Origin of the sequence: Mangrovimonas futianensis (assembly GCF_021245805.1) — a bacterium.
GTDB lineage: Bacteria > Bacteroidota > Bacteroidia > Flavobacteriales > Flavobacteriaceae > Mangrovimonas > Mangrovimonas futianensis.
Genome location: NZ_JAJJNF010000012.1, coordinates 1 through 57,671 on the forward strand (window position 1 = coordinate 1; position 57,671 = coordinate 57,671).

A 57,671-nucleotide genomic window follows, 5' to 3' on the forward strand; every position below is an offset into this window, starting at 1 on the left:
CTAAAATTTATATATTTGACCGCTATGGAAAGCTGCTCAAGCAATTGAGCCCCACTGGCGAGGGATGGGACGGTACCTACAACGGGGAGCTGATGCCATCGAGCGACTACTGGTTCACGGTCGAGTACACCGAACCGGGAGAAAGCAACGGGGAAACAAAGATCTTGAAAGAGCATTTTACCCTCAAGCGTTAATAAAGGAAACTCTTAAACTAACTTCATTATAAACCTAAAAAGCCTCTGAGAAATCAGAGGCTTTTTTTTTAAGTGTTACAAATATTTAAAAAATGGTATATCCTAAAATGATGGAATAACCTTGGTAATCTGCCCCCCAATTAGAATAATCAGAGGCCACTTGTCCTTTGAAAGCATATTGAATCTCGCCCGAAAATTTATTTAAAAATTTACATCCCAAACCAAATTTAAAGTTCCCCAACTGACTTAATTCAATGTCAGTTCTTTTATCAAAATCTATTTTCGCATCACCTAACTCTTTTACATATCCATAGGTAAAGTTGGCAAAAATGAGGGCATCATTAGCCAAATAGAATTTATGTCTAACACCAAAATTAATATCCACATATTGATAATTTACGCTAACATAATAACCATATAAACCTAAAGGCCCTACTGCATCTGATTTGAAGGAAGCATAAACAGGCTCTAATATAACGGCCCATTTATTTTTATTAAAAGGAAGAACCAATTCTAGTTCAGCCCCTACCCTGAGAGCTGTTTGCATTCCAAAATCTATATATCCAAAGACAACTTCATTCGGAGTCGTTACCTCCATGGAATAGAAATTCAGACCAGGTCTTAATGAAAGGTGAAATTGAGCCTTATTATTATTCTTAAAAACATTATAATCCACATTTTCGCAAGTATTATAGCCTATAAACACCTGAGTTAAGTCTTTTGAATTATATTCTACACTTCTTACCATTTCCAACATCTTGGAACCACATGTTAATTGGGAATAAATTTGTTCTCTAAAATCTTTATTGTAGAAAATTTCTCGTTTCTCGTTTACATATCGTTTGTAAATCAATTGCGTAGTTTCACCTCCATCGAGACTAAAAAAATATTTTGAAAGCCCATCCTTTTCGGTGAATTGAAACAAATGTGCCTTACCACTAACTAAGGTTTTAAGAAATAGATTCTTTGTTTCAAATTTAGGTTCCCTTTGTAAACTTAAATTGTCCAAATGATCACTTGAAACATCTATTTGCACTTGTCTTCTTACATATTGAGATTTCCCAATAACACCAAATTCCTTTATATCAGAAATGGTCAACGATTCTACTTGGGATGACAGATCCTTTTTAATCAAAATAGTATTGGGATTCCCTTTCCAGTCTTTATTTTTTATGAGACAATCAACTCTGCTTCCTGAATTGGTAATATAGTAGCCATTTTCAAATTTTATTTGAGAAAACAGGCTGATTTGGAAAAATAAAAAAGTAATGAACAGTAGGTTTTTCATAGTTAGTTTTTAAAAATTAGCCGCAAACATACGATAATTTCATATGATGAAATGCCCTTCTATTTTCAACGCAAATTAAGTACCTTTGTGTCTTTGCATTTTTATGAGCCAATTTGAAGAACACATAGAAGTTAAGGGCGCCAGAGTCCATAATCTTAAAAATATTGATGTAACCATTCCTAGGGATAAATTGGTTGTTATCACTGGCCTTTCAGGCAGTGGTAAATCTTCATTGGCTTTTGACACCATTTATGCTGAAGGGCAGCGTCGTTACATTGAGACATTTTCAGCCTATGCGCGCCAATTTTTAGGTGGGTTGGAACGGCCAGATGTTGATAAAATTGATGGGCTTTCTCCAGTTATTGCTATTGAACAAAAAACTACTAGCAGATCGCCACGTTCTACGGTAGGCACCATCACTGAAATTTATGACTTTCTCAGGTTACTTTACGCACGTGCCAGTGACGCTTACAGTTATAATACTGGTGAAAAAATGGTTAGCTATAACGATGACCAGATTAAGGAACTGATTATTGAAAATTTCAAGGGTAAGCGCATCAACATTTTGGCCCCTGTTATTCGTTCTCGAAAAGGGCATTATCGGGAACTTTTTGAACAAATTGCCAAACAAGGATTTGTAAAAGTGAGAACCGATGGTGAGATACGCGATTTAATTAAAGGAATGAAATTAGATCGTTATAAAACTCACGATATTGAAATTGTAATTGATCGTCTTAAAATTGACGACTCCATTGACAATGATAAACGCCTTTCTGAAACCATCAATACAGCCATGTATCATGGTGAGGACGTGCTTATGGTAATAGACCAAGACACAGATGAAGTTAGGTATTTCAGTCGGAATTTAATGTGTCCATCTACGGGTATCTCATACCCAAATCCAGAGCCCAATAATTTCTCGTTCAATTCACCCAAAGGCGCTTGTCCAAAATGCCATGGATTGGGAAAACTGTATCAAATTAATGAGCAAAAAATCATTCCTGATACATCACAATCCATAAAGCAAGGTGCATTAGCACCACACGGACCTCAAAAAAATAGCTGGATATTTAAACAATTGGAAACCATTGCCCAAAGATTTCAATTTTCATTAAATGATCCTTACCAAAGCATTCCTAAAGAAGCTAAGGAAATGATACTTTATGGAGGGAATGAAAAATTTTCAGTTGAGAGCAAAACCCTTGGAGTTACTAGAAATTACAATATTGATTTTGAAGGAGTAGCGAATTTTATTGAAAACCAATACCATAATTCTGATTCCACTTCCTTAAAACGTTGGGCCAAAGAATTTATGGACAAGGTTCCTTGTCAGGAATGCGGCGGCAGCAGATTAAGAAAAGAATCACTTTACTTTAAGGTCAACGAATTAAATATTGCCGAATTAGCCCATAAAGATATCATTGATTTGTCAGACTGGTTTGAAGACCTACCAAAACATCTGAGTGGCAAACAATGGAAAATTTCCGAAGAAATCATTAAAGAAATAAAAACAAGGTTACGATTTTTAGTGGACGTCGGATTAGAATATCTATCACTTGACAGAAGCTCTAAGTCCCTTTCAGGAGGGGAAGCTCAAAGAATCAGGCTCGCCACACAAATTGGTTCCCAATTAGTTGGTGTACTTTATATTCTTGATGAACCAAGTATTGGTTTGCACCAAAGAGACAATGAAAAGCTTATCAATTCATTGGTATCTTTAAGAGATGTTGGAAATTCGGTAATCGTGGTTGAGCATGATAAAGACATGATAGAACGCGCTGATTATGTTATAGATATTGGACCAAAAGCTGGAAAACATGGTGGAGAAATTATCAGCGAAGGTAACCCCGAGGAACTCAAAACACACCACACATTAACAGCCGACTACTTAAACGGCACCAAACAGATTGAAGTACCCAAAGAACGTCGAGCAGGAAATGGTAAAACAATCCTTTTAGAGGGATGCACCGGTAACAATCTTAAAGATATTACCGTAGAATTTCCATTGGGTAAAATGATAGGAATAACCGGGGTATCCGGTAGCGGGAAATCTACTTTAATAAATGAAACCCTCTACCCTATAATGAATGCCCATTATTTTAATGGTGTTAAAAAACCTATGCCTTATAAAAACATTAAGGGATTAGAACACATAGATAAAGTAATCGACATCAATCAATCACCTATAGGAAGGACTCCTAGAAGCAATCCAGCCACTTACACGGGCGTATTTAGTGAAATAAGAAGTTTATTCGCTAAAATTCCGGAAGCCATGATACGCGGATATAAACCTGGAAGATTTAGCTTTAATGTCAAAGGAGGCCGATGTGAAACTTGCCAAGGAGGCGGATTGAGAGTTATTGAGATGAATTTCCTCCCGGATGTTTACGTGGAATGCGAAACGTGCCAAGGAAAACGATTCAATAGGGAAACCCTAGAAATAAGATATAAAGGAAAATCCATTAGTGATGTGTTGGAAATGACCATCAATGAAGGGGTAGAATTCTTTGAACACATTCCGAAAATCTATAAAAAATTAAAAACCATTCAAGATGTAGGTTTGGGCTATATCACTCTAGGTCAGCAAAGCACTACTTTGTCTGGCGGTGAAGCACAGCGAATCAAACTTGCCACTGAATTGAGTAAAAGAGATACTGGTAATACGTTTTATATTTTAGATGAACCCACAACAGGATTGCATTTTGAGGATATTCGTGTGCTCATGTTGGTCCTTAATAAATTAGTTAATAAGGGCAATACTGTTCTGATCATAGAGCACAATATGGATGTTATCAAAATGTGTGACCACCTTATCGATATTGGCTATGAAGGAGGAAAAAAAGGTGGAAAGGTTGTTGGAATAGGAACACCTGAAGCTTTGACAAAGAACACAAAAAGCTACACGGCTAAATTTCTAAAAAAGGAACTAAACTCTTAATTTTTTATTAATTCATTATAACTTTAAGTTAATAACTAGCGATAATTAACAATACTACTTAATTATTTACTACATTAGATTCATAACACTAAAAATCAATAATTATGAAAAGTTTACTATGGTTAGTTGCCGTAATCTGTATTATCGCCTGGTTACTTGGTATGCTAGGTATTATTCCTGGATTGGGAACAAGCAGTTTAATTCACGTTTTAATTGTGATTGCCGTTATTGTTATTTTGTATAATATCATTTCAGGACGCAAACCTCTGTAACAAATTAAGAATTCAAAATAATAAAAAGTCTGGCATTTTTGTCAGGCTTTTTTTATGATTCTAAACAAGAAGCAAATAGTTGATTTAATTGTATGAAATCATTTAATTCCTTTAAATTTGTTGGTTTTAGACAAGCTTATTAATCACAAATATGAGAAAAGAACGACACCATAAAAGCTGGAATGAAATAAAAACCAATGATTCTTGGGCCATTTTTAAAATTATGGGAGAATTTGTAAATGGTTATGAAAAACTAAGCAGAATAGGACCATGTGTTTCTATTTTTGGATCAGCTAGAACCAAGCCCAACCATAAATACTATAAACTAGCCGAAGAAGTTGCTAAAAAAATCGTTCATAAAGGTTACGGTGTAATTACAGGTGGCGGCCCTGGTATTATGGAAGCAGGAAACAAGGGTGCTCATATTGCTGGTGGAACTTCTGTTGGACTGAATATTGAACTTCCGTTTGAACAACACGATAATCCTTACATCGACTCTGATAAAAGTTTGGACTTTGATTATTTCTTTGTGAGAAAAGTTATGTTCGTCAAGTACTCTCAAGGTTTTGTTGTAATGCCAGGTGGTTTTGGAACATTAGACGAACTATTTGAGGCTATAACACTCATTCAAACCAATAAAATTGAGCGTTTCCCAATTATATTAGTTGGAACAGATTTTTGGGAAGGCCTTATGGATTGGATTAAAAATACTTTGATAAATGAAAAAAATATCAGTCCCAAAGACCTTGATCTTATACACCTAGTTGACACGGCAGATGAAGTTGTAAATATTCTAGACGAATTCTATAACCAATTTGGATTAAGTCCAAACTTCTAGTCTTTTACTTTAACAGAAACTTGTAAATTTTTAATACAAAATAGACTATATTTCCTTAAAATAATTGCTATTAACATTCCATTGCCAAAGTTGAATTTATTCAGATTCTCCTTAAGACTTCGGTTAGTTGTTGTCTTTTGCCTTTTTAACACCATCATTTGGGGTCAAAACCGTATGGATATAAAAGCCGATTTTGATACAGAAAACAAACAAATCAAAATTGAGCAAACCATTACGTATATAAACACATCGAATGATGTTTTGACAGAAATTTATCTTAATGACTGGATTCAAAGTTTTAGCAGCAAGACCACACCTTTAGCTAAAAGGTTTGCTGAGGAATATAAAACGGTTTTCCATTTTGCTAAAAGTGAGGATCGTGGTTATACAGCCATCACAGCAATGACGCAAAATGGTCAAGAATTAAGCTTCAACAGACTTAAAGACCAACCAGATGTTATCAAAGTAATCCCTATAACGCCCATAAAACCAAATGAATCTTATACCATAGAGTTAAAATATGTAGTTCAAGTTCCCAATGATAAATTTACTAGGTATGGGGTCTCTGATCTGGGAGAATACCACCTAAGATACTGGTATATTACACCTGCCATATATAATGGTAAATGGCAATATTATAGCAATAAGGATTTAGATGATATGTTTATTCCAAAATCGGATATATCCATGGAAGTACGTTTTCCCAAAGACTTATATCTTGCATCCGAATTAAACGTGCTATCTACCAAAAATGATGGCAATAAACAAATAATCACTTTAGAGGGAAAGGACCGAATCAACACCAAACTTTTTTTAGATCGCCTTAAACGATTCAGTCAAGTAGAAACTGAATATTTCACCCTTATCTACAACATTGATAATGAAAATTTAAATTTAGTCGATCAGCTAATCAATATTGACAAAATTGCGGGATTCTTAGATCAAAATTTAGGTAGTTATCCTCATGAAAACTTGCTATTAACACATATCGATTACAAAAAGAATCCCATTTACGGATTGAACCTCCTACCCGATTTTATCAGACCATTTCCTGATCAATTTCAATATGAACTCAAGATTCTAAAAACGGCACTAAACAACTATTTAGAAAATATTTTATTGATCAACCCAAGAGAAGACCAGTGGTTGATTGATGGTCTTCAAACATACTTTTTGATAAAATATGTAGATGAAAATTACCCTGAAATGAAAATTTTTGGAACCCTTTCAAATGTCTGGGGAATCAGAACTTTTCATGCCGCCGAATTGGATTTTAATGACCAATACAATTTTCTTTATATGCACATGGCAAGAACCAATTTGGATCAACCTTTATTGATGCAAAAAGACAGCTTGTTAAAATTCAATATGAATATCGCCAACAAATATAAAGCAGGCGTAGGACTAAGGTATCTAGACGATTATGTGAATGCCAATATTCTTGAAAACACCATCAAAGAGTTCATCGCCAACCAAAGTCTAAAAGAAACCAATACCGGTGATTTTGAACAATTGATAAAATCAAAGACATCAAAAAACATCCATTGGTTCTTTGACGAATATCTCAAAACATCCAAGAAAATTGACTTTAAAATTAAAGAGGTTCAAGAATTCCCAGATTCCATTCAAGTAACCATTAAGAACAAAAGAGATAATCATATGCCGGTCTCTCTTTTTGGCCTAAGAAATGATTCTGTAGTTTACAAAACTTGGGTAGATGATATCAATAAATCTAAAACGGTCACAGTTCCTAAGAATCATATCGATAAATTAGTCCTTAATTATGATAAGTCTATTCCCGAATTTAATTTGAGAGATAATTGGAAATCCATGAAAGGTTTTTTGTTCAACAACAAACCTATTCAGTTTAGATTGTTTAAAGACATTGAAGACCCCTACTACAATCAAATATTCTTCATGCCTCAAATTAAATACAACTATTATGATGGGTTTGCACCAGGACTTAAGCTTTATAACAAAACAGTACTCACCAAGGCATTCAACTACAACCTTAGGCCTAGTTATGCTTTAAAAAGCCAACAGTTGGTTGGAAGCGGAAATGTAAGCTATATTCAAAGACCAGAAAACAGAGATCTTTATTACATTAGATATGGGTTTTCAGGAGCGTACTCCAACTATGCTCCAAACTTGAGCTATACTTCGCTGCAACCCTATGTTCAGTTTCGATTTAGAGACCATAAAGACTTAAGAAACAATAGAAAAAACTATCTTACTTTTCGATATGTTTCCATCAATCGTGAAGAAGATCCACTAGGCATTTACAACGTAGAAGAAGAACCTAGCTACGGGGTATTTAATGCCCAATTTGGACATTCCAACCCCAATTTAAAAAATTATAAATTTTGGAATACCGATTTACAGTTGGCCAAAAATTTTGGGAAAGCTTCATTCAACTATGAGTTTAGAACCCTTACCGAAGGTAACAGACAATATAACCTAAGGTTCTTTGGAGGTGTTTTCTTGTATAATAAAACCTATGAAAATTCGAATTTCTTTAGCTTTGCTTTAGACCGACCAACAGACTACCTATTCGATTACAATTACTACGGAAGATCAGAAAATACAGGGATATTTAGTCAGCAATTAATTATAGCCGAAGGTGGATTTAAGTCCAAATTAAATCCCGCATATGCCAACCAATGGATAACTACATTGAACGGTAGCGCCACCATCTGGAAATACATTCATGCCTATGGTGATATTGGATTGGTAAAAAACCATAATTTCAATCCAGAGTTTGTTTATGATTCAGGAATCCGATTTAGTCTGGTTGAGGATTACTTCGAACTATACTTTCCAGTTTATTCCAATTTAGGCTGGGAAGTTGCCCAACCCAACTACGAAGAAAAAATCAGGTTCATAGTTACCTTAGATATCAAGACTCTATTTGGTTTATTTACAAGGCGCTGGTATTAAAAACAGCCCCTATTTTTATCAAAAAACCCTATTAACATATTGAGGTTTTTTTAATGAAAATGTAATTTTTAGAGATTTTTTTAAAAATTGCATAATTTTAACCTCCTATTTTGAATAATACTCAAAATATTAACTGTTTTTCGCGTTGCAAAAGTTATCAAAATTTCTTACTTTTGCAGTAATTCTCAAAAACACTATGCAAACAAATCCTGATATTAAAACTAAACTTTCTTTTGACGATTTTAAACAAGAGGTACTTAACGATTACAAAGTAGCCGTTACCTCAAGAGAATGTAGCCTTCTTGGACGTAGAGAAGTGCTTACAGGAAAAGCTAAGTTTGGAATCTTTGGAGGTGGTAAGGAAGTACCACAATTAGCAATGGCCAAGGCCTTTAAAAATGGTGATTTTAGATCTGGTTACTACAGAGATCAAACCTTTATGATGGCTATTGGAAAATTATCCATTGAAAACTTTTTCTCTGGTCTTTATGCCACTATTGACTTCAATCAGGAACCCATGTCTGGAGGACGACAAATGGGAGGCCACTTTATGACTCCAACCATAGATGAGAATGGTGATTGGTTGGATTTAACAAAAACAAAAAATACAAGCTCAGACATCTCTCCTACTGCGGGTCAGATGCCACGATTGCTTGGTTTAGCGCAAGCTTCAAAAATTTACAGACACGTAGAAGGCATAGACAGTTCCAAATTTTCGAATAATGGAAATGAGGTTGCGTGGGGAACCATAGGTAATGCAAGTACTAGTGAGGGATTATTTTTTGAAACGATTAATGCAGCTGGCGTCCTTCAAGTACCGATGATTATAAGTGTTTGGGATGACGAATATGGTATTTCTGTGCATGCAAAACACCAGACAACCAAAGAAAATATTTCAGAAATCCTTAAAGGATTCCAAAAGGATGAAAATAGCAATGGCTACGAAATTTTAAAAGTTAAAGGCTGGGATTACGTTTCATTGATCGAAGTTTATGAAGAAGCTTCGCAAATTGCTCGTGAAAAGCACGTACCTGTCTTGATCCATGTGCAGGAGTTGACACAACCCCAAGGTCATTCTACCTCAGGATCTCATGAAAGATACAAAAGTAAGGAGCGATTGGAATGGGAGGTTCAATATGACTGTAATGCCCAAATGAGGGAGTGGATGATTGCTACTGGCATTGCTACCGAGGAAGAGCTTTCTGAGTTGGAGAAATCTATCAAAAAGGCAGTTCGTGATGGTAAAAAAGCAGCTTGGACTTCGTTCGTTCACCCTATTAAAGAAGAAAAGTCACAAATTATAGACATATTAGATAAGCTCGCATCAAGCAGTCCCAATAAGGTATTCATTACCAAACTTAAGAATGAATTGGATGCCATAGCGGAACCAATAAGGAAAGATGTCATTTCTACAGCAAGAAAAGCTCTTAAATATGTGATTTCAGAAAATACCCCTGAAAAACAGAATCTGATTAACTGGATAGAAACCTATTTTGATAATATCCAGCCGAAATATAGTTCACATCTTTATAGTGAATCACAAAAGGCGACACGTCTAGTTGAAGAGGTAAAACCTCAATATAAAGAAACTTCAGAGGAAGTAGACGCTAGAATTATCATTAGAGACAATTTTAATGCGCTTTTTAGCAAACACCCTGAAGTTTTGATTTTTGGTGAGGACTCTGGAAACATTGGAGATGTAAACCAAGGTTTGGAAGGGATGCAGGAGAAATATGGAGAACTAAGAGTGGCTGATGCCGGTATTAGAGAAGCTACCATACTTGGACAAGGAATCGGGATGGCCATGAGAGGATTAAGGCCTATTGCTGAAATTCAGTATTTAGATTACCTTATGTATGCCCTCCAAACGATGAGTGATGATTTATCTACTGTACATTACAGAACCAAAGGGCATCAAAAAGCTCCGGTTATTGTTAGAACCAGAGGACATAGACTGGAAGGGATTTGGCATTCAGGTTCTCAACTAGGAGGCATTTTAAATTTGGTTAGAGGTATACTTATTCTGGTCCCTAGAAACATGACCAAAGCAGCGGGCTTCTATAACACACTTTTAGAAAGTGACGATCCCGCCTTGGTGATAGAATGTTTAAATGGTTACCGCCTTAAAGAAAAGCTACCTACAAATATGGGTGACTTTAAAACCCCAGTAGGTGTTATTGAAACTTTAAAAGAAGGAAAAGATATCACTTTAGTCTCTTATGGTTCTACTTTACGCATTGTCGAGGAGGTTGCTAAAGAATTAATGGAAGTTGGTATTGATGCTGAAGTTATAGATGTGCAATCATTGATTCCATTTGATCTGAATCACGATATCGTAAAAAGTGTAGCTAAAACCAATCGTTTGATGGTTATTGATGAGGATGTTCCTGGAGGTGCTTCAGCTTACATTTTAAATGAAATTTTAAATACACAAAATGCGTATAAGCATTTAGATAGCAAACCAAGCACTCTAACTGCGAAAGAGCATAGACCTGCTTATGGTAGTGATGGAGATTATTTCTCAAAACCATCGCATGAAGACATTTTTGAGGCCATTTATGCCGTAATGCATGAATCTGATCCAAATACATATCCTAAATTAAGATAGAAATTTTAGGTTCTAAATTAAAAGCCCTCTGATCTAAAAGAGGGCTTTTTATTCTTAAAACCCAAACAAACTTCATTTTTATAGCTAATCACCTCAAGTTGTTGGTTTTATAATTATTTTAAATTACATTTAATAACCTAATCCTCATCCACATGAAAATAAATGGTCTCCTCCTGCTTTTCCTTATCGTTTTTTCCTCTTGTAGAAATAGTAACCATGCCACGATCCAGATAGAGGACGAAGTCGACACACCTGATTCAGCCATTAGAACTGTAGAGTTGGATACAACTCCAGATTCTGATTCATTGCCACGGGAAGATCAAATAAAGGCCTTTTTGGAAGATGATTTAAAAGATGATATTCCCATTATGAGCCCTACAGACCGTAAATACCAATTTGAGGAAGTTGATTTAAATGGGGATAGCAAAAATGAAATCTTTATACAACTTACCTCTCCCTATTTTTGTGGTACGGAGGGATGCACCTATGTCCTATTAAGCTCAGATTATCAGTTGATAACTAAATTTTCAGTAACAAGACCCCCCATTTTTGTTGAAAAGAAAATGGTAAACGGCTGGAAAACGCTATTGGTAAAAAGTGAAGGGCAATTCAAGGAATTGGTTTATAACCCAGACACCAATTCTTATCCTGATAATCCTTCAGTTGTTGAAGATGCGCCTTTTGAAGCTCCTAGCGCTAGTGCGATCGTCCTTTTTGAAATTAATGTAGATTTGAACACTTTTGAATTCTAAATAAGAAAAAAGCCACTAAACAGTGGCTTTTTTAATACATCATGTTCTAAAATCTAAGCAACTTGCTCTTCATGTTTTCCTTCATACACCTCCTCAACTAATTTAGAACAAAACGCATTTAAATCATCTGGCGTACGGCTTGTAACCAAACCTTCATCTACAACTACTTCTTCATCTACCCAATTTGCACCAGCATTTACAAGGTCAGTTTTAATAGACCCATATGATGTTACTTTTCTATTATTAAGAACATTGGCCTCTGCCAACATCCAAGGGGCATGACAAATAGCTCCTACGGGTTTATGATTTTCAAAGAAGGACTTTACAAAATTAACTGCATTTCTATTTTTTCTTAATGTATCTGGATTCATAACTCCTCCAGGCAGCATCAATGCATTATATTCAGATTGGGAAACTTGATCAATTGTTTTATCCACCGAAACTTCGGTACCCCATTGACCATCTTTCCAAGATTTAATATTTCCTGTTCTGTCTGATACAATTTCAACTTGAGCACCTGCTTTTTCTAAAGCTGCTTTTGGTTTTAACAATTCACTTTCTTCAAATCCATTGGTTGCCAAAATAGCAACTCTCTTTCTTTCTAAATTTTCCATCTTCGTTTGATTTTTAAGGTTAATAATACTTAAAGTTACAAGTTTAGAAGGTGGTTCAAGAAAAATTACAGCCCTTTAACCCCAATTTAATATGGGTTGTTAAAGTCTATAAGATTAACGTTAAATCAGGATTGAAAATGCTAAAAAAATTAACGGTTACATGAAAATTTTGACCAATAGTTCATTCAAAAGGTCTTTTTGGGAAAGTGAATTGGCACCCACTCCTTTTGACTTGACATCAAATTCCCTTAGCGTCGCTACTATAGTACTCACCTTTCTCATTGGGAAATTTTTGGAGGCAGTGATATACTCTCCAGCAAAATATGGATTGATTTTCAAGGCGGCAGCAACACTTCGGGATGATTTATCATTCAATCCATGTAAATGAAGCAATTTAGAAAAATACGTATAGAGAAAACCAATGGTCAGCACTAAAGGATTATCCTTGGGGTTGTCTCCAAAATATTTAACGATACGATACGCCTTATTTTCATCTCTTTCCCCAATAGCCTTATGCAATTCAAAATTATTATAATCCTTACTAATACCTATGTTTTCCTCAATATGTTCAGGAGTAATTTGTGTCCCATTAGGAAGGATAACCTGGAGTTTATTTAATTCATTACTAATCTTACTTAAATCCGTTCCTAAGAACTCTGAAAGCATCATAGCCGCCTTTGGAGTAATGGTATACCCTTGCCCCGAAAGAACTCTTTTTATCCAATCAGGAATTTGGTTATCGTATAATTTCTTACTGTCAAAAACCAATCCCACTTTCTTAATTTCCTTATAGAGCGACTTTCGTTTATCAAGTGTTTTATACTTGTAATTGAGCACCAAAATTGTTGATGGTTGTGGCTGCTTCACATAAGACACTAAATTCTCAATAGTTCTAGATAAATCTTGAGCTTCTTTTATGACCACCACTTGATATTCTGCCATCATTGGAAACCGTTTGGCGTGACCCACAATCTCATCTATGGATACATCACGGCCATAAAGCGTCATCTGGTTAAATCCCTTCTCGTCTTCATTAAGGACCTCTTTCTCGAGCAATTCTGAAATACGGTCAATATAATAGGGTTCCTCTCCCATTAAAAGATAAATGGGTTTAAATTTTCTGGCCTTAATATCGGCTACTATTTGTTTGACCTCGTCCATGTAAGTGTATTATTGGAAACGAATTTATTAGGAATTTAGGATTCAAAAATAGGGAAATTACATTCCAACTTGGCTAACAAAACACATAATATTCTACCTAAAATGTCATAAAAAAAACCGCGACAGAAATAAATCCACCGCGGTCCCACATAGTTAGCTTAGTCAAAAATTAAATTCTTACGACTTTTATAGTCTTTGTTTGAATTCCATCTACTTCAATATTTAAAAAGTAGATTCCTGATTTATTATCCTGTAAATCAATAGATAACTCTCTAGATTGATTATCACTGTAAGTTCCAATAATTTGTCCAGTGATGGTAACCAATGTTACCTTATAATTATTTATCTCATTTAAAGAAATGGTCACGAAATCTGAAGTTGGATTAGGATATACCTTGATTCCATCAATAACAGAAGTATCAATACCCAGAGAAGCCACTTCCATACATTCAGAAGTAGTCATACATCCATCCAATGTAATTTCTACCGCATAAGTGCCAGCCACTTCAGGCGTAAATGACTGTTCGGTAGCGCCATCAATGTATGCTCCACCATTATCACAATCTATCCATTGATAGGAGGCATCCGCTTGAAAAGCTGTTAGTGTAGTTTCTTCTAGGGTAATGAATGGGGCACCCTCTACATAATTGGAAGTCGTTCCTGTTAGAGCAAAATTATTTAAAACACCGTCATTGCCTTCAACCAAATCAATAACAGCTGTAATCCCAGTATTGTCAGAACCAGCAGTTCCTTCATTCAACTGATAATTCGCCACAAGGTTTAATGTATTGGCACACATTTCTACGTACATTGCTGATTGTATTTCTGTATCAGTTCTCGCTACATTCCATACTCTAACATCATCAATTAAACCATTGAAAGGAATAGATCCACCAGTAACTCGTTGACCAATTCTTAAATTTCCATAGCCACTAGTCGTATTAACTGTACTGAGTGACCCAGTTCCTTCTTGGACTCCATTCACATATAAATAGCCTATACTATTATCTAACACAAAAGCTACGTGAGTCCAAGTGGCAGTAGGTATTACATTGGCGGCAGTTGTAATATTAGCATTTGTTCCACCAGAAATATATTTAAGACTTCGATCACCTCCTACCACAAAGGTATTTCGATCTCCCACGTCGTTATGACCATAATCTAGGATTGCTAAATTTGAAGATGGCGCACTCGAAGACACATAAATCCATGCCTCAAAAGTACGATCATTATCTCCTAAGACACCATTGAATGGGGTTTGGATATAATCATTACTACCATCAAAGCTCAAGGAAGTTTGTGCATGAATTGTTCTAGGAAAAATAAAAAACCCTATCCCGAATAAGAATAAACTACATTTTATAATAAAATTTGGTAATTTTTTAATCATAGTAACATTATTTTAAGTTTATCCTTATAAATAAACCAATATGTTAACTTTGTCATTCAAAAAAATTAACTCATTAACATTAAATTAACCTAGAAATTATAAACACTGAGAACTACATAAAAAAAGCCACAACAAATTAAATATTTGAAGTGGCTTAAATAGTGGTTATTAGTGTTAGTTAAATTTTAAAGCTTCACAATTTTAAATGTTTTTGTTTGCCCCTTTTCTAATTCAATTTTTAAAAAGTAGATTCCTGATTTATGATTTTGTAAATCAATCATCAGCTTATTGGATTGATTACCATTAAAGCTCCCAATAACTTGTCCAGTGATGTTAATCAATTTCACATTAAAACTATTAGTCGCATTCAAGGAAATAGTAACAAAATCAGCTGTTGGGTTAGGAAAAATATTAAGGCTCTCTATTACCGAAGTTTCAATGCCCAGTGAAGCTACTTCCATACATTCAGAAGTAGTCATACATCCATCTAAAGTAATTTCTACCGCATAAGTACCAGCCACTTCAGACGTAAAGGACTGTTCGGTAGCGCCATCAATGTATGCTCCACCATTATCACAATCTATCCATTGATAAGTAGCGTTCTCTTGAAATGCTGTTAAAGTAGTTTCATCTAATGTAATTAAAGGAACTCCATCCACAAAATTGGAATTAGCATCCGTAAGAGCAAAATTATTTAAAACACCGTCATTTCCTGCAACCAAATCATTCACGGATGTAGCACCAGTATTATCAGCTCCAGAAATTCCATCATTCATTTTATAATAAGCAACAAGCCCCGAAGTGCTTTCACAAAACTCAGTATACATAGCATCCTGAATTTCGTCCCCTGTCCTAGCAATGTCCCAAATTCTTACTTCATCCATTTGCCCTCCAAAAAACATGTTATTGGTAGAGGCTGCTGCGACCCGATTTCCTATTAGCACATCTTCATACTCAGAAGGTGTATTAACATTTGATAAATTACCTGATATTGCTTCAACTCCATTTATATAAAGATACCCTGTACCATTATTTAGAACAAAAGCAACATGAGTCCAAGCATCTAAAGGTACCGTATTAGGATCTGTACCAAGATTTGCAAATGATCCTCCAGAAACAAATCTCAAACTATTGTCATCTTTAATAAGAAAAGTGTTTCTTGAACCAGCAGCATTAATCCCATAATCCAAAATTCCTAAATTGATTGAAGGACCTGGTGATGGCACATAAATCCAGGCTTCAAAGGTTCTGTTAGCAGATCCAAGTACACCTGCAAATGGTGTTTGGATATAGTCATTAACCCCATCAAAATTTAAACCCGTTTGGGCATTAGAAGTTAACATGGTTCCTGCAAAGCAGGCAGCTAAAAGCATTTTTTTGTGTAATTTTTTTATCATAGTTGGTTCATTTGAATTTCCTCTAAAGGTATCTATGACCATTTGCAAGTTCCCAAAATCAAATTCCGTTTAACCTTAATTTAACCTAAGGATTTTTCTCAACCATATAACTTACTTCCCATTAGAGTTTGATACATTTGTGGCGTGGTTGCATTAAATTTTCCTACATATTCGTTCAGGTTCAAACAGATAGAAGGCAAAGCCTATATCTTTGACTGTATCCGAAAAAAATTCATTCAACTACAGCCCGAAGAATGGGTTAGACAACACTGTATTCAGTATTTGATGCAAGAAAAAGGCTATCCCTCTTCCTTAATCAATGTAGAAAAGGAGATTCATTTAAATGGTCTCAAAAAACGCTACGATATTGTGGTGTTTCATCCAGATGGTTCTATTCATCTGATTGTAGAATGCAAAGCACCAAACATTGCTATTTCACAAGCTACTTTTGATCAAATTGCTCGCTACAACTTAACGCTTAAGTCTGATCTATTGATGGTCACCAACGGAATTAATCACTATTATTGTCACATGGATTGGCAAAACGAATGCTATAATTTTTTAAAAACCCTACCAAAGTATACTCTATGACTCTTGCAGTAGCCATTTTAAATTGGAACGGAAAAGACCTCTTGCAGCAATTTCTTCCATCTGTGGTAGCCCATTCCCCAAATGCAGATATTTATGTTGTTGATAATGCCTCATCAGATGATTCGGTGGCATGGGTTGAAAACAACTTCCCTACATTAAAGGTTATAGTTAACAAGGAAAATGGTGGATATGCTAAAGGGTATAACGACGGTCTTTCACAAATAAATGCTGACGTTTTTTGCTTGTTGAATAGTGATGTGGAAGTAACTCCTAATTGGTTAGAACCCATTATCGAAGAGTTCAACTCCAATCCAAAGACAGCTCTAATCCAACCCAAAATTTTAAGCTACCACAATAAAGATCATTTTGAATATGCTGGAGCAGCCGGTGGATTCATTGATAAATTGGGTTATCCCTTTTGCCGCGGACGTATCTTTGATACCGTTGAAAAAGACCTAGGTCAATACAACGAACGCTCTCCTATTTTTTGGGCCTCTGGAGCTTGTTTGTTTATAAAAAGTGACACTTTTCATCAATTGGGTGGTTTCGATGAGTCCTTTTTTGCTCATATGGAAGAAATAGACTTATGCTGGCGAGCTTTTAATCAAAACCTAAAAACCATCTATCTTCCAAGCAGCATTATTTATCATGTAGGAGGTGCTACCTTAAAAAATACGAATCCGAGAAAAACCTACCTCAACTTTAGAAACAGTCTGTTTGCATTGACTAAAAATGCCTACGGCCCTATTTGGGCACTCATCTTCATGCGACTGGTTTTAGATGGAGTTGCTGGCATCAAATTTCTTTTGGAATTAAAACCGCAGCATACCATTTCAATTCTGAAAGCACATCTTTCGTTTTATTCAAAACTACCCTACTTAATTTCGAAAAGAAAACAACAAAATTTGTCCAAAGAATACTTTTACACCAATTCCATCGTTTGGACATACTACGTGCAAAAAACCAAAACGTTTGACCGCTTACATAAATGTTAAATTTTATGTTAATCCCCATTCAAACAAGGCTTGTTTTGCATAATTTTGAAATGTTAAATTTTTAATTATTTAATCATAAACTATCATGAAAAAATTAATGTTATTGAGTGTTTTATCCTTAGTTCTTCTGGGATCCTGTGTTTCTAAAAAGGAATATGCTGCACTTGAGGCAAAACAAAAAGAAACGCAAGATTTGCTAAACTCTGCAACAGTAAAATTAAATAGCTGTTTAGCTGAACAAGCAGCAGCAGCAGCGCGTGTTGAGCAAATGAGAGACCAACTTGAAGACTTAAGAAAAGCTAATCAAGATTTAATTGATACTAAAGGAAACTTAACAACCTTAACTCAAAAAGGTGCTGAAAACCTTGAGAAATCTTTGGAAAGCTTAAAGGAAAAAGATCTTAAAATCACCCGTTTACAAGACGCTTTAAACAAAAAAGATAGTGTGACCCTAGCAGTTGTTACCAGCTTGAAAAAAGCGGTTGGAATCAACGACCCAGATATCGAAATCAATGTTGAAAAAGGAGTTGTATTCATCTCTATTGCCGATAAATTATTATTCCAAAGCGGAAGTTACACAGTAACTTCTAGAGCTCAAGAAGTATTAGGAAAAGTAGCTAAGGTTGTTAACAGCAAACCAGACTTTGAATGTATGGTTGAAGCTCATACAGACAACGTACCTTACAACAAAGGAGGCGTGTTAAAAGACAACTGGGATTTAAGTGTAAAAAGAGCAACTTCTGTGGTAAGAGTGCTTCAAGATTTAGGTGTACAACCTAAACAATTGATTGCTGCCGGTAGAAGTTTCTACGCACCTGTTGCTTCTAATGATACTGCTGATGGTAGAGCTCAAAACAGAAGAACCAGAATCGTAGTTATGCCTAAAATTGACCAATTCTATGAAATGGTTGAAAAAGAAATGAAAAATCTTGCTGAAGGAAACGGTGCTGCTGAACAAACGGCTCCTGCTACCGAAGCAACTGAGGAAGGAGAAGGAGAAGATTAATCTTTCTCAATATAGAGCATAAAAAAGTCCGACGCATGTCGGACTTTTTATTTTTATAAGTTTTTCTTAAAAGATTTCCAGACTTCCTTTCCCCTCCCTTAATACGACAGGAGTGTCTTCAGACAAGTCAATAATGGTAGACGGTTCATTATCTCCATAACCACCATCAATAACCAAGTCTACTAACCTATCCCATTTTTCATAGATCAATTCAGGATCGGTTGTATATTCCAAAATTTCATCCTCATCATAAATGGAAGTTGAAATAATAGGATTACCAAGTTGCTTTACAATTTCAATAGCAATTTTATTATCAGGAACACGAATCCCTACTGTTCGTTTCTTTTTAAAAGCCGTAGGCAATGTTTTTGCTCCAGGAAGGACAAAGGTATAGGGACCCGGTAAGGCTCGTTTTAAAATTTTAAAAGTCGCGGTATCTATTTGTTTGACATAGTCACTTAAATTACTCAAATCTTCACATACAAATGAAAAATTGGCTTTTTCCAACTTCACCCCTTTAATACGGGCCACTTTTTCCAAAGCCTCCTTATTCGTGATATCACATCCCAAACCATAAACCGTATCTGTCGGGTAAATAATCAATCCGCCTGCACGTAAAATTTTTACCACTTTTTGAATTTCCCTCGGATTGGGATTTTCTTCATAAATCCTTATGAATTCAGCCATATATAATCGTATTTAACACAAATTTACGCCATTAATTCCATTTAATTTTGATTATCTTGTAACATAAAATGGTTCCTGCAGTCTATTAAGTATGCCACCCAAAAGATTATATATCTTACTGTTGTATGTGCTTTGTTACATCAACTCTTTCTCCTTTACAAAAAAGATAGGAGGCATTACCTTTCCCAAAGCTGAAATTCTCAATGAATATACTGCCAGGATTCCATTTAAAATGGTGGACCACCTTTTAGTGATTGAAGCAGAAATTTTTGATCAAAAGGGTAATTTTATTATCGACACGGGTTCGGAGACCTTGATTTTGAACAAGGTCCACTTCCCCATCCAATATGAATTTAACAGACGAAAAAAAGCCACATCGGGTGTCGTAAACCTCATGGATGATGCCATTGAGAAAAAGATCAAGGAATTTGTTATCCAAAATCTAAGCCTTAGTGACAAAGTATCAGATGTTATAGACCTATCGCATATTGAAAAAAACAAAAAAATGCACCTTCTGGGCATTATCGGTTTCCAGATACTTCAGGACTACGAAGTGTTTATCGACCTTTACTTAAATCAAATCACACTGACTAAGGTAGACCGGTTTGGAACCAAATTTGACAAAAAAGTGTATTTGGAAAAAATTACCGATAGTATTCCATTTACCCTTGTAAATCATACCATCGTTTTAAAAGCAACTGTTAACGACCAAACTTTAAAATTTGGTTTGGATACCGCTGCAGAAGTCAACCAACTCAACAAACGGGTTTCTAGAAAAGCCCTAAAATACTTTAAACCCAACGGCCACTTAAAACTTACTGGCGCCTCTGGCAAACAGATTGAAGTTTTGGCAGGGAAATTGCATTTGGTAAAATTGACAGACCAAATTTATTTTGGTCCTATGGACACCATTTTAACCAATCTAAGTCAAATGAACGAAGCTTTTGGGGTTGATCTAGACGGTATTTTAGGCTATGAATTTTTCAGGCAAAAACGAACCATTATCAATTATCAAAAAGAAAAGCTTTACTTTGTATTAGATCCAATTACCAAACGTTGAGACAAAGTATCATTTATATTGTTCTTTTTTTACTTTCCCTTAATCATCTGTCGGCACAAAAGCATGCCTCAGGCTATCAGATAGAGGGCGATACGGTTGTGTTTACTTTTGACATCAGAGATTACAAACTGTTTACCAACGAACAAACAAACGTTAGAAGGAATTTCAAAAACATGAATGTGGAGGATGTTATTGTATCTGGTAACTTCAACATGTGGTCTCGCGATGGATGGCAAATGCGTCAAATTGATAAGAACATCTACCAACTCAAAAAAAGCCTGGATGACTTTACCGATGAGTACACTTGGGAATTCAAGTTTTTAATCAACAGAAAATATTGGGCCGAACCCGATAATAGCATGCCCAACATCACACCGGCAACCGATGAAGATGGAGACAAACTCTATGTCTACAATCTAAAATTCTATTCTGCCAAAATAGATCCCGATGGGAATGCCTGTTTCAAACTGCATGGGTTTGACAAAGCCAAAAAGGTGGTTTTGAGCGGTTCATTCAACAAGTGGGATGAACACCTGTTTCGAATGAAAAAAACCGATAATGGCTGGGAGCTTACACTACAATTGCGACCAGGTGTTTATGAGTATAAATTTATTGTGGATGGCAATTGGATGGAAGACCCAGACAATCCCTACAAGCGCACCAATGAATACAGCGGTCATAATTCCGTTCTCAACATAAAAGCCCCTGTTACCTTTCATTTAAATGGCTATCAAGAGGCCCAAACGGTTATCCTTACAGGTTCTTTTGTAGATTGGGACGAACATAAAATTAAAATGAAAAAGAACAAGGATGGTATCTGGGAAAAAACCCTCATGCTATCTGGTGGCAAACACCATTATAAGTTTATTGTAGATGGTAACTGGATGGAAGACCCTAAAAATGCCGTCAAAGAATATGATAGCTCTGGCAATATCAACTCTGTGGTGATGGTGAAGTAGTTTATTGGAAACTGGATTAGGGCTTTTTTAAAAATGAGTTTGTTAATGAAGCCAAAAGTACAAATAGAAAACTACGGAAATAATCAAAGCAATTAAGGTTGTTTTTGAAAGTTCGAATTGACCCTTTTTTGCTTTTCTAATAATTCTAACAGTGAAAAGAAATGAAACTGCAATTAATGGAAAATAAAATATTAAATTAATTGCAAGTCTATTCGCTCTATTTTCAAAACTTCCAAAACCTTTATCAAGAAAAAAATAAAATAAAAAGAAAATAATGATAACTGCAATGGCATAAAGAGTTAATGCACCGATAATATGTATAAGAATGGAAATAAAATTGGTTTTAGCTGATGAAATTCTTTTAAACATGATCTTGTTAATACATAATAACGGTTTACAAGTGTACCAAAAGGCATTGCATATAGGTTTTGTTGCAGTACGTTTTTTAATGAGTTATAGTGTATCTATAGCCCACATAGATTAAAATTAAAATTAAAACAACAACTACTTTAAATAGCCATCCTATAATCACATTTTTTTTAAATTCTTTTGGAGTGTAATTATCATTAAATTTTTTTCTACCTAAATTCCAAAAATATCTAATAATTGCACCAAACCATTCAGATGTATGTAATTCTCCATCTGCCTCATTGGCCCAATTCATATTCTCTTTACTACTTTTATTGTCCATTGGTCCTTTATTAAAACACTAAAATGGCTACTTATAACTTTCTCTTGAATATTTAAATTCAATGTTTTCCGGTTAAGCAATGGCTTTAGAATTCCTAGTGGATTCTAGCCTGCCCTGAGCATAGTCGAAGGGTAGTCGAATCCGCCATAATTGCGGTTATAATTTGTCGCAAACTGTGTTTTTACTTTATTCACAATACTTTTCAATTCTTTCTTGTGCATATTCAGCTCCTAATTCTTTTGCTTTTTTCCAATTTACACAAGCCTCTGTTTTTTTCTCTTGATTATATTTCGTGTTACCAATGTTGAAATATGTCATTGCGTCATTAGGTTCCAATTCCAATGCTTTTTTATAATCTTCAAGTGCTCCTTCATAATCTCCATTTTCGTCTTTTACAGTTCCTCTGTTTGTGATAGCAGAAATAAAATCAGGGGCTAATTCGATTGCTTTGTCGTAATCAGCTATTGCTGATTTCCAAGTGTAAAGTTCATTTTTTACTATTGCCCTTGAATAGTAAGAATTCGGTTCTTTTGGATTAATTTCTAAAACAATAGTCCAATTTGCAATTGCACCACTCAAATTATTTGAATTATATAAATCTATTGCTTTTTTGAAATAATAATCCTCTTTTGATTCTATAAATTCTGGAAGTATCGGTTCTTTATCAACTTCAGCTCCGTAAGCATCGAATTTACAATCAAACTCATATCCTCTTTTTGCCATATCTAAAGCCCAATACATTAAATTTTCCTTTGTGATTGGAAACAAGTCTGTTTTACCTCTCAATTCAAAACTACCTTCCCAAGTAGTATATTCCTCGAAAGAATATCCATAATTACTTTTCAGATATTCATTCAGCTTTTTAAGTTTTTCTTTTTTGTCAGATAGAAAGTGAAAATCGAGTTTTGTGTATGCAAAATCATTTAATTCACTTTTTTTCATATTTTCATAAACGTCTTCGGCAGAAACCATTTCCTTTCCAAAATTGTTGACGAAATCGTCCCATGTAAAATATGTGTTCTCCATTTCTTGACCAAAAGAATTTAAAATTGAAATAGTTAGTATGATTTGAAGCAGTTTTTTCATCCTTGCAAAAATGGTTTGTGTATAGTTTCTTTACGTGACACGAGCACGCATTGCTAACTGGCCGTAGGCAAAATAGGAAACAATGAATTATACATGGTGTTGTGGTGCGTTTTTTATTTTCGGTTTATAGCAAAGACGAGTGTCGAATTTGGCAAAATCTTGATTTCCTTTTCTTTGTCTTTCAATTCTTCGACATTGTCAGGATTCATGGTATGTTCTGTTTGGATTAAATACTGCCAATTACTTAATGTCAATACTTTATCTATTTGAATTACTAAAAATTCAGTTTTCGATTCTTTTTTGTAGAAGTAGTTAATTCCATTAATGACCATGTCACACGCTCCATCAATCGCAGTCAACTCGAACCATTGTTCGTTTAGTTTAATTCCTATTTCATTTGCCCAAGCATACGTTTCATATTTTATTTCAGTCTTACCGCTAGTTGTTTTTCCATAATATGATTTGATACTTACGTCATATACTTTATCTGGATCTTTTTCAATCTTTAGAATTCCAAAACTTCCTTGAAAATCAAGAATTACTTCATTCCTGTTTTCTATTTCAACGAAGATTACTCCATTTGTTGTTCCTGAAAACTCTCCACTTTCCATTTCTTGAAAAACTGAATTAAAGCCTTCTCCTTCTTTATATTTCTCGTCCGACTGACCGAATGAAACTTGAAGGCAAAGAATTGAAAGAAAGGTCATTATTAATCTTGACATGTTGTCTTTTTTAAATGCACCACAGCGGCTCTTATAGCCGTCAGGTATCGGTTTAGTTTACTTTGTTTTTCGGTTAAGAACTGGCGTTAGCAAACGTTTTTATTGATTTAATTAGTTCATTCTTGTTTTCCATTTCATTAGGAATTCGGATTTCACCTTTATTAAATAATTTTCTTTTTAATGATGAAACAGATTTGTCGAAAATCACGAATTTGGGATTTAATTCTATTCCGACATTTTCCCATTTAATTTCGGTATTCCTTTTGTTCCAACTTGTATCTTGAAATTCAAGATGAATTGGCTCAAGAAATTCACGTATTAAACTTTTTTCGGTTAATTTAATAGAGTATGATTTCCATAGTTTTTCCGAATTTTTAAGTCCCTTTTTCATCGCTGAATAAATTAAAAACCCAACTATTAAGAATGATATGATAAAATAAATTATTGTATTCAAAGATTCAGTCCCGAAAACAAAGTAATAAACTGTAAAAATTATAGTAGCAGTTATTATAAAAATCCAATTAGAGATTTTTTTATGTTTTTCGCGAGTGGTATCATATTTTTTTAAGTCAACCTTAAACTCTGTTTTCATCTTGGTTTAAATGTATTCTATCGGTTTGTATAAGAGTGGTGTGGTTATGTTTACGAGAAATTCCCGCAGGAAAATCAGAAGCAATGAATTATACAAGGTGTTGTGCAACGTTTTTTTATTCTGTAAATATTTCATTTAATATAAAATTTAAGTTTTCTTTTCCAACTTTGCTTAAACCACCATATTTCATATTCGGTGAAAATGGTTCCGATTCTGTCATTCCACAACCTTCCAAACACAACCAAACCTTTCCAATTTGCTTATTTTCTAAGTTATAAAATCTCAAAATATATTCTGATTCAGATAAACTCCATGTAGTCTCTGACCAATTGAAATTGCTAGGATTATTGAAAAATGTAATCAAATCAGCCTTATTCAATTGCGACACGGTTTTGGAAGTAAAACGACTGGTTAGAAAGCTATTCTTAAACAGCTTAATTTTCGCAACGTGCTCTCTTGGGAATTTATTTTTTCCAAATCCGAAATGTTCTTTATAAATATTTCTATGGTCTTGATATTCGTCATAATGGTCTTTCCATTCAAATATATTTTGTTCGTCAGTTGGAAGATTTTCAGAATAGAATTGTCCTCTGTCGGCAATATCGAAAATTATTACAATTCCGATTAATGCTAAAACTCCAATTGTGTATGATATTTTTTTCGGGATTTTCAATTCGTGACGATTTTCTCAAATGTGCGGCAACGGTCTATATAACCATCAGGTATCGGCTTGGTTTACTTTGTTTTTCGGTTTAGAACTGGCGTTAGCAATTCCGAGAGGATTCTAGCCTGCCCTGAGCGTAGTCGAAGGGTGGTCGAATCCGCCGTAATTGCGGTTATACATTGTTGGCAAAAGTTTTTTTACATTATTTCTACTAACTTATTGGAAAGTTCATTCACAATTTCTTCATTTGAAATAGCTTCATTTAAAATGCTTTCATATGTTGTTTGAGCTTTCAAATTTTCAAATATCAAGGTATCAGTTTCATTATCATAACTCCAATTACCTTGTTCATTTTCTAAAAGTTCAATTATTGTTTTTATTCCTTGACCGTATTCAATGTGAGCATTGATGTAAGGCATAAAATTTGGTTTTTGTATTGAGTCCTTTTTTGTCAATCCTTTTATAAAGCCTTTATAAGCTTTATTGCTTTTATCAATTCTTTTAGTTTGTTCTTTTAAATAGTCAACTCTATTTTCTACGAAAGCTTTAAAATTGTCTGATTGGTTAATATATTCTTGAACAGTTTGTTTTTGGAATTCAAACTCCTCTTTATTATTTAATTTATTAAAATCCAAAATCCGAGGTTCAGCAAACGCATTGTAAGCTTTATTCCATGCAATGTTAGTGCTATCAGATTTTCTAAAAAAGTCTTTCAAAGCTAACCACACTTTTCTTTCTTCGCCAACACTACTTTTTATTAAGTCATCAATTGAGTTTTTGACATTAGCTGATAATACATTGTAGTTTGAATCTGTCGAATCAGGATTAGCTAAAGTACTTTCTTTATATTCAGATACTGCTTTTTGTAAATCATCTATTGGCTTTTGTCTGTCTTTTGCAATTTGTCCGAATTCGCTAATTGAACCTAAAAACATTAATGTCAATACTACATTAAATGTTGTTGTTCCTCCGTTTTCTTTTTGTCCAAGTATAAACCAAAATAGTAATGCTAATAATGTCGGAACTAATATTATTCCAATTATAGAGCCGATACTAATTCCAAAAGTATATGCATCAAAACCGTAAATTCGGATGTTAAAGAAAACTATAATTACAGCGACAATTGAAGCATAAATTATATTAGATTTTGAAGGCTTAAAAGGGCGTTTCATTAATTCACTTTGGTTTTTTCAAATTTTGCCAACGGTTTGTGCAACGCCGTCGTTGCGGCGTAGTAGGGTTTAAAGATAGAAAAAGGAAACGGACATTACGCGTTTGCGAGGACTTTCCGTGAAGAAAATTAGAATGAATGAATATACACGGTGTTAGCATTAATATTTTATTTTGGGTTGCCTTTTATCACTTTAGTTTTTGACAAATAGTCGTGAAATCCATTCTTTACAAATAAGTATGATATTCCATCGAAGGGAATCAATCGGCATATAGTTCTGATTATAATCTCAGAAGTTGTTGCTTTATTACCATCTATTCTAACTACTTTGGTTTTAGTGATAAATTTACCAACCGTTTTTTGAAACTTTATTTCCATTACTGCATAATATGTCAAGAAAGCCCCAAAAATCGTTATAAAAGTCAGTAAACCACCAATATAGTTGTCCGAAGTTGGGGTTATAAAAAGTCCTAGAATTATAAATATTACTAAAATCAATAAATAGAAAATGATCAAGTCAATTATGTAGTGTAAAAATCTTATTCCTGAACTAACAACGTTTGAATCAACTTTTTGTTTTTGTTCAATTTTCACAGTTGCTTGTTCTTTTATTTTTTCAAACTCGCTTTTATCAATATTCCGCTTTTCGACTTCGGCATCCGCTGCTTCAATTGCTGTCGCATTATATCTTTCTCTTTCGACTGTTACAATCCTTATTAATTCTTCATCTGTCCTCTCGGACATTACTTTTGCAAATTCCTTTTCCATTAGGTTCGATGGTAGGTTAAAAATAATCCAACGGTCTTGTATAACAATCAGTTGCGGATTGGTTTAAAATTAAGATAGCTAAAATTCCTGACTTTTATGCTTGCGCGGTTGTGTCCGCAGGACAAAAAGCCGCAATTGTTGTTATACGGTGTAGCCACTGGTTTTTTATTCATAATAATTGTGAATGTCTATAATTGTATCATTACCTTTCTTATAGTAACTATATTCTCTGATTATTCCTATTCCGTTTTCATCCACATCTATTCTCTTTTTTACAAGCCCAGAATCCAAGTTTAACTTCGTCGTGTATTCAAGAGAGTAAATACCACTCGCATTAAAATAATCAAAAAATGTAATAATCGGTTTTTCAGTCAATTCAAAAGTTTCGGGTATTTCAGTTATATCTATTTTTTTTCTTTCGTTATTATATTCTATTCCGTATTTATTATAATTTAGATCATCATATCCAGCTAAAAATTTATAAAATAAGTAGATTATTAAAATAATAAATATTATTGGAATAGTTTTTTTCATTTCAGTATCTGAATATCAACTTGTGGCTAACGGTTTGTGTATAGTTTCGTTGCGTGACACGAGCACGAAGTGCGAACTGGCGTAGCAAAATCCGCGAGGATTTTCCGTGGGAAAATCAGAGTAACCAAATACGCACTAACCTTTTGATTTAGGATTAAACTTAAGCATTATTTTTATACAATGTTGGCAATAGTTTTAGTTAAAAATATATTGTAGCGATAGCGTAGATAAATAGCCGCCACCAAAATCACCTGTGCCATACAAATAAGAAGCTCGTATTCCAAATAGTTCAGAGCCTATTTTAAACCTGTAACCAACATTTGCAATTGGTCCATTCATTGCTTTTTTGACTAAAATGACATCATTTATTATTCCGTTATTAATATTACGACCAGCTTGTTCGAAACTATATCCAATACCTATAAACCCACCATTATTATTTTGCGATGATTCTCTACCACTTCCAAGTCCAAAATTATAATCAATGGTTATTGGAATATGAAATGTAATTTGATTATCATCCACAAAATTATAATCTATATTATATCCAATTCCAATATTAGTTCCAATCGATAAAGTAGAAGAATTTCCAATTTCTAAAACGTTAAATCTGGGTGAATATGTTACACCAATTGCATGCAAGCTTGCTTTTCTTGTGCCAATAAATCCAGTTGCTCCAATTGAGTGTGAAAATTTTTCTTGTGCTGTTGTAAGATTGCAAAGAATAATTAAGAATGTTGATACAAATATTTTTTTAGTCATTTTTGGTTTTAATTACAGCTAACGGTTTGTATAACCGTCAGTTATCTGTTTGGTTTACTTTGGTTTTTGGTTTAGCACTATCAGTAGCAATTCCGTGTGGATTCTAGTCTGCCTTGGGCGTAGTCTAAGGGTTGTCGAATCCGCCGTAATTACGGTTATACATTGTTTTGTGCTGGCTTTATTTCCGTTTATAATCTTCAAAACATTGCATTCCGATTGCGCCTCCACCATACGATAACACAATATTATCTTTGTAATAAATGTTATTGCAACCATCGTTATACTTCTCGATTAATTCCTCGTTTAGTTTCTCTCTAAATATTTTATACGAATAAACTCCTAGGCCATTATATCCATATTCAATTTCTACTGGTTCCCAATTAGATATTCCTATACAATCTGCGGTTTCCAATTTTTCATATAGTTTTTCGATAGTCTCATTTGTCCAATTAAGTTTAGTCTTGGCAAGTTCGAATGAGTTTGTTTTTCCGTGATATTTTTTGTCATAATCACTTTGAGGTTCTTCTATGTAATTGTCAACGTCAATGTTCCATTTCCGAAATAACAATTCATTGTCCGTTGAGCCATTTAGTCGTTCATAAACAACTAAATCTATTTCATCAGATGATTCATAACGTATTCTAACATTGAAATTTTCAGGAACAATTTGTTCAAAATAGTTCTTGACTTTCATTATTTCAGATGAACGTTCTTCATAATTTGTTATTAAGTCAGATTTTCGTTTTGAATGTCCGCAACTCAATAAAAAAATTGAAAAAAATCCGAGAACTATTAATCTAAATTTCATTGATTGTCGATTGGTTTTCAGCTTGTTGCCAACGGTTTTGTGTATGGCTCGTTGCGAGAAATCCGCGAGGATTTTCAGAAGTAGGCTTGCACTAGCAATTAATTTTATACGTTGTTGTGGCACGCTTTTTATTCCGATTTTTAGTCAAAAAATATTTCGTCCAAATTTCCTTTATTGTATGCCTTCAGATATTTTTTTGTCTTTGAGTTTATTGGAACGTTATTCTTTTTATTTCCGAGATATTCTAACAAAATTTTCGCTCCGCCAAGTTGAACTTCTCTAACATCTTCTTGTTCGCTGAATTTTTGTCCGTCAATTTTTTTACAAGTTAAAATTCGGTCGTGATTTATTTTTTGATCTAAACCATAATTGATCATTGCAACCGTGTATAAAAATTGCTGTTTATTTTCATTGGTCAAAGAAGTGAAAAAATTCCCAAACGTTGGAATTCCCATTCCTATATCTTTATTCATCCAAAACCCGACAATTTGTGTTGCAGAAATAAATTCCTTTGATTTTACGTTTACAGGATTGTCAAATATATATTCAGTTGCTTTAAATAATAAAGGTTCATATTTTTCATAGTCAGCATTTTTATCGGCTTTCATTTCCTCAAGTGATTCCGATAATTGTCCAAACACTGTAATTGGTAAAATCAGTAGTAAAATCAGGTGTAATTTCTTAATCATATTTTTATTTTTAGTCTTTATTTTTTTTACTTATCAAGGTGACTTAAATGTTTACCAACGGTATTGTGTATGATTTGCTGTGTTGTTTTGGTTCTAAATCAGCAATTAAAGCAAAATGAATTATAGCCTCGTGTTGTAAACAGTTTCTTTTTATTAATCGGTTAATCTAAATACCAAATATCGTTTAATAAACTGCCCATCCATCCACCAACAATCCATAACTTATCGTCAAATACAACATTAGCTTGATCTCCTCTTCCAGCAAAATTTGCATTTGATATTTCTACCTTCCAGTTAATACCATCCGCACTTGACCAAACATCATTGTTTAAGTCACCAGCGATTACCCATATCCTATTTTTGTATATAACTGTCGATTGTCCTCTTCTTTCTGAAAACCCGCTGTTTGATGTCTCTTCAATCCAATTAATCCCATCACTACTCGACCAAATGTCATTCATGTTACCAGAAACATAACCCCCAATAACCCATATTTTTTCTTGAAATACTCCGCAGCTGTGAAATCCTCTCGGCATGAAAGCGGCATTATTGGTTTCTTGTGTCCATGTAACACCATCCGTACTTGACCAAACGTCATTAAGATAAGAAGAAGATTGACTTCGTCCACCAATAATCCATATTCGGTTATCAAAGACGACACTAGTATGTGCATATCTTGCAGGAAAATTAGCACTTGCAGTTTCTTGAGTCCAAGTAATACCATCTGGTGAAGACCAAACATCATTAAGAAGAGATGCCGTTCCACCTCCACTAATGACCCAAATCTTATTCTGAAAAACTAATGTAGTATGATCTGTTCTTGGTGTAAATGATTTGGGCGAATTATTTGGAACTTCTTCAGTCCAATTTATACCATCAGAAGAAGACCACACATCGTTCAATAATCCTCCATTAATACCTCCATTGGATGCGTGATAGCCCCCAATGACCCATAACTTACCATTAAATTCAATTAGACTATGCTCTGTTCTGGTAGAAAAATCTGCGTTTGAAGTTACTAGTGTTTGAGTGATTTCTATTGTTGTAAATGTAAATACTTCACTTTCCGTTGTATTTCCATTATTATCTGTAGCAATAATCCGCCAAAAATAGTTGCTATTTCGTTCTAATTCTGTTACAATATTAAAACTTGTTGATGTTATATTTGAGGAGATTGTGGTTACAGGATTCTCAATTCCTAAATCAAGTAATAAAGTATATGTTACTGTATCTCCATCAGGATCTAATGCATTTTCCCAAACTAGCTGAGGATTTAGTGATACATTTATTGCGTTATTTTCGACTTGTAATAATTGGAAATCATTTGGAGGGAGATTACTAGATGAATCATCATCTTTTCCACATGAAATGATTAAAAAAAGAATTAATAGGTATGTACTTATTCTATTGTTTTTCATTTTTTTTCAAATGTCTCGTCCTGAAATATGGCTACAGGTTAAACATAGTTTTAAGCAGTTAATTTGTATACCATATTTGGTGTTTTGAAATCTAAAGATAAGTGTAATCTGACTTCGTTATATAATTTAATGGCATTTTTTGTAGCCCTCTTTGCGTGAGCTGTATCCATAAAGGTTTGATCGAGATAGAACTCATCTTTTAGGATGCCGTTTACCCGCTCTGCCATAGCATTTTCATAGCAATGGTTTTCTTCGGTCATACTTATCCCTATGTGTTTTCTTTTAAGTATCTGGGTGTATACATTGCTGCAATATTGTATTCCTCTGTCCGAATGATGTATGAGTCCATTAATGTCCTTTGCTTGATATAAAGCCTTATTTAATGCCCTGACACAACCGCTTAGTTCCAGGCTATCACTTAGGTCGTAGCCGACTATTTTCCTGGAATAGGCATCAGTAATCAAAGCCAGATAACAAAATCCTTTCAGGGTTCTAATGTAGGTGATATCACTTACCCAAACTTGGTTAGGTCTTGTTACAATGACGCCTTTAGCAATGTTCTTGTACTTACGGAACCTGTGCAAGGAATTGGTGGTTTTTGCACTGTACTTTTTCCTTAAGGTCAACATGTTGTTGGCCCTAAGCACATTTAAAAGCGTATCCCTACCAACTTTGATATTGGCCTTGTTAAACTCTACATCCAGTGATTTCATCATTTTCCGAACCCCTTCTCTGGGTAAGGATTTGCGTCGCCTTTTGACTATTTGAACGATTTGTTGTTCGAGTTGTAAACGCTGGTTTTCCCTATGCTTATATTTGTAATAAGCATCGCGTTTCAAGCCAAAACAGCTGCAAACAGTATCAAGCGAAGCAAATCCGTTACTTTTGGTCTTCGCCCTGATTAAGGCTTGGTATTTAGTTTTTTTTTGAGTTCTACCACGTTTTTGTAGCCCAGTTTCTCGGCAGCCACTTCCAGATAGGAATCCAATATCATGGCGTCAAGATCCTTTTTGAGCAATAGTTTTTTAAGCTGTTCAATTTCCTTTTGCAGCTCTTTAATACGTGTTATTTCGTCTTTTGTTTCCACTTTGATTCTGGTGTTCATTAGGTCTTTACGTTCATATTTCCTGATCCATTCGTTGATGGTAGTAGGATTGATTCCGTAAAGTTTTCCTAATTGGTTCTTGTTGAGTTTTCCAGTGGTAAGTTCGTCTAAAATTTTCAATTTAAACGATTCGCTGTAGCGTCTGATTACTTTGTCATTTTTGTACATAATTATTAAAATTATGTAGCCTTATTTCCGGACGGGTGTATTATACTGAAATAGGTTGACCTTTATTCGGTTTTTCAAAACGATGGTTTCAAATCGTTAGTGGATTTAAAATTACATTATTTTTTCGATACGATTTGTAGTTGATGTCGGGATTGAGATGTACCTCTACAGGTTTTCTCAGATCTAGGCTGAAATGAGTTCTTAGGTTATTGTAAATATAGACGGCCTGTTGGGTCATTTTTTGTGCCAGCTCGGTGTTTTTTATGGTTTGTTTTAGCCCATATTCATGTTTTAGGGTTCTGTTAATGCGTTCTGCAACGGCATTTTCATAAGGGTCGTATTGCTCGGTCATACTCATGATGATTCCATTTTCTTCTGCAAACTGAGTGTACTTAGGATTGCAATACTGGAAGCCTCTATCGGAATGGTGTATGAGGTTTTCCTTGGGGTATTTTCTGTTTTTAATGGCCATATTAAGAGCTTCTAAGCAAAGAGATGTTCTCATTTGATTATCAAGTTTATAGCCCATTATTTTCTTTGAATATGCATCGGTTACAATGGCTAGGTAATTATGGCCGTTTTCTGTTTTGATATATGTGATATCGCTAACCCAGAGCTGTTCGGGTCTACTAGGGATGTGGTTTTTGACCAGGTTTTTATATTTTTTGTACATGTGGTTGGAGTAAGTGGTTGTGATGTAGTTTTTAGATTTAGGAACAAGTAAGCTGTTGAGTCTTAAAAACCTATAGAATTTATCTCTGCCAATCTTAATGTTATTCTTGATAAATTCATGTTTTAGTTCTTTATACAGTTTGATCCCCCCAGTTTTGGAGCCTACTTTTTTACGATAACCCTTAACTAAAGCAACTAGTTTTTGGTGGTCTATTTCTTGTTTTTGTTGGGTTTTGATTCTTTTGTAGAAGGCTTGTTTACTAATCCCAAAACATCCGTAGATCCATTTTCTTTTAAACGGTCTTTCTTCTTTTTTTCTATCTCTTTTGCTAATGTTTTGGGCAATGACTTTTTTGACAAATCGACGCCTGTAATAAGTTCCATGTCAGCTATAATATCCTGTTGAAAGTCTTTTTGAAACTCCAGTTCTTCAATACGTTCTTTTAGTCTTTTTATCTCGTCGTTCTTACTCATACCAGTATTTTGTTGGACTAAGGTACTGTATTTTCTTAACCAATAGGAAATTGTTGTTCTGGGAACATCGTACTTTTTAGAAGCTTGGTTGCTTGAGATGTCCCCGGTTAGGATTTGGTCAACGACCAAAAGTTTGGTCTCTAAATTGACTTTTTGGTAGCTTTTTTTTTGCCAGTGTTGTTTTTCGTGTTTCATAAGTGACTGTAATTAATTGCTTAATTTTTAGTCAACCTATTTCAGGAAAATTCAGGGTGTTAATATTTGCCAACGGTTTGTATAACCGTCAGTTACGGGTTTATTTGCGTTAATTTTCGGTTAAGAACTGACGTTAGCAATTTCGAGTGGATTCTAGACTGCCTTGAGCGTAGTCTAAGGGTAGTCAAATCCGCCGCAATTGTGGTTATACATTGTTGAAAGTAGTTTTTATTCCATTTCATATCTCCAATATAAATTGCTATAAATTAGATATGTTACTATTAATCTTTGCGTATCGCTGTCAAATTCCACTTTATCAATTAATTCAGTCAATATTTCTCTATTCGGATAAGAATTGAGTTGAACTTTGTCTTTTGTGTCAAGAATAAACTGGTAATGTATTTGGTTTTTAAAGGAACTTATTGCACAATCATAAAATAATTCCTCAAAAAACAGGTTTGTCATTAAATTATTCTCTATGAAATAATGAATTGAATTAAATTCCTCAAATTCTGTTTTAAGAAATTCAGATTGTTCAATGTCACTGACTAAATTTAAATATGCATTTTTATTTATTTCGGTTAATTGTCCAGTTTTTTGCAAGTGGTATTCGAACTTTTGAATTGAATCAAAAACACTCACCGAATTCACAAAATCAGGTTCGGACGTTTCCACTGGGTAAAGAATTCCTCTATCAAAAGTTTTGTCATTTATACATTTTTGGTATTCAGATTCTAATTCATTCCGTTTGTCATTGCAAGAGGAAAAGGTCAGTATGACTGATAATGCGATTAATAATTTCAAATCTCAGAGTTGTTTTTTCAGCTTGTTGCTAACGGTTGGGCTATGGTTTCGTTGCGTGAAAATCCGCTAGGATTTTCCGCCGTAAACCGAAGATAGCAAATTTGCGAGGACTTTCCGCGAGGAAAGTCGGAAGCAATGAACTATAGCCGGTGTTACCTGCTGGCTTTTATTTTTTCAAATTCAGTTTTCAATTCCGCTTTATATTTTTCCACTTCTTCTGTTGTGTACATACAACAAAATCCGTCTTGTATTTTCCAAGTCCGAAATTTGTAATTCTGTCCTTTTGATTGGAATTCGGATTCTGCCATTCGGACAAATCCCTTTTCGGTTTCGTCAGAACCCAAATAAATTCCAGAGTTCGTCTTTATTTCTGTTTCCTTCAAATTTTCATTAAAGTCCGAAGACGTTAATAAAATTCCGCTTTTTGGGATTTCTATATTTTTATTCCAAGTCAAAGCTGATATGGACAAATCTTTTGAGTTCTCAACTCCATAAACTATTGTAACATAATTTTTGTCAAATTCCGTTGGAATGATGAGTGTTTTAGTTCGATTGAACTTATAACCATAAATTACGATAACCAAAAGCACTAATGTTAGTTCAGTCAAGAATATCTTTTTATAATTCTTAAGCCACTTTTTAAGTCCAAAGTCAATTCCAAACAGTAAAATTCCAATTGCGACAAGAGCAATGACAGCAAAAAATCCCCAGCCTAAATTTCTTTCCTTAATTACAATGAATATCGCATAAATTATAGACGATATTGATAAAATCAGAAAGGGCGTTATTTTTTTTAGCGTGTTGTTCATACAGCTTGCAGGTAACTTGTGCATATGTTTACTCATAAACATATACCCATTATATCAATACCTTTAAATTCAATTGTTATCTAAAAATTCTCCTTTAAAAAGGTCACTACTACCCTATCACCTCCAACTTGGCAAACCGAAGCAGAAGCTTCTTAACACCGCCATTTTCAAAGTTAATTTCGGCTTTGGTATCGGCTCCAGCACCTTCAATACTCAACACTTCTCCTTTTCCAAAACGCATATGCTCTACAATATTTCCTTTGGTCAACTTGCCATCAAACAAATTGGGCGCTTCACCTCCTGAAGAAGCCTTTAAAGGCTTTAACTTTTTGGGTGGAATAAACTTAGGCGGCGTCTTTTCTTCCCGAAGCTTCTTAGGTTTCTTGAAACGAATGGTATTTGGTTCTGGGTCTCCAAAAATATCGGCATCCAACATGGGATTGAATCGTTGCTCTTGGATAGGGGTTAAAATATCCAAATACTGGTCGTCTATCTCTTCAATAAATCGGCTCGGTTCGGCATCAATCAATTTTCCCCATCGGTAACGCGATAAGGTATAGGTAAGATACGCTTGCTTTTCGGCACGGGTCAAAGCCACATAAAATAAGCGTCTCTCTTCTTCCAACTCACTGCGCGTATTCATACTCATGGCACTTGGAAACAAATCTTCCTCCATCCCTACGATATACACATAAGGGAACTCCAATCCTTTTGCCAAGTGAATGGTCATTAATGCTACACGGTCATCATCGCCTTTGTCATTATCCAAATCGGATGCTAGTGCCACATCTTCCAAAAACTCGGTTAAGGAACCTGTAGCGTCTGCCAATTCTTTTTGTCCTTCAACAAAGTCCTTGATACCGTTCAAAAGCTCTTCGATGTTTTCCATACGGGCTACCCCTTCTGGCGTACCGTCTTTATTGAATTCCCTAATCAACCCACTGGTCTTGGTCACATGTTCGGCCAATTCAAAAGCATTGACATTCTGGTTCATCACCTGAAAGCTTTCAATCATGGTAACAAAGTCACGAAGTTTCCCTTTGGTTCCCGAATTGATTTGAATATCAACTTTATCCAAATTCTTCATAACCTCAAACATGGTGCGGTTATAACCATTGGCCACCACAACCAGTCGATCTATAGTGGTTTGTCCTATTCCCCTAGCAGGAAAGTTAATAACCCGCTTTAGGGCTTCCTCATCTGCCGGATTGATAATCAAGCGCAAATAAGACAGTACATCTTTAATTTCCTTTCGTTGGTAAAAAGACAAGCCTCCATAAATACGATAAGGAATGTCCCGTTTTCTTAAAGCATCCTCTATGGCTCTGGACTGAGCATTGGTACGGTAAAGCACTGCAAAATCACCATTGGGAAGTTGCTCCTGCATCTTATTTTCCAAAATGGAACTCGCCACAAAACGTCCCTCATCCCCATCGGTCATCAAGCGATTGACCTTAATCTTGGCGCCTTCGTCATTGGCTGTCCATACCACCTTATCCAAGCGGCTTTGGTTTTTCTCGATTATGGAATTTGCTGCTTTTACAATATTCTGGGTAGACCTGTAATTCTGTTCCAAGCGATACACCTTGGCATCATCATAATCGCGTTGAAAATTGAGAATGTTGTTGATATTGGCACCCCTAAACGCATAAATACTTTGGGAATCATCACCTACCACACAGATGTTTTGGTAACGGTCTGCAAGCGCCCTAACAATCAAGTATTGACTGTGGTTGGTATCTTGGTACTCATCTACCAATATATATCTAAAGCGGTCTTGGTATTTGGCCAAAACCTCTGGAAATCGTGTTAAAAGTTCATTGGTTTTCAGCAATAAATCGTCAAAATCCATGGCCCCTGCCTTGAAACAGCGTTCTACATAATTTTTGTAGATATCACCCATGCGTGGTCTTCTGGCAGCCGCATCGGCCTCCATCAGTTCTGGGTTGTTGAAATAGGCCCTAACCGTAATTAAACTGTTTTTAAATGAAGATATTCTGGAACGTATTTGCTTGTATTTATACACATCTTTATCAAGGTTCATTTCCTTGATAATGGATGATATCAAGCGGTCTGAATCCTGGGTGTCATAAATGGTAAAATTACTGGGATACCCCAAACGGTCTGCCTCAATGCGCAGAATCTTTGCAAACACCGAGTGAAAAGTTCCCATCCATAGATTTTTAGCTTCACTTTGCCCCACAATACTGGCGATACGTTCTTTCATCTCCCTTGCAGCCTTATTGGTAAAGGTAAGTGACAAAATATTGAAGGGATCAATCCCTTGATTCATCAAATAAGCAATACGGAAGGTCAATACCCTCGTCTTACCAGAACCCGCTCCGGCAATGATCATCATGGGTCCCTCCTTTTGTATGGTTGGCTCTAATTGGGCTTCGTTAAGCTGACTTAAATACTTCTCCAAATCTCTTTCATTTTAAAGGTTCAAAATAACCAAACAAAGAGGTATAAGTAAAGGAATTTTATGATTAATTATAAACAATTGAAAGAAGGGTATTACCTATAATCTATCCAGCACCATCACTTTCATTAATGCAGATTCGATGGTTTTCCAAATGAAGTTAAAAACCGATTTGGTTTTATCGCGTTGCACCTGATCCTTTGAGGCTGTACGATAAGCCTTCCCATCATGTTTACTATCATTCTTTACAAAAACATGAAGCACTCCAGACAGAAATTTATTTTTTTCCTTTCCGTCCTTTCTTAAGGCCACCACATCAAAATCGTCATACTTGATACGAAGGTCTATATGGGAATAATCGTTATTGCCATTAATGGTAAACTGCGTATTCTTCAGCTCCCCATTCACTTTGATGTTCATATTAGGTTGAGTGAAGTGGTTCAATTGGCTAGCATTTAAATGACCAATATCTGCTTGAAATTGGAACGCATTGGAAAGATTGTTAACATCAAAGGTCCATGTTACTTTCAAAGGCGTTTTTCCAAAAAACTTAGCATCCACATCCACGGAGGTCTTTTCTGGAGATTTATAGGTGTTTCCAAGCTTTTTAATGGTGGCATAAATTTCACTATAGGAAACGGTTCCTCCTTTGTTCTCTGCTTTTACTTTTTCAGTATAACTAATATTGGCATTCTTTACCAAAACTTCTTCCAGATTCAATTGAAACTTAAAATTCCTAATAACTTCACTGTATAACTTTTTAATTTTTAGGTTATCTGCCAACAATTTATTTCGATACACCTTTAAATCAGCATCCATTATCCTTGCTTGTGGAGAAGCAAAGTAGAACACCTCGTCTTTATTAAAACCAAACCTAGGCGCATCCACAGAAATGGAATCACATATCAGATTGTAATGGTCGCGTTCCTTGGAAATCATCTTGTTCATGGTTTCTCTGTCATATTTGGTATAAAGCGCTAGGTTTTCAAAACGTATTTCATCCGACTCAAAAGCTCCCTTTTCAACCTCAATATTCTCAAAATCGTTCAGTCGAAAGTAAAGATCCTTAAAACTCAAACCGTAGCTTCCCACTTTAACTGGAATCTTTTCTTTGATGGATGCATCATCCATGACTACTTCATTAAAATTCATTTGAAATTTATCAACTTGAAGCAACAAAGAGTCATTTTCCCTATTCAAGACCTTGATAAAACCATCTGTAACTTTAATTTTCTCTAAAGAAACGAGCTGTTTTAAATTATTTATTCCGTTAGATTTTAAAGAATCATTAGGGATTTTAGTGTCGTGAAAATAGGTGATTCTTGGTTTATCAAGATGAATATTCTGCACCAAGACATCATTCTTGGTTAAATATTTCATAAAGCCAATTCCATCCAAAAACAAGGATTTCATTTCAAGTTTTGCCCGCACCTCTCCAGTATGCTTTCCTGTATAACTACCTACAATTTCTCCTAGTTGAAGTGTGCCATTCCACAAGCTCAAATCAAAATTTTGATACTCAAGTTGTACCGTTTCTGGCAGAGAGGTTTTTAATACACCTTCAATCCTTTCTGCTACATAATTTTGAAGGATAAAATATCCGGGGATAGTTAGGAGAATTAAAATCCCTAGGGATATTAATACGATTTTCAAGGCTTTGGTCATTTCATAAAGATATACTTTTAGAACGATTATTTTTGGATACCTTTACAAAAAAAACTTACAAAATGAGCGCTTTTATGGAATTTCTAGGCAACATTAGTTGGTGGGGATGGATTCTGATTATTCTAGCCTTAGTGGCTATCAGAGATGTTTTTATTCAAAAACGACATACTATCAGTCACAATTTCCCTATTGTGGGACATTTAAGATATTGGTTAGAGAGCATTGGGCCTGAGTTAAGGCAATATTTGGTTGCCAACAACAGGGAGGAACTTCCATTCAATCGCATTGAAAGGAGTTGGATTTATGCCTCAGCCAAAAAAGAAAACAACTATGAAGGCTTTGGAACCGACAGGGATATTTATGCACACCAACATGTGTTTATAAACAATGCTATGATGCCTTTTAAAATAGAAGGGGATCACCCCAACGTAAAGGATCACACCTTTCTTCCTTGTGCAAAAGTCATAGGCTTACATCACAAACGAAAAAAACCATTCAGGCCAGCCTCAGTTATTAATGTTTCTGCCATGAGTTTTGGTTCGCTATCAGCCAAAGCGGTAGAGTCGCTCAATAAAGGTGTTAAAATTGCAGGAGCTTATCATAATACGGGTGAGGGTGGCTTATCGCCCTATCACAAACATGGAGGTGATGTCATTTTTCATTTTGGAACAGGCTATTTTGGAGTTCGGGATAAAAACGGGCAGTTTTCCATGAAAAAATTGGTCAAACTGGTTGAGGAAAATCCTTTTATCAAAGCCATCGAAATTAAGTTATCTCAAGGGGCCAAACCTGGCAAAGGTGGTGTTTTACCTGCTAAGAAAATCACCAAGGAAATTGCTGATATTCGCCATGTAGAAATGGGAAAAGATGTTTTATCACCACCCAGTCATTCAGCCTTTTCTAATGTTCAGGAAATGGTTGATCTTATCGAGGCGATAGCAGAGAATACAGGTTTGCCTGTAGGAATAAAAGCCGCCATAGGTAAATTGGACCAATGGGAGGAACTGGCAAATATCATGAAAAACACCAATAAAGGTCCTGATTTTATTACCGTGGATGGTGGTGAAGGTGGCACTGGTGCAGCTCCTCCAAGTTTTGCAGACCATGTTTCCCTACCTTGGGTTTATGGTTTTAGTGATTTGTATAAATTGTTTCAGCAACATGATTTGACTGAACGAATCGTTTTTATAGGAAGTGGCAAACTAGGTTTTCCTGCCAAAGCAGCAATGGCCTTTGCCATGGGGGTTGATTGTATCAATGTAGCGCGGGAAGCCATGATGAGCATAGGATGCATTCAAGCACAAGTATGCCATACCAACCGCTGCCCAAGTGGTGTAGCAACACAAAACAAGTGGCTACAAAAAGGTATAAACATCCCTTTGAAATCGGAAAGATTGGCTCAATATTTTAAGACTTTTAGAAAAGAATTCTTGGAAATCACACATGCCGCAGGTTATGAACACCCCTGTCAATTACAAATGAGCGATGTAGACGTCAATGTAGATGACCAGTACCTTTCCAAGGAATTGGATAAAACCTACCACTACCAAAAAACACCTGTCCCATTCAGTAATATGGCTTCCCTTCAGGATTGCCCTTATTTAGGGGGAATTTCAAAATAAGCAAAAATAAAAGCCCTATTATTAAACAAATAAATAGGGCCTTTAAACAACAACTTATGAAAAAGAATCAAAAAACTCTTTTGAATTTGCTATTAATGATTTGGGAATAGAGGTTTATTTTTTGATAAGACACTGAAACTGCTTGGAGCATAACTTTTACTTGGGGAGATAAAGGTTATACTCTTTCGCAGAATCATGTTTAAGCTGGTTAGTTTATTCATTAGACTTGGGGTTCTAATTAAGTTCATTCGATTTGGGATTACTAATATAGATAAAAATATCTATAAAAAGCATATTTTTTCGATGAAATGCATTTTATATTTTTATTTAATTGATTTTCAATAATTTAAAATCAGTCAATTTTAACCTACAATAATGTAAACTTAGAAGAAAAACCCACATATATTTCTTAAAATTCTTTTAGACCTTATGAAAACAACTTAAGTTTGCGGGTAAAACAACTTATTGGTTCAATTATGAATTTTTCTGACATATCTGACGTCCTTCTTTATATGGTTCCGGCATTGATTATCGCGATGATTGCTTATTATTTCTTTAGTCAAAACTTCAAAATGGAAACCGCTAGATTACATTACCTATTGAATAAAGACAATAACAAGCATAGTTTACCCATGAGGCTTCAAGCTTATGAGCGTATGACCTTGTTTTTAGAACGCATAAAACCATCTAAGTTACTAATTAGAGTTACTCCCTCTTCTTCAAAAAAGAATGACTATGAGGAATTACTTATTGCCAACATCGAGCAGGAGTTTGAACATAACTTAGCACAACAAATCTATATTTCATCGGAATGCTGGACCATCATTACGACAGCAAAGAACGCAACGATTCAACTAATCAGAAAAGCGAACCTTCCTGAAAGCACCGATTCTGCAAACAAACTAAGAGAAGTTGTGTTAAAAGAGATGATGGAGAAACAGTCTCCTAGTGATGCTGCTTTAGCTTTTATCAAGCAAGAGGTAAACGAGCTGTGGTAATAACTTTATAGTTCTATATCTCTTGAGGCTTTTTCCTCATGTTTTTCCTTGGCATGGTCATAACCTTGTTGCCACCATTTTCTCATGAGCCTTTTACTAAAAATCAAAGAGTTCTCGGTAAGTTCGGTTGGAGTATAATAAAGATTTAGGGTTACTCCCCTATTTTTTGCAGCTAACTTTCCTATTAAAATATCATGTTTTTCCAGTTGATCCATAACATGTCCAAACAAGCTAAGCATTAGTGAAAAAGGGTTTTTTCCAAGTACTTTTTGACCCTCCAGATTTTCAGATTTTAAGATGATGGCGTCCACCTCGGTAGCTCCTCGCTGTATCGCCTCCCTAATCGGAACCACACACCCCAAACCACCATCAGCATACTCATAGCCATCCACTTTTACCAACGACATAAAAGGTACATAATTACATGAGATCCAAATCCATTGGCAAAACTCCTCATAGGTAAATTCTTTGATTGACTTGTATTCAGTCGTATTTGTTGAAAGATTAACAACAGTTACCACTAGATCTTCTTTGGTATTTAGTATTTGATGGTATTCCTCTTCAGTAAAATTTCGCTTGATAGCCTTTTTGAGGGCCTTACTCTCTCCAAACGTGCGTTTTTGCCTGATAAATTGCCACAATGAGTTGACAAAATCGATAGAGACATATTCCCTATCCCCTTTCTTTCTTTGAACAAATGGGCTGACACTAAAAATATCCTGCTGCTGTACACTAGTAAACATCTCATGAAGCTTGGAAATTTTATTGACTGCCAAATGCGGAATCAACAGACTTCCCGTAGACGTTCCTAAATACATATCATATTGCCTTCCTCTCTCCTCAATAAGGTATTGGGCGACACCTCCCGCAAAAGCACCTTTACTTCCGCCTCCTGAAATTACTAGAGCTCTCATTAATTTTGAACAGGTTTTAAACGTTCCAACATTTCTTTAGCAAACTTAGACATTCTCCAATTATGGTGTTTTGTAGCTTGTTTTAAATTGTCCTGGCATATATCATTGCATCCTTTTAAAGCATCCAAGTACTGAAAAGCTCCCAATCGCACCTCAAAACCAAATCGCGGACTGGTATAGTCTAACAATTCATAATAATAGGTCTCATTATTTTCAGGTTCAAAATTTGGTGAAGAAAGCGCTAAAGCCAGCCATAGCAACCTGATGTTTTTATCAGGAAACCCAACAAGGTCTTTGGTTTGCTTGAAATAAGTAGCTCGATCTTCTGGAAAATTAATCCATAAATGATATAAAGCCGCTTCAATTGTTTTATAAGAGGGATCATTCAATAATGACTCATAGGACTCCTTCAGGTTTTGAGGAATCTTACTCACGCTCTCTGCAATGGCCTGACGCACCTCCCAACCAGAATTAAACAAATCTACAGTCACTTTTTCTGGAACCTGAGCTATCACCTTACTTTTAGTCCAATCAGAAACACCTGAATTCAAATAATAGGCGCATTTTCCGCTGTTCATTTCGCAATCGGCCATTTCGTACTCTTGGATGTAGGCAGATTTCATTAATAGCTCACAGGCTTGTTCTTGAGGGAATTTCACATTCTCAATCCAAAGCAACTGGAAACCATGAAGGTTCAAACCACTTGCTTGCTCCACTTCAGAAATAAAATCGTTTGTCTCAACCAAACCATAGGCGTGTTTATTCAGATAATTTCTAACCGCCTTTTCAAAAGCTTCATCTCCTACCTTATCCTTAAGCGCATGCAGAACCCAAGCTCCATGCTTATAAAAGGTCAAACTACTTGACTTAGGATTTAAAAGAGAGGTTCCTTGACCAGCCCGCTCCTGCTGCATGAGTTCTTGATAATATTCATATAAGCGTTGGAAATAGTAATGCTCGCCAAACACTTCTCTTTCTGCTAGCAACGCATAATAGGTGGCAAAACCTTCTTGCAACCAATGGTGATCCCCATTTTTAGCAGTCACATAGTCTCCAAACCATTGGTGCGCCAATTCATGGGCGTTTACGTTGACATAATTCTTATCCACAAAAGAGATGGAATCAATCACAAATGAATCTGCAAAAATGGTGGCACTGGTATTTTCCATACCTGCATAAAGAAAATCATGCACCGGTATCTGCTTGTAGTTTTGCCATGGATAAGCAAAGCCTATTTCTGATTCTAAAAAATCAAACATAGTCTTTGAAAATCGATAAGTAGGTTCTACACGCATGGAATCTTTTGGGTAATAGTACATTTCTAATGGCTTACCAGATTTGGATATCTCTTCCTTTTTATCATAGTCTCCAATAGCTAAAGCCACCAAATAACTACTCATGGGACGCTCCATATCATAGGTCCAAGTGATTTTGCCATTCTTTTCATTTTTATTTACCAATGTTCCATTGGCTACTACTTCATAGGCCTTATCAAAGGTAACTTGTAAATCAAATTCTATTTTGTCATTGGTATCGTCTAAACTGGGCAACCAATGACTGGTATATTTTCCCTGGCCTTGGGTCCAAATTTGATTGGGCGCCTCATTATCCCAACCCACAAAATAAAGTGCTTTTTTAGGTGATACTTGATATGTAAAACTCAATTGATATTTCTTGTTTGGAACCAACCTCTCCAAAAGCCAAAATTTATCACCATCATTATCCCATTTTGCGGTTGATTTATTCAACTTCACATCTTTAAAAATCATTCCAACGGCATCCAAATAAATCGAGTCAACTGGCTTTAAAATTTCAAATTCGTATGTAAGATTCCCCATAACCAGTTTTTCCGAAGTATTAAAGCTTAAGTCTACTAAAACACTTTTAAAATCCACATTATCTGATTGTTGTGAATAAATAAAAAGACTAAAAAGCCCAAAGAAAAGGTTAAGAAATGGTTTCATAACTTGAAGATAGTAAACCTAAAGTCATTTCCGCAAATTTTAAAGCTTTTAACTTTCACTTAATACATTTATCTTCGTCTCATGTCTAGCAATCTTCAAACACCTATAGATTACTTAAAAGGCGTTGGCCCCAACCGAGCTGAATTGCTCCGTAAGGAATTAGGCATCCACACCTATCAAGATTTAATCAATCTATTCCCAAATAGATATTTGGACCGCACCCAATATTATAAAATTGGTCAATTACAAAGAAACAGTTCCGAAGTACAGGTTATTGGAAAAATCATAGGATTCAAGGAAGTAGCTCAAAAAAGAGGAAAGCGCTTAGTTGCCACTTTCCAAGACGACACAGGAACCATGGAATTGGTTTGGTTTAGAGGGCAAAAATGGATAAGAGATAGCCTTAAAACCAACCAAGCTTACGTCATTTTTGGAAAAACCAACTGGTACAATGGCATTTTCAGTATGCCGCACCCAGATTTGGAACTACTTATAGATCATGAGAAAAGCTTAAAATCTGCAATGCAACCGATTTATCCATCGACTGAAAAGCTTTCCAACAAGGGAATTACAAATAAGGTCATGACAGGAATCATGCAGAATTTATTCTTGGAAACCAACGGGAAATTCCAAGAAACCCTTTCTGAGGATATTTTAAAAGATTTAAACTTAATCTCCAAAAAAGAGGCCTTATTCAATATCCATTTTCCAAAAACCCAAGAGCTTTTAGCTAAGGCCCAATTTCGATTAAAATTTGAAGAGTTATTTTACATCCAACTACAACTTATTTTAAAAAACCTCATTCATAAATCAAAAATTAAAGGCTTTACATTTGAAAAAGTAGACACCTATTTCAACACCTTTTTTAAGGAGCATTTACCCTTTAATTTAACGCAAGCCCAGAAGCGAGTCATCAAAGAAATTAGGGCTGATTTAGGGAGCAATGCCCAAATGAACCGACTTCTTCAAGGAGATGTTGGTTCTGGCAAGACCATTGTAGCGTTCATGTCAATGCTCATAGCACTTGACAACGGTTTTCAAGCCTGTTTAATGGCTCCAACTGAAATTTTGTCAGTCCAGCACTTTAACGGATTAAGTGAATTATGCAACTTATTGAATATCAGCATAAAAATACTCACTGGATCAAGTAATACTTTAGAAAGAAGAGAAATCCATGAATCTTTGGAAAATGGGGAATTACAGATCCTAATTGGCACCCATGCCCTACTGGAAGACAAGGTGAAATTTAAAAATTTAGGACTGGCCATTATAGATGAACAACACCGATTTGGAGTCGCACAAAGAAGTAAACTTTGGAAAAAAAATCACATTCCTCCACATATTTTAGTGATGACTGCCACCCCAATTCCAAGAACCTTGGCCATGTCCATTTATGGTGATTTAGACATCTCGGTAATTGACGAACTTCCACCGGGAAGGCAACCCATAAAAACCGTTCATCGTTATGACAACAATCGGCTAAAGGTATTTAAGTTTATTCGGGATGAAATAACCAAAGGAAGACAAATATATGTAGTTTACCCCTTGATTCAAGAAAGTGAAAAAATGGACTATAAGGATCTCATGGACGGTTATGAAAGTATCGCCCGCGACTTCCCCGCTCCACAATACCAAATCTCTATTGTTCACGGTCAAATGAAACCTGCCGATAAAGATTATGAAATGCAGCGATTCGCAAAAGGAGAAACACAAATTATGGTGGCTACTACTGTTATTGAGGTTGGCGTTAATGTGCCCAATGCGACTGTTATGGTTATTGAAAGTGCCGAACGTTTTGGTCTGTCGCAATTACACCAATTACGGGGACGCGTGGGTAGAGGTGGCGAACAGAGTTATTGCATTCTAATGACCTCGCATAAATTATCGAATGAAAGCAAAATAAGATTGGAAACCATGACCAAAACAAATGATGGCTTTGAAATCGCCGAGGTGGATTTAAAATTGCGAGGACCAGGCGACATCATGGGAACCCAACAAAGCGGCGTTTTAAACCTGAAAATAGCCAATATTGTCAAAGATAAAGACATATTACAATCGGCGCGCTATTACGCTAAAAAGGTACTTAAAGACGATCCCGCACTCTCACAAACAAAAAATACCAATATTTTAAGAACCTACCAGCAACTTAGTAAGTTTAAAAACATTTGGAACTATATTAGTTAAGCAAAACAATTACCTTTGAAGCATAATACTCTTACCATGTCTATGAAACACCTTTCTGCTGCATTACTTATATTTTTTGGTGCATTTATTATAAGCTGCAAATCCGATACAAAATCGGAGAAACATACCGAAGCCATAACCGAAAAGACGATTGAAAAACAAGCTGTTTTAGAACTTGAAATAGCTGCCAATTTGGGAGAAGGCGCCTTTTGGAACTACAAAAGCAATGAACTTTACTGGATAGACATAGAGGATAAAAAATTGCACATCTACAATCCTAAGACAAAAGAGGACAGAGTATTTAATACACCTTCCAGAATTGGGACCGTGGTTCCGAAAAACGCCGAGGAAGCCGTTATAGCACTTGAAGATGGCATCTATATCATCAATACACAAACAGGAGACCTAAAACTTCTTTCAGACATCGAACACGATCTTACTCAAAATCGCTTTAACGATGGAAAATGTGACCCTTCCGGACGTTTTTGGGTAGGCTCACTTAATTTGAAAGAAGAAGCAGCATCAGCTAACTTATATATGATAGACACCACAGGACAGACCACTTTAAAAATTGACAGTGTCACCATCTCTAACGGCATTGTTTGGACAAAAGACAGAAAGACCATGTATTACATTGATACCCCAACAGGAAAAATTATGGGGTATGATTACGACGACAAAACAGGTGATATTACTAACGGACGTGTAGCAGTAACTGTAAGCGACACTATTGGCTACCCTGATGGGATGACTATAGATGAAAATGATAACCTTTGGGTAGGCTTATGGAACGGACATGCCGTTGGCCATTTTGATCCCAAATCTGGAAAATTACTGGATAAAATCCAGGTACCTGTTCAAAATGTGACTTCCTGTGCTTTTGGAGGTGAAAATCTTGACACACTTTACATCACAACCGCCAGTAGAGGCATCAGTGAAGAAGATAAAAAACAATATCCTTTATCAGGTTCTGTATTTAAAGCTGTTCCAGGTGTTAAAGGCGTTAAGGGATCATTCTTTGGTAATCAATACGACTAAACGCGCTCTATTTTAGCTCCGATAGCTCTTAAACGCTCGTCAATATTTTCATATCCACGATCTATTTGCTCGATGTTATGTATCGTAGAAGTACCCTTGGCTGATAAAGCCGCAATAAGCAACGAAACACCCGCTCTAATATCAGGAGAGGTCATAGTAGTCGCCTTCAAGGAAGACTTAAAGTCATGCCCTATAACTGTAGCTCTATGTGGGTCACAAAGAATAATTTTAGCCCCCATATCTATAAGCTTATCCACAAAGAACAAGCGACTTTCAAACATTTTTTGATGCACTAAAACACTACCTCTCGCTTGAGTTGCTACCACCAAAATAATACTCAATAAATCCGGAGTAAATCCTGGCCAAGGCGCATCGGCAATAGTAAGAATAGAACCATCTATAAAACTTTGAATTTCATAGCCATCGGTATGAGCCGGAATATGGATGTCTTCCCCTTGTTTTTCAACTGTTATTCCTAATTTTCTAAACACATTTGGAATCAAACCCAAATCATCCCAACTCACATTCTTGATAGTGAGTTCACTTTTAGTCATAGCAGCCAATCCAATCCAGCTTCCTATCTCAATCATATCTGGAAGCATTCTATGCTCTGTACCACCCAATTGATCTACTCCTTCAATAGTCAGCAAATTAGAGCCTATTCCAGAAATCTTAGCCCCCATTCTATTAAGCATCTTACAAAGTTGCTGCAAATACGGCTCACAAGCAGCATTATAGATTGTTGTAGTTCCCTCAGCCAAAACAGCAGCCATGACAATATTGGCTGTTCCTGTTACAGAAGCTTCATCAAGCAACATGTAGGTTCCTTTCAACTTATCTGCTTCTACCCCATAAAAATGGTCTTCTCTATTATATCGAAAGGAAGCTCCTAATTTGATAAACCCTTCAAAGTGGGTATCTAAGCGACGTCTACCTATTTTATCACCACCTGGCTTTGGGATATAACCTTTTCCAAAGCGAGCCAATAGTGGTCCTACAATCATAATAGAGCCTCTTAAACCTCGTCCGTCTTCTTTAAATTCAGCCGATTCAAGATATTCTAAATTCAAATCATCTGCTTGGAAGGAATAGGTACCGTGTTCTAATTTTTCAATTTTCACTCCCAGTTTACCTAAAAGCGAAATCAACTTATTTACATCTACAATATCAGGAATATTACCTATGGTTACTTTTTCGGGAGTTAATAATACTGCGCATAAAATTTGAAGCGCTTCGTTTTTTGCTCCTTGTGGCTGGATGCTCCCTTTTAATTGGTGGCCTCCCTCAATTATAAATGTTTTCATGAAGTTTTAGTAGCGTTTGCGGTTTCTATTTTTCTTATGTCCTCCTTTTTTGTTACTGGTAAATTTCTTTTTAGCAGTATTTCTCATAAGACTAGAAGAATCTGACAAGTCTTCATCTGCGTTAAAAAGATTAATTTTACCTCCAGAAAGTTCTCTTAAGTGCTCAAAAATCACATCATCTTCAACCGTATCTTTGTTCCAATTCAAGAAACATTTTTTCATATGGTTGGCAATGGTATAAATTAGAGCGTCTTTAAGATCGCCATCTTCCCAGGTACAAGCCACATCTATCATCGTTTTGATATTATTACCATAAAAACGATATTTGGGATGATTTTGCGGGTAATGCAAAGGGTTTGGGCGCTCTTCAAGGGCTTCCTTAGAAGGTTTGTCATAAGGGGAATCAACATCCAAATCAAAATTGGACATAATAAAAAGTTGATCCCATAATTTATGTTGAAAATCAGGCACATCACGTAAATGGGGCTGTAAATTACCCATAACATCAATGATAGCCTTAGCTACTTTATTTCTTTCTTCCTTGGTTTCTTGTGATTGGGCATATTGAACCATTTTCTGAATATGACGACCATATTCTGGTATGATTAAATGCTCACGTTCCGAATTATATTCTAAATAATCAGTCAAAATGTATTTGTGAAATTATAGTTTACACTGAAGTGTCTTCTTAGTGCAAAATACAAAAATAATATTAAAGGCTAATGACTCCTTCTACTTTTTCCCCAACCTCCTGATATTTTTCAATAACGTGCTCAGGACTATGCATTAACACATTAATGGAGACACTGGTATATTTTCCTGTTTTAGATTCTTTGGTCTCAATGACCGCTCCCATGTTATCAAAAATCACTTCTATCTCTCCAATTTTTTTTAAATCTGAAGGCACAATAAATTTATACAGATATTCTGCCGGCCAATTAGCAGACTCATATAATTGGGTCTTTAATTTTTCGTAAAACTCTTTTGATTTATCTTTGTCCATAATCTTAAACTTCTCAAGCAAAGGTAAGCTTTCCTTGATATTTTTTATTTAATAATTTATTACGATTTTTACTTCTAAAACCTTGCCAATTTGAAATTGAAGAAAATTGTCATCACCGGAGGACCTGGAACTGGAAAAACTTCTCTAATTAACGAACTGGAAAAAAGAGGCTATCCCTGCTTGGAAGAAGTTTCTAGACAAGTCATACTGAATGCAAGAAAAGATGGTGTAGATCAGCTATTCCTAACAGAACCACTTCTTTTTAGTGAAAGGTTGATGGAAGGCAGAAAAAAGCAATTTCAGGAAGCCGAAACGCATGGAGCTCCAGTAGTATTCATCGACCGTGGCATTCCCGACGTTTTGGCATATATGGATTATGCCAAAGAGACCTATCCAAGTCATTTTATTCAGGCTTGTGAAATAATGCAATATGATAAGGTATTTGTTTTGGCGCCATGGGAATCCATTTATTTAAGCGATAACGAGCGTTATGAAAGTTTTGAGCAAGCAGTTGAAATACACGATTATTTAGAAGCTACCTATCAGCGATTTGGTTACGATTTAGAAAATATTCCTTTTGATACCATTGAGAAAAGAGCAGATTACCTCATTTCACTATTAATGTAATCATGAGATTGCAGGCCATTGACATATTAGAACAATATTGGAATTACACATCCTTTAAACCTCTTCAAAAAGAAATCATTGATGCCGTTTTGGAACATGAAGATGTGTTTGGACTACTGCCTACCGGCGGTGGAAAATCTCTCTGTTTTCAAGTTCCAGCAATGATCCAAGATGGCATTTGCATTGTTGTTTCCCCTCTCATTGCTCTTATGAAAGACCAAGTTAGAGCCCTGAACCAAAAAGGAATCAAAGCGCTATGCTTGAGCAGTGGGATCTCCTATAGTGATTTGGATGCCCTCTTAGACAATTGCATTTATGGAAATTATAAATTCCTCTATCTCTCACCTGAAAGATTACAACAGGAATTGGTACAGGACCGCATCAAGCAGATGCCGGTCAACCTTATAGCTGTCGATGAAGCGCACTGTATTTCTCAATGGGGAAACGACTTTAGGCCAGCTTATAAAAATATTCAAGTTTTAAGACAACTTATCCCACATGTTAACTGTATCGCATTAACAGCTTCGGCTAATGAAGAAGTGGTGGAAGACGTTATTTCTGAATTGGATTTGTTTCAACCAAAAATTTTCAAACAGTCCTTTGAAAGAACAAATTTGGCCTACATGGCCTATAATGTGGAGGATAAGAACTATATGTTGGAATCCATTTTAAAAAAATATTCAGCTTCATCCATAGTTTACGTCAGAAACCGAAAATCAACTATTGAAATTTCAAACCAACTAAATAGCAAAGGCATCTCAGCTACCTTTTATCATGGCGGACTACCGACTAAAGAAAAAGACCAGCGTCAAAACGACTGGATGACCAATCAAAAACAGGTGATGGTGGCTACCAATGCCTTTGGTATGGGAATAGACAAACCCGATGTCAAAACAGTGATTCACATGAACCTTCCCGAGAGTCTGGAAACCTATTTTCAAGAGGCAGGAAGAGCTGGAAGAAATGGAGAAAAAGCATTTGCTGTCGTTTTAAAAAACAACAACGACATCCCTTTATTAAAGAAGCAATTTTTAAGTACGCTGCCTACTGTTGATGACATTAAGCTTATTTATAGAAAACTCAATAACTACTTCCAAATCCCCTATGGTGAAGGAGAACAAAGCACATTTGAATTGAATTTCAACCAATTCTGCCACACCTACCAACTCAATGGTATTTTAGCATACAATGCCCTACAGCTTTTGGATAGAACGAGCATCATAAGTTTATCAAGAGAGTTCAGTAATAAAACCAAGATACAGTTTCTTGTGAGCAACGAAATTCTTTTTCCATACATGGATCGACACCCCGATTTGGGAATCCCGGTCAAAACCATTTTAAGGACTTATGGTGGTATTTTTGAACAAGAAACCAAAATCAACACCTTAAAACTGGCTGAAAAAGCATCTATTGGTGAGAATAGATTTATTGAAATTTTGAAAAAACTGGAAGTTGATGGTATTATTTCACTTCAACTCAAATCAACAGACATACAAGTTACTTTTATTCAACCAAGGGAGGACGATAAGACTATCAACCGCATCATACCTATCATTCAACAACAAAATGACCTAAAGAATAAGCAAGTGAATGATATGATTTCATACATCGAAAATGATGAACTTTGCAAAAGCATACAATTGCTATCTTATTTTGGTGAAGAGAACCTAAATGCTTGTGGCATTTGTTCGGTATGTATCAAAAAGAGTTCTAAGCCTCCCATTTCTTTAGAGGAAGTCAACGAGGCTATATTAGCTTATTTAGGAAAAAAAGAGGCCAATTCAAGAGAATTACTATTAAAAATTCCTTTTCAGGAGAAAGAACTTAAACAGTCCTTGAAAGCTCTTTTGGAACAAGGACTAATTACCATTACAATTAAAAACACCTATAAATTAAATCAATGAAAAGAGATTTGAAAATCGTCTTCATGGGAACTCCAGATTTTGCTGTTGCCACTTTAAAAAGTTTGATAGAGCATCAATATAATGTGGTAGGAGTTATTACTGCTCCCGACAAACCAGCAGGAAGAGGAAGAAAAATTCAAGAAAGTGCAGTAAAGACCTATGCAGCGAGTCAAGGCCTTCACATCATGCAACCGACAAATCTTAAAAGCGAAGCATTTTTGGAAGATTTGAAGAGCCTTAATGCCAATCTCCAGATCGTTGTTGCCTTTAGGATGCTACCAGAAGTAGTTTGGAAGATGCCAGAATACGGAACCTTCAATTTACACGCCTCCCTACTCCCTAATTATAGAGGAGCAGCTCCTATTAATTGGGCCATCATTAATGGAGAAACAAAAACAGGGGTCTCCACTTTCTTTATTGATGAAAAAATTGATACAGGTGAAGTCATTCTTCAAAAAGAAGTTGAGATAAGCAAAACTATGAATGCAGGAGATTTGCATGACCAATTGATGGACGTAGGGAGCGGTTTGGTTATTGAAACTGTAAAGCTTATTGAATTAGGCCCTGTAAGCACCAAACCACAACCAGAAGGATTACCAACAAAAACTGCCTATAAGTTAAACAGGGATAATTGCAAGGTTAATTGGCATAATTCCCTAGATCAAATTTATAACCACATAAGAGGCCTTAGCCCTTACCCAGCAGCATGGACATCTATTGAAAATGGAGAAGAGCTTTTGGAAGCCAAGATCTACAAGTCAGAAAAAATTGAGGAGAACCACCAATATCCTATCGGAACAATCCTTTCCACCAAGAAAGAATTAAAAGTAGCTGTTAGAGAAGGTTATATAAATATTTTGGATATCAAGCTTCCAGGAAAGAAAAAAATGGATATCAAATCATTGTTAAACGGTTATTCCTTTTCTGAAAATTCAAAAGCGCTCTAATCCCTTGATTTTATTGATATCGCAAAAAACACTATAAAAAACACGCCCTTTATTAACAAATGGGTGAAGTTATTAACAATAACACGCATTTCCCTTGCTATTACTTGCTTAGTAGCAATATCCGTATAAATTTGTATAGGATTTAACTAAAAAAATGTTTAACCAACAATTTATTAATAATTAAATTTAAAATTATGAACAAATCAGATTTAATCGATGCTATGGCAGAACATGCAGGAATTACTAAAGCCGCTGCTAAAAAAGCTTTAGAGTGCATGTTAATTGAAATTGAAGGAGCTTTACAAAAAGGTAACAGAGTTTCTTTAGTTGGTTTTGGTTCTTGGTCAGTTTCTAAAAGATCTGCAAGAGAAGGAAGAAACCCTCAAACAGGAAAAACTATTAAGATCAAAGCTAAAAATGTAGTTAAGTTTAAAGCAGGTGCTGATTTATCTAATGCGATAAACTAAATTACTGAATAGTAAGCGAATAAAAATTTTATTTATATTCTAAAGCCTTCCGTTTCTGGAAGGCTTTTTCTTTGTAAAGTCACAAACAGTGGGGAATTGTTTGATTTATTCAAAAATTTTATTAGCTTTAATATATAATCCTCATCAGTTATGACTACTATCAAACCAAAAAAGGGCTGTTTACTCATCGCAGAACCCACAATAATTGGTGATATTTCCTTCAATCGGTCTATCATTCTTTTGGCTGATCACAACGATGAAGGATCCATCGGTTTTATTTTAAATAAACCCTTGGATTACACCATAAAAGATCTCATCCCTGAAATTAAGGCTGACTTTAAAATTTATAATGGTGGACCTGTAGAGCAGGATAACCTTTATTTCATTCATAAAATACCGGACTTAATTCCAAATAGCATAGAGATTTCTATGGGCATCTATTGGGGCGGTGATTTTGATCGAGTAGCAGAACTTATTGCCAATAATGAAATTGAGGAAAATAACATTCGCTTTTTCCTTGGCTATTCAGGTTGGGCATCAGAGCAACTCAACGATGAACTTAAATCAAATTCTTGGGTAGTCACAGAAAACATCTATGAAAATTCCATTATTGAAAAAGACTATGAATCTTTTTGGAAGGAAAAAATGCTGGAGTTTGGGGACGACTACAGTATATGGTCGAATGCTCCTGAAAACCCAAGTTTCAATTAAGACAACCTAACTTTCACATTTACTTTTTGTAGAATCTCTTTAGCGAATTCAACTGAGAAATTCTTTTTTCTATATTTAGTAACTGGCTGAATTCCAGTTATAACGTTTGTAATAAACAATTCATCTGCTTTTTGCAACTCAAAAGGCGAAATGGATTCTTCCTTAATCTCCCAATCTGGCATTAATTCAATAATTTCCATTATCTGCTTCCTCATAATCCCTTTTAAACATCCGTCCTGAAGCGGCGGTGTTTTTACTGTCTTCCCTTTAACTAAAAAAACATTTCCATTTAATGCTTCTATCACTTGCTTTTCTGTATTGAGGAGCAGACAATTCTGGAGGTCATTTTCTTGAGCATAGATACCACCCACTACGTTAAGTGCCCTATTGTTGGTCTTCAAAGTTGAAAACAAGCCAGGCGCCACATAAAAATCTTTAAATAAATCCACCTGATAATTAGACTCATTTAGGAGGTAAAAATCAGATTCCAAACCCTTTACAGAAATTAGATAACTTACTCGGTTTGAATTGGGAGTATAAAGTCCTCCTTCTACTCTATTAACGGCTAATTTTATTCTTACCGACTTTTTTTCAAGATTATTGGCCTGAATCGTTTTCACAATCTCCTCCTGTAAAAATTCCATGGTAAATTCCATAGGAATATCCATTCTTAAAATCCGCATAGAGGCCATCAAGCGAAAATAATGGTCTTCCCAAAAAAACAGTTTTCCAGAAACATATTTCATGGTTTCAAAAACCATATCACCATAATTATAACCTCTATTTTCTGCTGATATCAGTTGTTCTGGAGAAGTAAGTGTGCCGTTAAAATTAATCATAAAAAAATCCCGAATAAATTCGGGACAAATATACGGGTTATGATTTTAAAATCTAGGCTGAACCAAGAACGTGTTTCAAATCTGAAATTTGATTGTCCCAAAGCATTTTAGCCTCTTCAACTTCATCCTCATCAGCAAAATCTGTAACAATCAAGCTTACATCTTTAGTTATCTCATCTACCTGAATCTTCATTTCGAAATATGCTGCAGTATCTTCCTCATAAGACCATCTAAACTTAATTCTTTCACCGCTTTTCTTACTGACCAATTTTGCTTGCTCCTCAGTACCGTCCCAAATAAATTTAAATATTTCTCCTCTTGAATTCACATTTTCTGCAAACCATTCTGATAATCCTGAGGGTGTTGATATATATTGATACAGTAACTGTGGTGAGGCATGAATGGGGAACTCCATTTCAAATTTTACTTTTTCGTCCATTTTAAATATTGATTATTATTCGCTCAATATATACATTAATTGATAAGTTTGCCAAAAAAAATTAAAATATTTTAAACGAATAATCTTTGCTGAATTCTAATTTGTTTTTATCTTTGCAGCCGTTAAAATGGCGAGGTAGCTCAGTTGGTTAGAGCGTTGGATTCATAACCCAGAGGTCCCGAGTTCAAATCTCGGTCTCGCTACAAATTTTAAATTATTGTACATAAGCGGTTTAGCCTTTGCTAAACCGTTTTTTTATGCCCAATTATAAAGATGTTCTTACATTTGCATACGAAAGTGAATACGAAAATGCATACGATTTGCCCAACAAAAACAAATTTACCACCCCAAAAATTTACACAGCAAAAGGAGATTTAAGTAAACGTTGGTACGTTTATTTTTCCTATCAGAATCCCGATGACCCTTCAAAATTGAAACGGGTCACTCCCTTTTACGGAAAGGTCAATAAATTTAAGACCAAGGAAGAACGCTTGGAAATGCTTTCGGTGTATCGAAGAACACTTATCAAACTTTTAAAACTAGGATACAACCCATTTGAGGACAATACTTCTCTATTTGAAAGTTTGCAAAAAGATAAAGAATTGCCTTCAACAATCCCTGCCGAAAAGCCAAAGAAAACTAAGGCACCTAAAAAAGAGGAATCTGATGACCAACCAAAAATTGCGGTTGCAAAAGCCTTTGAGTTTGTTATTGAGCTCAAAGAGAAGTCACTGACCAAAACCACCGTACAAGGTTACAAGAGCAGGGTTGATTTTTTCCTGAAATGGCTCAAAAAGAACCAGA

The 57,671-nt window shown here is 35.4% G+C and carries 55 protein-coding genes, 1 tRNA gene and 1 pseudogene (1 of these 57 running past the window's edge); 23 read left to right on the forward strand and 34 right to left on the reverse strand.

Annotation, left to right across the window (positions count from 1 at the left end; all coding sequences use genetic code 11):
* Positions 1-194, forward strand: a 194-nt coding sequence (locus LOK78_RS15650; RefSeq protein ID WP_232635559.1) for a T9SS type B sorting domain-containing protein, incomplete at its 5' end; no start/stop codon positions are given.
* A gap of 85 nt (positions 195-279) precedes the next feature.
* Here the strand turns inward: LOK78_RS15650 and LOK78_RS15655 are convergent.
* Complete coding sequence (locus tag LOK78_RS15655) at positions 280-1,482, reverse strand: hypothetical protein (RefSeq protein WP_232635560.1); 1,203 nt, start codon at positions 1,480-1,482, stop codon at positions 280-282.
* 103 nt (positions 1,483-1,585) lie between these two features.
* Here LOK78_RS15655 and uvrA point away from each other — a divergent pair, with 103 nt between their 5' ends.
* The 6 genes from uvrA (at position 1,586) to LOK78_RS15685 (ending at position 11,827) form a co-directional block, all read left to right on the forward strand.
* On the forward strand, positions 1,586-4,420 hold the full coding sequence (gene uvrA / locus LOK78_RS15660) for an excinuclease ABC subunit UvrA (RefSeq protein ID WP_232395183.1): 2,835 nt from the start codon (positions 1,586-1,588) through the stop codon (positions 4,418-4,420).
* Between the two features lie 104 nt (positions 4,421-4,524).
* Positions 4,525-4,692: a lmo0937 family membrane protein gene (locus LOK78_RS15665; RefSeq protein WP_157492056.1), complete on the forward strand. Its 168-nt coding sequence runs from the start codon at positions 4,525-4,527 to the stop codon at positions 4,690-4,692.
* Between the two features lie 151 nt (positions 4,693-4,843).
* Positions 4,844-5,530, forward strand: coding sequence for an LOG family protein (locus tag LOK78_RS15670; protein WP_166961353.1), 687 nt, complete (start codon positions 4,844-4,846; stop codon positions 5,528-5,530).
* A gap of 174 nt (positions 5,531-5,704) precedes the next feature.
* Positions 5,705-8,467: a gluzincin family metallopeptidase gene (locus LOK78_RS15675; RefSeq protein ID WP_232635561.1), complete on the forward strand. Its 2,763-nt coding sequence runs from the start codon at positions 5,705-5,707 to the stop codon at positions 8,465-8,467.
* A gap of 196 nt (positions 8,468-8,663) precedes the next feature.
* Positions 8,664-11,075, forward strand: coding sequence for an alpha-ketoacid dehydrogenase subunit alpha/beta (locus LOK78_RS15680; RefSeq protein ID WP_232635562.1), 2,412 nt, complete (start codon positions 8,664-8,666; stop codon positions 11,073-11,075).
* 152 nt (positions 11,076-11,227) lie between these two features.
* Positions 11,228-11,827: a COG3650 family protein gene (locus LOK78_RS15685; RefSeq protein WP_232635563.1), complete on the forward strand. Its 600-nt coding sequence runs from the start codon at positions 11,228-11,230 to the stop codon at positions 11,825-11,827.
* 53 nt (positions 11,828-11,880) lie between these two features.
* Here LOK78_RS15685 and LOK78_RS15690 read toward each other — a convergent pair whose 3' ends face one another.
* The 4 genes from LOK78_RS15690 to LOK78_RS15705 all read right to left on the reverse strand — a co-directional run bounded on the left by LOK78_RS15690 (position 11,881) and on the right by LOK78_RS15705 (position 16,389).
* On the reverse strand, positions 11,881-12,441 hold the full coding sequence (locus LOK78_RS15690; RefSeq protein WP_232635564.1) for a type 1 glutamine amidotransferase domain-containing protein: 561 nt from the start codon (positions 12,439-12,441) through the stop codon (positions 11,881-11,883).
* 156 nt (positions 12,442-12,597) lie between these two features.
* Entirely contained in the window at positions 12,598-13,602 is a 1,005-nt protein-coding gene (gene holA / locus LOK78_RS15695) for a DNA polymerase III subunit delta (RefSeq protein ID WP_053970411.1), read from the reverse strand.
* Between the two features lie 169 nt (positions 13,603-13,771).
* A complete protein-coding gene (locus LOK78_RS15700; protein ID WP_232635565.1) occupies positions 13,772-14,992 on the reverse strand; it encodes a T9SS type A sorting domain-containing protein in 1,221 nt (406 codons plus the stop codon).
* A 185-nt stretch (positions 14,993-15,177) separates the two neighbouring features.
* Positions 15,178-16,389 carry a T9SS type A sorting domain-containing protein gene (locus LOK78_RS15705; RefSeq protein ID WP_232635566.1) on the reverse strand — a complete coding sequence of 404 codons (1,212 nt, stop codon included), beginning with the start codon at positions 16,387-16,389 and terminating at the stop codon, positions 15,178-15,180.
* Between the two features lie 144 nt (positions 16,390-16,533).
* On the opposite strand from LOK78_RS15705, the gene LOK78_RS15710 reads away from it, so the two are divergent.
* The 3 genes from LOK78_RS15710 to LOK78_RS15720 all read left to right on the forward strand — a co-directional run bounded on the left by LOK78_RS15710 (position 16,534) and on the right by LOK78_RS15720 (position 18,981).
* Positions 16,534-16,980, forward strand: coding sequence for a type I restriction enzyme HsdR N-terminal domain-containing protein (locus tag LOK78_RS15710; protein ID WP_232635567.1), 447 nt, complete (start codon positions 16,534-16,536; stop codon positions 16,978-16,980).
* Complete coding sequence (locus LOK78_RS15715; RefSeq protein ID WP_232635568.1) at positions 16,977-17,975, forward strand: glycosyltransferase family 2 protein; 999 nt, start codon at positions 16,977-16,979, stop codon at positions 17,973-17,975. The genes LOK78_RS15710 and LOK78_RS15715 overlap by 4 nt, the downstream gene beginning before the upstream one ends.
* Positions 17,976-18,060: 85 nt before the next feature.
* On the forward strand, positions 18,061-18,981 hold the full coding sequence (locus LOK78_RS15720; protein WP_082316504.1) for an OmpA/MotB family protein: 921 nt from the start codon (positions 18,061-18,063) through the stop codon (positions 18,979-18,981).
* A gap of 66 nt (positions 18,982-19,047) precedes the next feature.
* Here LOK78_RS15720 and LOK78_RS15725 read toward each other — a convergent pair whose 3' ends face one another.
* A complete protein-coding gene (locus LOK78_RS15725) occupies positions 19,048-19,668 on the reverse strand; it encodes an L-threonylcarbamoyladenylate synthase (protein WP_053970416.1) in 621 nt (206 codons plus the stop codon).
* Positions 19,669-19,759: 91 nt separating this feature from the next.
* On the opposite strand from LOK78_RS15725, the gene LOK78_RS15730 reads away from it, so the two are divergent.
* Both LOK78_RS15730 and LOK78_RS15735 read left to right on the forward strand, forming a co-directional pair.
* Complete coding sequence (locus LOK78_RS15730) at positions 19,760-20,728, forward strand: pepsin/retropepsin-like aspartic protease family protein (protein ID WP_232635569.1); 969 nt, start codon at positions 19,760-19,762, stop codon at positions 20,726-20,728.
* Positions 20,725-21,687, forward strand: a complete 963-nt coding sequence (locus tag LOK78_RS15735) for a glycogen-binding domain-containing protein (protein WP_232635570.1) — start codon at positions 20,725-20,727, stop codon at positions 21,685-21,687. Before LOK78_RS15730 ends, LOK78_RS15735 begins: the two co-directional genes overlap by 4 nt.
* Positions 21,688-21,729: 42 nt before the next feature.
* Here the strand turns inward: LOK78_RS15735 and LOK78_RS15740 are convergent, their stop codons facing one another.
* The 21 genes from LOK78_RS15740 to LOK78_RS15840 form a co-directional block, all read right to left on the reverse strand.
* Positions 21,730-22,056: a hypothetical protein gene (locus LOK78_RS15740; RefSeq protein ID WP_232635571.1), complete on the reverse strand. Its 327-nt coding sequence runs from the start codon at positions 22,054-22,056 to the stop codon at positions 21,730-21,732.
* Between the two features lie 76 nt (positions 22,057-22,132).
* Positions 22,133-22,378, reverse strand: coding sequence for a hypothetical protein (locus LOK78_RS15745; protein ID WP_232635572.1), 246 nt, complete (start codon positions 22,376-22,378; stop codon positions 22,133-22,135).
* 186 nt (positions 22,379-22,564) lie between these two features.
* Positions 22,565-23,464: a tetratricopeptide repeat protein gene (locus LOK78_RS15750; RefSeq protein WP_232635573.1), complete on the reverse strand. Its 900-nt coding sequence runs from the start codon at positions 23,462-23,464 to the stop codon at positions 22,565-22,567.
* A 113-nt stretch (positions 23,465-23,577) separates the two neighbouring features.
* Positions 23,578-24,186: a hypothetical protein gene (locus tag LOK78_RS15755; protein ID WP_232635574.1), complete on the reverse strand. Its 609-nt coding sequence runs from the start codon at positions 24,184-24,186 to the stop codon at positions 23,578-23,580.
* 73 nt (positions 24,187-24,259) lie between these two features.
* A complete protein-coding gene (locus LOK78_RS15760) occupies positions 24,260-24,778 on the reverse strand; it encodes a hypothetical protein (protein WP_232635575.1) in 519 nt (172 codons plus the stop codon).
* 115 nt (positions 24,779-24,893) lie between these two features.
* The gene (locus LOK78_RS15765; protein WP_232635576.1) at positions 24,894-25,451 is read right to left on the reverse strand and encodes a hypothetical protein; all 558 of its coding nucleotides are present in this window, start codon (positions 25,449-25,451) and stop codon (positions 24,894-24,896) included.
* Between the two features lie 188 nt (positions 25,452-25,639).
* Positions 25,640-26,614 carry a hypothetical protein gene (locus tag LOK78_RS15770; protein WP_232635577.1) on the reverse strand — a complete coding sequence of 325 codons (975 nt, stop codon included), beginning with the start codon at positions 26,612-26,614 and terminating at the stop codon, positions 25,640-25,642.
* 167 nt (positions 26,615-26,781) lie between these two features.
* Positions 26,782-27,381 (reverse strand): RDD family protein, encoded by a 600-nt coding sequence (locus tag LOK78_RS15775; protein ID WP_232635578.1) that lies wholly within the window; start codon positions 27,379-27,381, stop codon positions 26,782-26,784.
* A 165-nt stretch (positions 27,382-27,546) separates the two neighbouring features.
* The gene (locus tag LOK78_RS15780; RefSeq protein WP_232635579.1) at positions 27,547-27,915 is read right to left on the reverse strand and encodes a hypothetical protein; all 369 of its coding nucleotides are present in this window, start codon (positions 27,913-27,915) and stop codon (positions 27,547-27,549) included.
* A 195-nt stretch (positions 27,916-28,110) separates the two neighbouring features.
* Positions 28,111-28,677 carry a hypothetical protein gene (locus LOK78_RS15785; protein ID WP_232635580.1) on the reverse strand — a complete coding sequence of 189 codons (567 nt, stop codon included), beginning with the start codon at positions 28,675-28,677 and terminating at the stop codon, positions 28,111-28,113.
* Between the two features lie 178 nt (positions 28,678-28,855).
* A complete protein-coding gene (locus LOK78_RS15790; protein ID WP_232635581.1) occupies positions 28,856-29,371 on the reverse strand; it encodes a hypothetical protein in 516 nt (171 codons plus the stop codon).
* 254 nt (positions 29,372-29,625) lie between these two features.
* Complete coding sequence (locus LOK78_RS15795; protein ID WP_232635582.1) at positions 29,626-30,174, reverse strand: hypothetical protein; 549 nt, start codon at positions 30,172-30,174, stop codon at positions 29,626-29,628.
* Positions 30,175-30,335: 161 nt separating this feature from the next.
* Positions 30,336-31,592 carry a Kelch repeat-containing protein gene (locus tag LOK78_RS15800; RefSeq protein ID WP_232635583.1) on the reverse strand — a complete coding sequence of 419 codons (1,257 nt, stop codon included), beginning with the start codon at positions 31,590-31,592 and terminating at the stop codon, positions 30,336-30,338.
* A gap of 50 nt (positions 31,593-31,642) precedes the next feature.
* Entirely contained in the window at positions 31,643-32,581 is a 939-nt protein-coding gene (locus LOK78_RS15805) for an IS3 family transposase (RefSeq protein ID WP_336246340.1), read from the reverse strand.
* A complete protein-coding gene (locus LOK78_RS15810; protein WP_232635584.1) occupies positions 32,494-32,865 on the reverse strand; it encodes a transposase in 372 nt (123 codons plus the stop codon). The genes LOK78_RS15805 and LOK78_RS15810 overlap by 88 nt, the downstream gene beginning before the upstream one ends.
* 88 nt (positions 32,866-32,953) lie before the next feature.
* The gene (locus LOK78_RS15815) at positions 32,954-33,820 is read right to left on the reverse strand and encodes an IS3 family transposase (protein ID WP_336246341.1); all 867 of its coding nucleotides are present in this window, start codon (positions 33,818-33,820) and stop codon (positions 32,954-32,956) included.
* Positions 33,748-34,206: a helix-turn-helix domain-containing protein gene (locus tag LOK78_RS15820; RefSeq protein ID WP_232635585.1), complete on the reverse strand. Its 459-nt coding sequence runs from the start codon at positions 34,204-34,206 to the stop codon at positions 33,748-33,750. The genes LOK78_RS15815 and LOK78_RS15820 overlap by 73 nt, the downstream gene beginning before the upstream one ends.
* Positions 34,207-34,434: 228 nt before the next feature.
* A complete protein-coding gene (locus LOK78_RS15825; protein ID WP_232635586.1) occupies positions 34,435-35,010 on the reverse strand; it encodes a hypothetical protein in 576 nt (191 codons plus the stop codon).
* A 152-nt stretch (positions 35,011-35,162) separates the two neighbouring features.
* Complete coding sequence (locus tag LOK78_RS15830) at positions 35,163-35,855, reverse strand: hypothetical protein (protein ID WP_232635587.1); 693 nt, start codon at positions 35,853-35,855, stop codon at positions 35,163-35,165.
* Positions 35,856-35,928: 73 nt separating this feature from the next.
* Positions 35,929-38,244, reverse strand: coding sequence for an ATP-dependent helicase (locus tag LOK78_RS15835; RefSeq protein ID WP_232635588.1), 2,316 nt, complete (start codon positions 38,242-38,244; stop codon positions 35,929-35,931).
* A 96-nt stretch (positions 38,245-38,340) separates the two neighbouring features.
* Entirely contained in the window at positions 38,341-39,906 is a 1,566-nt protein-coding gene (locus LOK78_RS15840) for a hypothetical protein (RefSeq protein WP_232635589.1), read from the reverse strand.
* A 62-nt stretch (positions 39,907-39,968) separates the two neighbouring features.
* Here LOK78_RS15840 and LOK78_RS15845 point away from each other — a divergent pair, with 62 nt between their 5' ends.
* Together LOK78_RS15845 and LOK78_RS15850 are read left to right on the forward strand one after the other, a co-directional pair.
* Positions 39,969-41,528 carry an FMN-binding glutamate synthase family protein gene (locus tag LOK78_RS15845; RefSeq protein ID WP_053970428.1) on the forward strand — a complete coding sequence of 520 codons (1,560 nt, stop codon included), beginning with the start codon at positions 39,969-39,971 and terminating at the stop codon, positions 41,526-41,528.
* Between the two features lie 476 nt (positions 41,529-42,004).
* Complete coding sequence (locus LOK78_RS15850; protein WP_232395156.1) at positions 42,005-42,526, forward strand: DUF7935 family protein; 522 nt, start codon at positions 42,005-42,007, stop codon at positions 42,524-42,526.
* Between the two features lie 5 nt (positions 42,527-42,531).
* Here LOK78_RS15850 and LOK78_RS15855 read toward each other — a convergent pair whose 3' ends face one another.
* Positions 42,532-43,440, reverse strand: coding sequence for a patatin-like phospholipase family protein (locus LOK78_RS15855; protein ID WP_232635590.1), 909 nt, complete (start codon positions 43,438-43,440; stop codon positions 42,532-42,534).
* Positions 43,440-45,404 (reverse strand): M1 family metallopeptidase, encoded by a 1,965-nt coding sequence (locus LOK78_RS15860; RefSeq protein ID WP_232635591.1) that lies wholly within the window; start codon positions 45,402-45,404, stop codon positions 43,440-43,442. The genes LOK78_RS15855 and LOK78_RS15860 overlap by 1 nt, the downstream gene beginning before the upstream one ends.
* An 81-nt stretch (positions 45,405-45,485) precedes the next feature.
* Between LOK78_RS15860 and recG the strand changes: the two genes are divergently transcribed.
* Both recG and LOK78_RS15870 read left to right on the forward strand, forming a co-directional pair.
* Positions 45,486-47,588, forward strand: a complete 2,103-nt coding sequence (gene recG, locus LOK78_RS15865) for an ATP-dependent DNA helicase RecG (RefSeq protein ID WP_232635592.1) — start codon at positions 45,486-45,488, stop codon at positions 47,586-47,588.
* A 15-nt stretch (positions 47,589-47,603) separates the two neighbouring features.
* Entirely contained in the window at positions 47,604-48,626 is a 1,023-nt protein-coding gene (locus LOK78_RS15870; RefSeq protein WP_232635593.1) for an SMP-30/gluconolactonase/LRE family protein, read from the forward strand.
* Here LOK78_RS15870 and murA read toward each other — a convergent pair.
* From murA to LOK78_RS15885, 3 genes are all read right to left on the reverse strand, one after another.
* Positions 48,623-49,930 (reverse strand): UDP-N-acetylglucosamine 1-carboxyvinyltransferase, encoded by a 1,308-nt coding sequence (gene murA / locus LOK78_RS15875; protein WP_232635594.1) that lies wholly within the window; start codon positions 49,928-49,930, stop codon positions 48,623-48,625. The genes LOK78_RS15870 and murA overlap by 4 nt on opposite strands.
* Positions 49,931-49,936: 6 nt before the next feature.
* A complete protein-coding gene (locus LOK78_RS15880; protein WP_166961412.1) occupies positions 49,937-50,578 on the reverse strand; it encodes a DUF4290 domain-containing protein in 642 nt (213 codons plus the stop codon).
* 64 nt (positions 50,579-50,642) lie between these two features.
* On the reverse strand, positions 50,643-50,933 hold the full coding sequence (locus LOK78_RS15885; protein WP_053970436.1) for a DUF493 family protein: 291 nt from the start codon (positions 50,931-50,933) through the stop codon (positions 50,643-50,645).
* A 90-nt stretch (positions 50,934-51,023) separates the two neighbouring features.
* Here LOK78_RS15885 and LOK78_RS15890 point away from each other — a divergent pair, with 90 nt between their 5' ends.
* The 5 genes from LOK78_RS15890 to LOK78_RS15910 all read left to right on the forward strand — a co-directional run bounded on the left by LOK78_RS15890 (position 51,024) and on the right by LOK78_RS15910 (position 55,589).
* The gene (locus LOK78_RS15890; protein WP_232635595.1) at positions 51,024-51,560 is read left to right on the forward strand and encodes an AAA family ATPase; all 537 of its coding nucleotides are present in this window, start codon (positions 51,024-51,026) and stop codon (positions 51,558-51,560) included.
* Positions 51,561-51,562: 2 nt separating this feature from the next.
* Entirely contained in the window at positions 51,563-53,464 is a 1,902-nt protein-coding gene (locus LOK78_RS15895; protein WP_232635596.1) for a RecQ family ATP-dependent DNA helicase, read from the forward strand.
* Positions 53,461-54,411 (forward strand): methionyl-tRNA formyltransferase, encoded by a 951-nt coding sequence (gene fmt / locus LOK78_RS15900; RefSeq protein WP_232635597.1) that lies wholly within the window; start codon positions 53,461-53,463, stop codon positions 54,409-54,411. The genes LOK78_RS15895 and fmt overlap by 4 nt, the downstream gene beginning before the upstream one ends.
* Before the next feature lie 194 nt (positions 54,412-54,605).
* Positions 54,606-54,878 carry an HU family DNA-binding protein gene (locus tag LOK78_RS15905; RefSeq protein WP_053970440.1) on the forward strand — a complete coding sequence of 91 codons (273 nt, stop codon included), beginning with the start codon at positions 54,606-54,608 and terminating at the stop codon, positions 54,876-54,878.
* 150 nt (positions 54,879-55,028) lie between these two features.
* Entirely contained in the window at positions 55,029-55,589 is a 561-nt protein-coding gene (locus LOK78_RS15910) for a YqgE/AlgH family protein (protein ID WP_053970441.1), read from the forward strand.
* Here LOK78_RS15910 and LOK78_RS15915 read toward each other — a convergent pair.
* Together LOK78_RS15915 and LOK78_RS15920 are read right to left on the reverse strand one after the other, a co-directional pair.
* A complete protein-coding gene (locus LOK78_RS15915; protein WP_232635598.1) occupies positions 55,586-56,428 on the reverse strand; it encodes an aminotransferase class IV in 843 nt (280 codons plus the stop codon). The genes LOK78_RS15910 and LOK78_RS15915 overlap by 4 nt on opposite strands.
* A gap of 52 nt (positions 56,429-56,480) precedes the next feature.
* The gene (locus LOK78_RS15920) at positions 56,481-56,867 is read right to left on the reverse strand and encodes an START-like domain-containing protein (RefSeq protein ID WP_053970443.1); all 387 of its coding nucleotides are present in this window, start codon (positions 56,865-56,867) and stop codon (positions 56,481-56,483) included.
* Positions 56,868-56,996: 129 nt separating this feature from the next.
* On the opposite strand from LOK78_RS15920, the gene LOK78_RS15925 reads away from it, so the two are divergent.
* Together LOK78_RS15925 and LOK78_RS15930 are read left to right on the forward strand one after the other, a co-directional pair.
* Positions 56,997-57,070: transfer RNA gene (locus LOK78_RS15925), tRNA-Met, on the forward strand.
* A gap of 54 nt (positions 57,071-57,124) precedes the next feature.
* A pseudogene (locus LOK78_RS15930) lies at positions 57,125-57,671 on the forward strand (phage integrase N-terminal SAM-like domain-containing protein); its annotated part runs 240 nt beyond the window's last position; the annotation flags it as partial.

Excerpts from the sequence above, each read along its gene's own strand:
- LOK78_RS15655 (WP_232635560.1), bottom strand. The coding sequence starts at position 1,482 with ATGAAAAACCTACTGTTCATTACTTTTTTATTTTTCCAAATCAGCCTG.
- uvrA (WP_232395183.1), top strand. The coding sequence starts at position 1,586 with ATGAGCCAATTTGAAGAACACATAGAAGTTAAGGGCGCCAGAGTCCAT.
- LOK78_RS15665 (WP_157492056.1), top strand. The coding sequence starts at position 4,525 with ATGAAAAGTTTACTATGGTTAGTTGCCGTAATCTGTATTATCGCCTGG.
- LOK78_RS15670 (WP_166961353.1), top strand. The coding sequence starts at position 4,844 with ATGAGAAAAGAACGACACCATAAAAGCTGGAATGAAATAAAAACCAAT.
- LOK78_RS15675 (WP_232635561.1), top strand. The coding sequence starts at position 5,705 with ATGGATATAAAAGCCGATTTTGATACAGAAAACAAACAAATCAAAATT.
- LOK78_RS15680 (WP_232635562.1), top strand. The coding sequence starts at position 8,664 with ATGCAAACAAATCCTGATATTAAAACTAAACTTTCTTTTGACGATTTT.
- LOK78_RS15685 (WP_232635563.1), top strand. The coding sequence starts at position 11,228 with ATGAAAATAAATGGTCTCCTCCTGCTTTTCCTTATCGTTTTTTCCTCT.
- LOK78_RS15690 (WP_232635564.1), bottom strand. The coding sequence starts at position 12,441 with ATGGAAAATTTAGAAAGAAAGAGAGTTGCTATTTTGGCAACCAATGGA.
- holA (WP_053970411.1), bottom strand. The coding sequence starts at position 13,602 with ATGGACGAGGTCAAACAAATAGTAGCCGATATTAAGGCCAGAAAATTT.
- LOK78_RS15700 (WP_232635565.1), bottom strand. The coding sequence starts at position 14,992 with ATGATTAAAAAATTACCAAATTTTATTATAAAATGTAGTTTATTCTTA.
- LOK78_RS15705 (WP_232635566.1), bottom strand. The coding sequence starts at position 16,389 with ATGATAAAAAAATTACACAAAAAAATGCTTTTAGCTGCCTGCTTTGCA.
- LOK78_RS15715 (WP_232635568.1), top strand. The coding sequence starts at position 16,977 with ATGACTCTTGCAGTAGCCATTTTAAATTGGAACGGAAAAGACCTCTTG.
- LOK78_RS15720 (WP_082316504.1), top strand. The coding sequence starts at position 18,061 with ATGAAAAAATTAATGTTATTGAGTGTTTTATCCTTAGTTCTTCTGGGA.
- LOK78_RS15725 (WP_053970416.1), bottom strand. The coding sequence starts at position 19,668 with ATGGCTGAATTCATAAGGATTTATGAAGAAAATCCCAATCCGAGGGAA.
- LOK78_RS15730 (WP_232635569.1), top strand. The coding sequence starts at position 19,760 with ATGCCACCCAAAAGATTATATATCTTACTGTTGTATGTGCTTTGTTAC.
- LOK78_RS15740 (WP_232635571.1), bottom strand. The coding sequence starts at position 22,056 with ATGTTTAAAAGAATTTCATCAGCTAAAACCAATTTTATTTCCATTCTT.
- LOK78_RS15745 (WP_232635572.1), bottom strand. The coding sequence starts at position 22,378 with ATGGACAATAAAAGTAGTAAAGAGAATATGAATTGGGCCAATGAGGCA.
- LOK78_RS15750 (WP_232635573.1), bottom strand. The coding sequence starts at position 23,464 with ATGAAAAAACTGCTTCAAATCATACTAACTATTTCAATTTTAAATTCT.
- LOK78_RS15755 (WP_232635574.1), bottom strand. The coding sequence starts at position 24,186 with ATGTCAAGATTAATAATGACCTTTCTTTCAATTCTTTGCCTTCAAGTT.
- LOK78_RS15760 (WP_232635575.1), bottom strand. The coding sequence starts at position 24,778 with ATGAAAACAGAGTTTAAGGTTGACTTAAAAAAATATGATACCACTCGC.
- LOK78_RS15770 (WP_232635577.1), bottom strand. The coding sequence starts at position 26,614 with ATGAAACGCCCTTTTAAGCCTTCAAAATCTAATATAATTTATGCTTCA.
- LOK78_RS15775 (WP_232635578.1), bottom strand. The coding sequence starts at position 27,381 with ATGGAAAAGGAATTTGCAAAAGTAATGTCCGAGAGGACAGATGAAGAA.
- LOK78_RS15780 (WP_232635579.1), bottom strand. The coding sequence starts at position 27,915 with ATGAAAAAAACTATTCCAATAATATTTATTATTTTAATAATCTACTTA.
- LOK78_RS15785 (WP_232635580.1), bottom strand. The coding sequence starts at position 28,677 with ATGACTAAAAAAATATTTGTATCAACATTCTTAATTATTCTTTGCAAT.
- LOK78_RS15790 (WP_232635581.1), bottom strand. The coding sequence starts at position 29,371 with ATGAAAGTCAAGAACTATTTTGAACAAATTGTTCCTGAAAATTTCAAT.
- LOK78_RS15795 (WP_232635582.1), bottom strand. The coding sequence starts at position 30,174 with ATGATTAAGAAATTACACCTGATTTTACTACTGATTTTACCAATTACA.
- LOK78_RS15800 (WP_232635583.1), bottom strand. The coding sequence starts at position 31,592 with ATGAAAAACAATAGAATAAGTACATACCTATTAATTCTTTTTTTAATC.
- LOK78_RS15810 (WP_232635584.1), bottom strand. The coding sequence starts at position 32,865 with ATGTACAAAAATGACAAAGTAATCAGACGCTACAGCGAATCGTTTAAA.
- LOK78_RS15820 (WP_232635585.1), bottom strand. The coding sequence starts at position 34,206 with ATGAAACACGAAAAACAACACTGGCAAAAAAAAAGCTACCAAAAAGTC.
- LOK78_RS15830 (WP_232635587.1), bottom strand. The coding sequence starts at position 35,855 with ATGAGTAAACATATGCACAAGTTACCTGCAAGCTGTATGAACAACACG.
- LOK78_RS15840 (WP_232635589.1), bottom strand. The coding sequence starts at position 39,906 with ATGACCAAAGCCTTGAAAATCGTATTAATATCCCTAGGGATTTTAATT.
- LOK78_RS15845 (WP_053970428.1), top strand. The coding sequence starts at position 39,969 with ATGAGCGCTTTTATGGAATTTCTAGGCAACATTAGTTGGTGGGGATGG.
- LOK78_RS15850 (WP_232395156.1), top strand. The coding sequence starts at position 42,005 with ATGAATTTTTCTGACATATCTGACGTCCTTCTTTATATGGTTCCGGCA.
- LOK78_RS15855 (WP_232635590.1), bottom strand. The coding sequence starts at position 43,440 with ATGAGAGCTCTAGTAATTTCAGGAGGCGGAAGTAAAGGTGCTTTTGCG.
- LOK78_RS15860 (WP_232635591.1), bottom strand. The coding sequence starts at position 45,404 with ATGAAACCATTTCTTAACCTTTTCTTTGGGCTTTTTAGTCTTTTTATT.
- recG (WP_232635592.1), top strand. The coding sequence starts at position 45,486 with ATGTCTAGCAATCTTCAAACACCTATAGATTACTTAAAAGGCGTTGGC.
- murA (WP_232635594.1), bottom strand. The coding sequence starts at position 49,930 with ATGAAAACATTTATAATTGAGGGAGGCCACCAATTAAAAGGGAGCATC.
- LOK78_RS15885 (WP_053970436.1), bottom strand. The coding sequence starts at position 50,933 with ATGGACAAAGATAAATCAAAAGAGTTTTACGAAAAATTAAAGACCCAA.
- LOK78_RS15895 (WP_232635596.1), top strand. The coding sequence starts at position 51,563 with ATGAGATTGCAGGCCATTGACATATTAGAACAATATTGGAATTACACA.
- fmt (WP_232635597.1), top strand. The coding sequence starts at position 53,461 with ATGAAAAGAGATTTGAAAATCGTCTTCATGGGAACTCCAGATTTTGCT.
- LOK78_RS15905 (WP_053970440.1), top strand. The coding sequence starts at position 54,606 with ATGAACAAATCAGATTTAATCGATGCTATGGCAGAACATGCAGGAATT.
- LOK78_RS15910 (WP_053970441.1), top strand. The coding sequence starts at position 55,029 with ATGACTACTATCAAACCAAAAAAGGGCTGTTTACTCATCGCAGAACCC.
- LOK78_RS15915 (WP_232635598.1), bottom strand. The coding sequence starts at position 56,428 with ATGATTAATTTTAACGGCACACTTACTTCTCCAGAACAACTGATATCA.
- LOK78_RS15920 (WP_053970443.1), bottom strand. The coding sequence starts at position 56,867 with ATGGACGAAAAAGTAAAATTTGAAATGGAGTTCCCCATTCATGCCTCA.